Genomic DNA, 57,671 nt, shown 5'->3' on the forward strand with positions numbered 1-57,671 from the left:
AAGGCGTTACATTAGGCGGTACGGGTAAAGAAAAAGGAAAACGCCATCCAGATATAGGGGATAATGTACTTATTGCTGCGGGAGCAAAAGTACTTGGTAATATTACAATTAATTCAAATGTGAATATCGGTGCGAACTCAGTCGTACTTAATACTGTACCTAGTTATTCAACTGTAGTCGGTATTCCAGGACACATTGTAAAACAAGACGGCAGACGTATTGGCAAAACATTTGATCACCGTAATTTACCTGACCCAATCTACGAGCAATTAAAAGAACTTGAAAAACAACTTGAGAAAACAAGAAATGGAGAGATACAAGATGATTACATTATATAATACATTAACGCGTCAAAAAGAGACGTTTGAACCAATTGAACCTGGTAAAGTTAAAATGTATGTTTGTGGACCAACTGTATATAATTATATTCATATCGGAAATGCACGACCAGCTATCAATTACGATGTAGTAAGAAGATATTTTGAATATCAAGGCTATGAAGTCGTATTTGTTTCAAATTTTACAGATGTAGATGACAAATTAATTAAACGCTCAAAAGAATTGGACGAATCAGTTGAAACGATTGCTGATCGCTACATTGATGCATTCTACGAAGATGTAGGTGCGTTAAATGTAAAAAAAGCAACGTCTAATCCACGTGTTATGAATCATATGGATGACATCATTAACTTTATAAAAGACCTCGTTGATGAAGGTTATGCTTATGAAAGTGGCGGCGATGTTTATTTTAGAACACGAAAATTCCAAGATTACGGTAAATTAAGCCATCAATCTTTAAATGATTTAAAAGTAGGCGCACGTATTGAACAGGGTGAACAGAAGGAAGATGCATTAGATTTTACGTTATGGAAGCAAGCTAAACCAGGTGAAATCAGTTGGGAAAGCCCATTTGGTGAAGGTAGACCTGGCTGGCATATTGAATGTTCAGTAATGGCTTATCATGAATTGGGTGCCACAATTGATATTCATGCGGGTGGTACAGATTTACAGTTCCCACACCATGAAAATGAAATTGCGCAATCAGAGGCACATAACCACGCGACGTTTGCGAACTATTGGATGCATAATGGTTTCATCAATATAGATAATGAAAAAATGAGTAAATCATTAGGCAACTTTGTTTTAGTACACGACATCATCAAACAAATTGATCCAGATGTATTACGCTTTTTCATGATTAGTGTACATTATAGAAGTCCTATTAATTATAATATGGAACTTGTCGAAGCGGCTAAAAGCGGTTTGGAACGTGTACGTAACAGCTATCAAGCGATTGAAGAACGTGAAGCAATTGCTACAGATATTGAAGCGCAAAGTGATTATATTGCTGAAATAGATAAAATTTTAGAGCAATTTGAAACCGTTATGAATGATGATTTTAATACAGCGAATGCTATTACTGCTTGGTATGATTTGGCTAAATTAGCAAATAAATACGTGCTAGAAAACACAACGTCTACGAGAGTACTTGGACGTTTTAAAGAAGTTTATCAAATCTTTAGTGATGTACTAGGAGTGCCTTTGAAAGGCAAAGATAGTGATGAACTACTAGATGAAGAAGTCGAAGCGCTGATTGAAGAAAGAAACAATGCAAGAAAAGATAAAGATTTCGCTCGAGCAGATGAAATACGTGATCAATTAAAAGAACAAAATATTATATTAGAAGACACGCCTCAAGGTGTGAGATTTAAACGTGGCTAATATGAATAATAAATTATTAAATCCGTTGACACTTGCTTACATGGGTGACGCTGTCTTAGATCAACACGTGAGAGCATATATCGTTTTAAAATTAAAAGCAAAGCCTAATCGTTTACATCAAGAAGCTAAACGCTACGTTTCAGCTAAGAGTCAAGCGCTGACGCTAGAGTCATTAATGGAAAATGAATGGTTTTCAGAAGAAGAATTAGATATCGTGCGTCGAGGTAGAAACGCTAAAAGTTATACCAAAGCAAAAAATACAGATATTCAAACATATAGAAAAAGTTCTGGGCTAGAGGCAATCATTGGTTACTTATATTTAGAAAAAGAAGATGCACGTTTAGCGGCACTATTAGAACAAATTGTACAAATCGTAGACGAAAGGTAGTGATACTATGGAAGAGATCGTAATTGTTGGTCGACATGCAGTAAAAGAAGCTATTGTCTCAGGACATACTATTAATAAAATTCTGATTCAAGATACTATCAAAAAAGGCCAAATCAACGAAATTTTAAAATTAGCGAATAGTAATAAAATTATAGTTCAATCTGTACCGAAATCTAAAATAGATGGATTGTCAGATTCACCTCACCAGGGTGTTGCTGCTTACATTGCTCCATATGAATATGCGGACTTTGATGCATTTGTTGCGCAACAAAAAGCACAAGATAAATTATCGACAGTATTAATTTTAGATGGTTTAGAAGACCCACATAACCTAGGATCAATCTTAAGAACCGCAGATGCTTCAGGTGTTGATGGTGTCATAATTCCTAAGAGACGTTCAGTTGCTTTAACACAAACGGTTGCCAAAGCATCGACGGGCGCTATTCAGCATATACCAGTAATGAGGGTGACTAATTTGGCTAACACGATTGAAACGCTAAAGGATAACGGCTATTGGATTGTTGGTACTGAAGCTGAAAATTCAACGGACTATAGAGAAATGGATGCTGGCATGCCACTAGGTATTGTGATAGGTAGTGAAGGTCAAGGTATGAGCCGTTTAGTTAAAGAAAAATGCGATTTCTATATCAATATTCCAATGGTAGGTCATGTTAACAGTCTAAATGCATCAGTAGCAGCAAGTTTAATGATGTATGAAGTTTTCCGCAAACGTAATTATATCGGAGATAAAGCATGAAAGATCGTTATTTAATCATTGATGGATATAATATGATTGGACAATCGCAGGAATTAAGTCGTATTGCACAAGATAACCTTGAAGAAGCACGTGAACAATTGCTCATTGCTATAGCGAACTATAACGCAGTCATTGCGGATGAAGTTGTCTGCGTATTCGATGCTTATGAACAATCCGGAGCGCCTACAGAATATATGTATCATGGTGTTAAAACGATTTTTACAAAAGAAAAAGAAACTGCAGATAGCTACATTGAACGTTATGTATATGACTTATATGACAAACATACAAGACATATTACAGTGGTTACGAGCGATATGAGTGAGCAACATGCTATTTTTGGTGCAGGTGCATATCGTGTGTCTTCAAGAGAAATGTGGAGAGATTTAAGAGAAAATGAAATTTCTGTATCGAAAAAGCTAGATGGATTTAATGAACAGAAACCCAGAACGCGTATCGAACTTTCAAATGAAATTCTTGAAGAATTTGAAAAATTAAGACGCGGCGATAATCATTAATTATTATAGCGGAGTTTGATTTTTTCAGTCCAACTGCTGTAATCTTTCTTTACTTCAAGGAAAGGATAACAGTAATGACAAGAAATAACCGCATTCCAACTAACACTTTAATTAATGGAGAAAAGAGAACCAAACCAATCGATGTGCCTGAAATTTTTAAAGTCTTAAGCCCAATGATTCGTAGACGTTTATATCATTTTGCTATACATCCAAACGACCAAGAAGATTTGTGTCAAGATGTGCTCGTAAGATTATACTGTGCATTTAAAAAATTTGATTTCACTGATGACACACCTATTGAGCATTATATAAATCGTGTGATTAAAAATGTAAAAAATGATTATATCCGTAAAAAATGCTATGGCAACCAACGACAAGAAATGCTGGTCAATGAATTTATAGTCAATTATCAAAATAGTAAAACAGAACACCCACTTGATAAACATATATTAGCTTTAGAGATAGGAAGTCAATTACAACAAGGATTAATGAAACTGACGGTCTTAGAAAAAAGTATCGTAATCTGTTTACTAAATGACTTTAAGCCGAAAGAAATTGCTGAAACACTAAATATACAAATCAAAGTGGTTTACAATGCGATACATCGTTGTAAAATGAAATTAAGACGCTATTTAGAAAATGAGAAATAGCGCGTGTTTTATTTAATTGTAACGGTCTGAATATATAGCATATCACGTACAAAGACGCTATTGCCGATTGACAATTGACTTAGAAATTATGTATAGTAGATTGGTATTATAATGAGTAAGGGGAAGACGAATGAAAAAAATACCATTGAATTGTGAAGTGTGTGGTAATCGAAATTATAACGTTCCCAAACAGAGTAATCTTGCATCTAGACTGGAATTGAAGAAATATTGTCCGAGATGTAATGCACATACGTTGCATAAAGAATCGAAATAACAAACGACATATTAAATTTACAATTGAGTGAATATGCCCTTCCATTTAAGTTGAGAGTATTGTATTTGCTTGATTTGTTGCATGGAATAAGCAAATAAGGAATAACGAAATATACGGAGGTCTTATAAATGGCTAAAAAAGAGAATTTCTTCCAAGGCGTAAAGTCAGAAATGGAAAAGACAAGTTGGCCAACGAAAGAAGAATTATTTAAATACACAGTCATTGTTGTAGCTACAGTAGTATTTTTCTTAGTATTCTTCTATGCCTTAGACTTAGGAATTGGTAGAATTATAGAGTTAATTAAATAGATAGGAGTGACGACATGTCTGAAGAAGTTGGCGCAAAGCGTTGGTATGCTGTGCATACTTATTCTGGTTATGAGAATAAAGTGAAAAAGAATTTAGAAAAACGTGTTGAATCTATGAATATGACTGAACAAATATTCAGAGTTGTTATACCAGAAGAAGAAGAAACACAAGTTAAAGATGGCAAAGCCAAAACATTAACTAAAAAAACATTCCCAGGATACGTGCTAGTCGAGTTAGTAATGACTGACGAATCGTGGTATATCGTAAGAAATACACCTGGTGTAACAGGATTTGTTGGTTCAGCTGGTGCTGGATCAAAACCAAATCCATTACTTCCTGAAGAAGCACGCTTCATCCTTAAACAAATGGGCATGAAAGAAAAAACAATCGATGTTCAAATTGACTTAGGTGAACAAGTAAGAATTAAATCAGGTCCATTTGCAAATCAAGTTGGTGAAGTTCAAGAAATTGAAGCGGATAAATTCAAACTTACTGTTCTTGTAGACATGTTTGGTAGAGAAACGCCAGTAGAAGTAGAATTTGATCAAGTTGAAAAACTGTAAGGCATATCAGAACGATGGTACTGGTAGAGGTCATACACAACTTGCAAAAGTTAGAAGTATGACTTTATATACATTATGTACAGCTGATTACAGAATTAATTTAGAAGAAAAAATGAGTTTGGCCTCACGTATTAACAGAAGCTAAAAGCTATAGCATTTTTGGTCTTTGCTAATAGTTAAGGAGGCAGTTGCTGGCTAGTTTAAAAAGCCTTTAAAATTGGGGCTCATTAACACTAGTCATCTTTCTCATGTGGGATGCGGGCTTTATTGTAGTGATATTAGATTTATGTTCCGTTCCCAAAATTTTACAAATTACCATTGCTTTATGTAATGGGTTAATGTTATAATACTGTGGTCGCGCTCATAGAGCGTTCATTTCGTCACGAAATGTAGAAGAGTGGGAGGACAAAACTGAGTCCTGTGACCACATCACGATATCAAGGAGGTGCACATCGTGGCTAAAAAAGTAGAAAAAGTTGTTAAATTACAAATTCCTGCAGGTAAAGCAAATCCAGCACCACCAGTTGGTCCAGCATTAGGTCAAGCAGGTGTGAATATTATGGGATTCTGTAAGGAATTCAACGCACGTACACAAGAAGACGCAGGTTTAATTATTCCGGTAGAAATCAGTGTTTATGAAGACCGTTCATTTACATTTATTACAAAAACTCCACCGGCGCCAGTACTACTTAAAAAAGCAGCAGGCGTTGAAAAAGGTTCAGGCGAACCTAACAAAACAAAAGTTGCTACAGTAACTAAAGATCAAGTACGTGAAATTGCAAACCAAAAAATGCAAGATTTAAATGCTGCAGACGAAGAAGCAGCTATGCGTATTATCGAAGGTACTGCTCGTAGTATGGGTATCACAGTTCAATAATATAAATTAGTAATGAAAACATAGATTGACGATAGAAGCAGATGACAGAAATGACAAACATGATGACAGCGTTCAATATTGTCGTAATATGAGGAGAAATGTCATTTATTAAGGAATGTTAATTCCTAAGATAAAATACAATTTTGACCTCACTGTTATCTGCTCTTAACTTGTGAAAGCAAGTAAATGTGGGAGGAAATTCCGCTAAAACCACTAAAGGAGGAACATGAAATGGCTAAAAAAAGCAAAAGATATCAAGAAGCAGCTAGCAAAATCGATCGCTTAAAACACTATAATGTTGAAGAAGCTGTTGAACTAGCTAAAGAAACAAACATCGCTAACTTTGATGCATCAGTTGAAGTAGCATTCCGTTTAGGTATTGATACTCGTAAAAATGATCAACAAATCCGTGGAGCAGTAGTGCTTCCAAACGGTACTGGTAAATCACAACGTGTATTAGTGTTCGCAAAAGGAGACAAAGCAGCAGAAGCTGAAGCAGCAGGTGCTGATTTCGTTGGCGAAGGCGAATATGTAGAAAAAATCCAACAAGGTTGGTTTGACTTTGACGTAGTAGTAGCTACACCAGACATGATGGGCGAAGTTGGTAAACTTGGTCGCGTATTAGGACCTAAAGGTTTAATGCCTAACCCTAAAACTGGAACAGTAACTATGGACGTTAAAAAAGCTGTTGAAGAAATCAAAGCTGGTAAAGTAGAATATCGTGCTGAGAAATCAGGTATTGTTCATGCATCAATTGGTAAAACATCATTTGATACTGACAAACTTGTTGAAAACTTCAAAACTTTACAAGACGTATTAACTAAAGCAAAACCTGCTTCAGCTAAAGGTACGTACTTCAAATCTGTTGCTGTAACTACAACAATGGGTCCTGGAGTTAAAGTTGATACTTCAAGCTTCAAACTATAATCTATAAATAAATGAAAAAGGCTGAAAGGTTTACTTTCAGTCTTTAAAAAAATATTGACATTGTACATTAATTTAGTTATATTGGTTAATGTATTATTTTACCTAAGACAGTAGGAGTTAGTAATAACTTAAAATTTGATCCTACCGAGGCTAAAATTGACTTGAACGTGAAGATTTTAGATCTTTCAAGCACTTTTTGCCGTGGGTAGAAAGTGCTTTTTTTATTGGATAATCTGAGGAACTGACGAACGTCAATCAACAGAACTTCAAAATTAAAAGCACCAAACTAAAATCTATGGAGGTGTCTAAATGTCTGCAATCATCGATGCAAAAAAACAAGAAGTTGATATTATTGCTGAACAACTTAAAAACTCAGTATCTACAGTTATCGTTGACTATCGTGGTCTAAGCGTTGCTGAAGTAACTGAATTACGTTCACAATTACGTGAAGCTGGTGTTGAATACAAAGTATTGAAAAACACTATGGTTCGTCGTGCAGCTCAACAAGCTGGTATTGACGGTTTAGATGAATTCTTAGTAGGTCCTACTGCAGTTGCTACTTCAACAGAAGATGTTGTTGCTCCAGCAAAAGTTATCGCAGGATTTGCAAAAGAACATCAAGCATTAGAAATTAAAACAGGTGTTATGGAAGGCAATGTTATTTCTGCTGAAGAAGTTAACACTGTTGGTACATTACCATCACACGACGGTCTTGTTTCTATGCTTTTATCAGTATTACAAGCTCCAGTACGCAACTTCGCTTATGCAGTTAAAGCTGTTGGAGAAGACAAAGAATCAAAAGAAGAAAGCGCTGAATAATTGCGCATAAACTAATTAAAATTAATGGAGGAATATTAAAAATGGCTAATCAAGAACAAATCATTGAAGCAATTAAAGAAATGTCAGTTTTAGAATTAAACGACTTAGTAAAAGCAATTGAAGAAGAATTTGGTGTAACTGCAGCAGCTCCAGTAGCAGCAGCAGGCGCAGCAGCAGGCGGAGACGCTGAAGCTGAAAAAACTGATTTCGATGTTGAATTAACTTCAGCTGGATCATCTAAAATCAAAGTCGTTAAAGCTGTTAAAGAAGCTACTGGCTTAGGATTAAAAGATGCTAAAGAATTAGTTGACGGAGCTCCTAAAGTAATCAAAGAAGCTTTACCTAAAGAAGAAGCTGAAAAACTTAAAGAAGCATTAGAAGAAGTTGGCGCTACAGTAGAATTAAAATAATTCTAGCTTGCTAACAATTCATAATTATATATTGAGGCTTATCTGCGTTGCTTAATGCAGCAACTACTTCGGTACGTTGGGATTGAGTGCGCTATAGATAGGCTGATATCTTTGAGAAATGAAAACCCCGTTATCCATATAACGGGGTTTTATCTTATTTGATCAATATCCAATCAAACGGGTATAGTATTAATCTAAGAAGAATTAGATTAAAGAGGTGTAGTCATGAATCATTACTATGATGAAAATCCTGAAGTAGAAAGTGATGAGTTGCTTTTTACGTACTCCTACGATAACCATGATTTAGAACTAATAACAGATTCAGGTGTATTTTCTAAAGGGAAAATAGACTTCGGCTCTGATTTATTAGTGACAACATTTTTGAAAGCATATCCCCCTGGTCCCACGAAGAAAATTATAGACGTTGGTTGTGGCTATGGCCCTATCGGTTTAATGATTGCAAAAGTTTCCCCACATCACGAAGTGACAATGGTTGATATTAACCAAAGAGCACTATCATTATCAAGAAAAAATAAAAAAAGAAACCGTATAGACAATGCTGAGATTATTGAAAGTAATGGTTTATCACAAGTAGAAGATAACACTTATGATTTTGTACTGACTAATCCGCCGATTAGAGCAGGGAAGCAAGTCGTTCACAGTATTTTAGAAGATGCTTTTAATAAATTGAAACAAGGTGGCGCCTTGTATGTAGTAATTCAGAAAAAGCAAGGTATGCCGTCAGCAAAGAAAAAAATGCAAGAAACATTCGATAACGTGGAAGTATTAGAAAAGAGCAAAGGCTACTACATTTTAAGAAGTGTAAAAGGTTGATTAAATAGCTGTATTCTGATATAGTAATAGAATGTAAAAAATTATGTTCAATAAGTGTGTACTTTTACGTATAAATTAACAATGTATATAAAGTGAAATAGAAAATGGTGTCATGAGTATGCTACCGTTTTCTTTTTGTCTAATTATATTGGGTGATTTAGTAAAAGTAAACACGCAATTTTTGAGGGGTGAATCTGTTTGGCAGGTCAATTTGTCCAATATGGAAGACATCGTAAACGTAGAAACTATGCGAGAATTTCAGAGGTATTAGAATTACCGAATTTAATTGAGATTCAAACTAAGTCTTACGATTGGTTCTTAGAAGAAGGTTTATTAGAAATGTTTAGAGACATTTCTCCGATTGAAGATTTCACAGGCAATCTATCTTTAGAGTTTGTAGATTACAGACTTGGAGAACCGAAATATGATTTAGAAGAATCTAAAAACCGTGATACAACGTATTCTGCACCTCTACGTGTTAAAGTGCGTTTGATTATCAAGGAAACTGGCGAAGTAAAAGAACAAGAAGTGTTTATGGGTGATTTCCCATTAATGACAGATACAGGTACATTCGTAATTAACGGTGCTGAACGTGTTATCGTTTCACAATTAGTTCGTTCACCATCCGTATACTTCAATGAAAAACTAGATAAAAATGGTCGTATCAACTTCGATGCTACAATTATTCCAAACCGTGGTGCTTGGTTAGAATATGAAACAGATGCAAAAGATGTTGTTTACGTACGTATTGATAGAACTAGAAAATTACCATTAACAGTATTATTACGTGCTTTAGGTTTCTCTACAGATCAAGAAATCGTTGATCTTTTAGGTGACAATGAGTACTTACGTAATACTTTAGAAAAAGATGGTACAGAAACAACAGATCAAGCGCTATTAGAAATCTATGAGCGTTTACGCCCTGGTGAACCACCTACAGTAGAAAATGCTAAGAGTCTTTTATATTCTCGTTTCTTCGATCCGAAACGTTATGACTTAGCAAGCGTAGGTCGTTACAAAGCAAACAAAAAACTTCATTTAAAACACCGCTTGTTTAATCAAAAATTAGCAGAACCTATTGTTAATACTGAAACAGGTGAAATTGTTGCTGAAGAAGGTACTGTGCTTGATCGTCGTAATCTCGATGAAATCATGGATGTACTGGAAGCAAATGCTAACAGTGAAGTCTTTGAGTTAGAAGGTACAGTGATTGATGAACCTGTTGAAATTCAATCTATTAAAGTTTATGTTCCTAACGATGAAGAAGGACGTACAACGACAGTGATTGGTAATGCATTCCCTGATTCAGAAGTGAAATGTATTACACCAGCAGATATTATTGCATCAATGTCTTACTTCTTTAACTTATTAAGTGGTATTGGCTTCACAGATGATATTGACCACCTTGGTAACCGTCGTCTACGTTCAGTAGGTGAATTGTTACAAAACCAATTCCGTATTGGTTTATCAAGAATGGAACGTGTTGTACGTGAAAGAATGTCTATCCAAGACACTGATTCTGTAACGCCACAACAATTAATCAATATTCGTCCAGTGATTGCATCTATCAAAGAATTCTTTGGTAGTTCACAATTATCACAATTCATGGACCAAGCGAATCCGTTAGCTGAGTTAACGCATAAACGTCGTTTATCAGCTCTAGGACCTGGTGGTTTAACGCGTGAACGTGCTCAAATGGAAGTACGTGACGTTCACTATTCTCACTATGGCCGTATGTGTCCAATTGAAACGCCAGAGGGTCCAAACATCGGACTTATTAACTCGTTATCTAGTTATGCGCGTGTAAATGAATTCGGCTTTATTGAAACACCTTACCGTAAAGTGGATCTTGAAACGAATTCAATCACGGATCAAATTGACTATTTAACAGCTGATGAAGAAGATAGCTATGTTGTAGCACAAGCAAACTCAGCATTAGACGAAAATGGCCGTTTCACAGCAGACGAAGTTGTTTGTCGTTTCCGTGGTAATAATACAGTTATGGCCAAAGAAAAAATGGATTATATGGATGTCTCACCTAAACAAGTTGTTTCTGCAGCGACAGCATGTATTCCTTTCTTAGAAAACGATGACTCTAACCGTGCATTGATGGGTGCGAACATGCAACGTCAAGCAGTGCCATTGATGAATCCAGAATCACCATTTGTAGGTACAGGTATGGAGCACGTGGCAGCACGTGACTCTGGTGCAGCAATTGTTGCAAAACGTAAAGGTCGCGTTGAGCACGTTGAATCTAATGAAATTCTTGTTCGTCAACTTATCGAAGAAGACGGTCAAGAATACGAAGGCGAATTAGATCGCTATCCATTAGCTAAATTCAAACGTTCAAATACGGGTACTTGTTATAACCAAAGACCTATCGTTGCTTCTGGTGACGTAGTAACTAAAGGTGAAATTTTAGCCGATGGTCCTTCAATGGAACTTGGTGAAATGGCATTAGGTAGAAACGTAGTTGTTGGTTTCATGACTTGGGACGGTTACAACTATGAGGATGCTGTTATTATGAGTGAACGCCTAGTTAAAGATGACGTATATACGTCTATTCATATTGAAGAGTATGAATCAGAAGCGCGTGATACGAAACTAGGACCTGAAGAAATCACTCGCGATATTCCTAACGTTTCTGACAGTGCACTTAAAAACTTAGATGACCGTGGTATTGTATACGTCGGCGCTGAAGTTAATGATGGTGACATCTTAGTAGGTAAAGTAACGCCTAAAGGTGTAACAGAATTAACTGCAGAAGAACGTTTACTACACGCTATCTTTGGTGAAAAAGCACGTGAAGTTCGCGATACATCATTACGCGTACCTCATGGTGCAGGTGGTATTGTTCTAGATGTTAAAGTCTTTAACCGTGAAGAAGGAGACGATACATTATCTCCAGGTGTTAACCAATTAGTGCGTGTTTATATCGTTCAAAAACGTAAAATTCACGTAGGAGATAAAATGTGTGGTCGTCATGGTAACAAAGGTGTTATTTCTAAACTTGTTCCTGAAGAAGATATGCCATATCTTCCAGACGGCACACCAATCGATATCATGTTGAACCCACTTGGTGTTCCTTCACGTATGAATATCGGACAAGTATTAGAGCTACACTTAGGTATGGCTGCTAAAAACTTAGGTATTCACGTTGCATCACCAGTATTTGATGGTGCGAGTGATGAAGATGTTTGGTCAACAATTGAAGAAGCTGGTATGGCTCGTGATGGTAAGACAGTATTATACGATGGACGTACGGGTGAACCATTCGATAACAGAATTTCAGTCGGCGTTATGTACATGCTGAAACTTGCACACATGGTTGATGACAAACTACACGCACGTTCAACTGGACCATATTCACTTGTAACGCAACAACCACTTGGTGGTAAAGCACAATTTGGTGGGCAACGTTTCGGTGAAATGGAAGTATGGGCACTTGAAGCTTACGGTGCTGCATATACACTTCAAGAAATTTTAACTTACAAATCCGATGATACAGTAGGTCGTGTGAAAACATATGAATCTATTGTTAAAGGTGAAAATATTACTAAACCAGGTGTTCCTGAATCATTCCGAGTATTGATGAAAGAATTACAAAGTTTAGGACTAGATGTTAAAATTATGGACGAGCATGACAATGAAATTGACATGCAAGATAATGAAGAAGAAGATGTCGTTGAACGTAAAGTGGATCTTCAACAAAAAGATGCTCCACAATCACAAAAAGAAGTTACAGACTAATTGCATTTAAGTTTATAAATGAATATGCCGTGAAGAGCTGTGTGCTTAATTAGTGCACACTCTAAGCGGGCATTTCATTATTGATATAGAGCAATCAATCAATTTGCACAGCTAATCTAAATTGAAGGAGGTAGGCTCCTTGATTGATGTAAATAATTTCCATTATATGAAAATAGGACTTGCTTCACCTGAAAAAATCCGTTCATGGTCTTTTGGTGAGGTTAAAAAGCCAGAAACAATAAACTATCGTACTTTAAAACCAGAAAAAGATGGTCTATTCTGTGAAAGAATATTTGGACCTACAAAAGACTGGGAATGTAGTTGTGGTAAATACAAACGCGTACGTTACAAAGGTATGGTTTGTGATAGATGTGGCGTAGAAGTAACTAAATCTAAAGTGCGCCGTGAAAGAATGGGGCACATTGAATTAGCTGCACCTGTATCACACATTTGGTATTTCAAAGGTATTCCAAGCCGTATGGGTCTATTATTAGACATGTCACCAAGAGCGTTAGAAGAAGTTATTTACTTTGCTTCATACGTTGTTGTTAATCCAGGACCAACTGGATTAGAGAAAAAGACATTATTATCTGAAGCTGAATTCAGAGAATACTATGATAAATTCCCTGGTAAATTCACAGCTAAAATGGGTGCTGAAGGTATCAAAGAATTACTTGAAGAAATTGATTTAGATGCTGAACTCAAGCACTTACGTGATGAGTTAGAATCAGCTACTGGTCAAAGACTTACTCGTGCAATTAAACGTTTAGAAGTTGTTGAATCATTCAGACATTCTGGTAACAACCCAGCATGGATGATCTTAGACGTACTTCCAATTATCCCACCAGAAATCAGACCAATGGTTCAATTAGATGGTGGACGTTTTGCGACAAGTGATTTAAATGATTTATACCGCCGTGTTATCAACCGTAACAACCGTTTGAAACGTTTATTAGACTTAGGTGCTCCTGGCATCATCGTACAAAATGAAAAACGTATGTTACAAGAGGCTGTTGACGCACTTATTGATAATGGTCGTCGTGGCCGTCCAGTAACTGGTCCAGGTAACCGTCCATTAAAATCACTTTCACACATGTTAAAAGGTAAACAAGGTCGTTTCCGTCAAAACTTATTAGGTAAACGTGTTGACTATTCAGGTCGTTCAGTTATTGCAGTTGGACCTAGCTTGAAAATGTATCAATGTGGACTACCTAAAGAAATGGCACTTGAATTGTTCAAACCTTTCATTATGAAAGAATTAGTTCAACGTGAAATTGCGACAAACATCAAAAACGCGAAAAGTAAAATTGAGCGCATGGATGATGAAGTATGGGATGTATTAGAAGATGTTATTAAAGAACACCCAGTTCTTTTAAACCGTGCACCTACACTTCACAGATTAGGTATCCAAGCATTTGAACCTACACTTGTTGAAGGTCGTGCGATCCGTCTACATCCACTTGCTACAACAGCTTATAATGCCGACTTTGATGGTGACCAAATGGCTGTTCACGTACCATTATCTAAAGAAGCTCAAGCTGAAGCGCGTATGTTAATGTTAGCAGCGCAAAACATCTTGAACCCTAAAGATGGTAAACCAGTTGTTACACCATCACAAGATATGGTATTAGGTAACTATTACCTTACATTAGAGCGTAAAGAAGCAGTGAATACAGGTACGATTTATAATGATACGAACGAAGTACTAAAAGCTTATGCAAATGGCTACGTTCACTTGCATACAAGAATTGGTGTACACGCAGCATCATTCAATAATCCTACTTTCACTGAAGAACAAAACAAAAAAATCTTACTAACGTCTGTTGGTAAAGTAATATTTAATGAAATCATTCCTGATTCATTTGCATATATCAATGAACCAACACAAACGAACTTGGAAAATAAAACACCTGAGAAATATTTCATTGCACCAACTGAAATTGGTGAAGAAGGCTTGAAAGCTTACTTTGATGAACAACCGTTAATCAAACCTTTCAATAAGAATTTCCTAGGAAATGTTATTGCAGAAGTGTTCAACCGTTTCAGCATCACTGATACGTCAATGATGTTAGATAGAATGAAAGACTTAGGATTCAAGTTCTCATCTAAAGCAGGTATCACTGTTGGTGTATCTGATATTGTGGTACTACCAGACAAACAAGATATCTTAGATGAACATGAAAAACTCGTTGAAAAAGTAACGAAACAATTTAATCGTGGTTTAATCACTGATTTTGAACGTTACAACGCAGTAATCGAAATTTGGACAGATGCCAAAGATCAAATTCAAAACGAATTGATGGGCTCACTAGTAGAAACAAACCCTATCTTTATGATGAGTGACTCTGGTGCCCGTGGTAACGCGTCTAACTTTACACAGTTAGCAGGTATGCGTGGACTTATGGCTGCGCCTTCTGGTGAAATTATCGAATTGCCAATCACGTCTTCATTCCGTGAAGGTTTAACAGTGTTAGAATACTTCATCTCTACTCACGGTGCGCGTAAAGGTCTTGCCGATACAGCACTTAAAACAGCCGATTCTGGTTATCTTACTCGTCGACTTGTTGACGTTGCTCAAGATGTTATTGTACGTGAGGAAGATTGTGGTACTGACCGTGGTTTACTTGTTTCAGATATCAAAGAAGGTACTGAAATGATTGAACCATTCATCGAACGTATTGAAGGTCGTTATTCTAAAGAAACAATTCGTCATCCAGAAACAAATGAAGTAATTGTTAATCCTGACGAATTAGTAACTGCAGAAATCGCTAAGAAAATTACTGATGCTGGTATTGAGGAAATGTATATCCGTTCAGCATTTACATGTAACACACGTCATGGTGTATGTGAAAAATGTTACGGTAAAAACCTTGCAACTGGTGAAAAAGTTGAAGTTGGTGAAGCAGTTGGTACAATTGCTGCCCAATCAATTGGTGAACCAGGTACACAGCTTACAATGCGTACATTCCATACAGGTGGTGTAGCAGGTAGCGATATCACACAAGGTCTTCCTCGTATCCAAGAGATCTTCGAAGCACGTAATCCTAAAGGTCAAGCCGTGATTACTGAAATCGAAGGTGTTGTTGATGACATCAAATTAGCGAAAGATCGCCAACAAGAAATTGTAATTAAAGGCGCTAATGAAACGAAATCTTATCTAGCTTCTGGTACTTCAAGATTGAAAGTAGAAGTTGGACAAAGTGTTGAACGTGGTGAAGTTCTAACAGAAGGTTCAATTGAGCCTAAGAACTATTTATCTGTATCAGGTTTAAATGCAACAGAAAGTTATTTACTAAAAGAAGTTCAAAAAGTTTACCGTATGCAAGGTGTTGAAATCGATGATAAACACGTTGAGGTTATGGTTAGACAAATGTTACGTAAAGTACGTATCATTGAAGCTGGAGATACTAAGTTACTTCCAGGTTCATTAGTAGATATTCATAACTTTACTGATGCCAACCGTGAAGCATTTAAAGAACGTAAACGTCCTGCAACAGCTAAACCAGTATTACTAGGTATTACGAAAGCGTCTCTTGAAACTGAAAGCTTCTTATCAGCGGCTTCATTCCAAGAAACAACACGTGTACTTACTGATGCTGCAATTAAAGGTAAACGTGATAACTTACTCGGTCTTAAAGAGAATGTTATTATCGGTAAATTAATTCCAGCTGGTACAGGTATGAGACGTTATAGAGATGTTGAATACGATAAAGCTGCACCAGAAACTGAAATTGTAGAAGAAGTGCAAACTACTGAAATATAATTTTGAGTTAAATAAACAAGGTGGTCGGAATGCGATTTTCGATCACTTTGTTTTTTAATTATTTTTGCAAAATTATTGGATTTAAAGTTGACTCAGCAGTAATGAAAATGTTATTATTATTAAGGTTGATGCAAGCAGAACTTTGGAGGATATTTATATGTCTAATGAAAAAGTTGCACGCTTTAACAAACAACATTTTGTTATTGGTCTTAAACAAACGCTCAAAGCTTTGAATAAAGATCAAGTTACATCATTGATTATCGCTGAAGACGTAGAAGTTCATCTTATGACTCGCGTGTTGAGCCAAATCAATCACAAACACATACCTGTTTCATTTTTCGAAAGCAAACAAGCTTTAGGGAAATATGTAGGTATAAACGTTAATGTAGCTATTGTTGCATTATTAAAATGAGATTAGTAAGAATGATTCTTACTAAATTTTATTTACCCTTAAAATGAACCACCTGGATGTGTGGGATTATAAATGAGGAAAGGAGGAACTAATCATGCCAACTATTAATCAATTGGTACGCAAACCAAGACAAAGTAAATCAAAAAAATCTGATTCACCAGCATTAAACAGAAATTTTAACAGTAAAAAGAAAAAATTTACTGATTTAAATTCACCACAAAAACGTGGGGTTTGTACTCGTGTCGGTACTATGACACCTAAAAAACCTAACTCAGCGTTACGTAAATATGCGCGTGTTCGTTTGTCTAACAACATTGAAATCAATGCGTATATCCCTGGTATCGGACATAACTTACAAGAACACAGTGTTGTACTTGTACGTGGTGGACGTGTAAAAGACTTACCTGGTGTACGTTACCATATCGTACGTGGTGCACTTGATACTTCAGGTGTTGATGGACGTAGACAAGGCCGTTCATTATACGGAACTAAAAAACCTAAAAAATAAGTTTAAGATTGCGTAAATTTTCGCTATAAAATTTAAAATTATACTATAATAGGAAGGGAGGATTTACATTATGCCTCGTAAAGGATCAGTACCAAAAAGAGACGTATTACCAGATCCAATTCACAACTCTAAATTAGTTACAAAATTGATCAACAAAATTATGTTAGATGGTAAACGTGGAACAGCACAAAGAATTCTTTATTCTGCATTCGACTTAGTTAAAGAACGTAGTGGTCGTGAAGCAGTTGAAGTTTTCGAAGAAGCTATCGATAACATCATGCCAGTATTAGAAGTTAAAGCTCGCCGTGTAGGTGGTTCTAACTATCAAGTACCAGTAGAAGTTCGTCCAGAGCGTCGTACTACATTAGGTCTTCGTTGGTTAGTTAACTATTCGCGTCTTCGTGGTGAAAAAACTATGGAAGAACGTTTAGCTAACGAAATCTTAGATGCTGCTAACAACACTGGTGGAGCAGTTAAGAAACGTGAAGACACACATAAAATGGCTGAAGCTAACAAAGCATTCGCTCACTATCGTTGGTAGGATAGTAGCTTTTTCCCTGAGCATGTTCCACAAAGATAGTTTACTATCACCGGTGCGTGTTTAGGGCATCGCCATATTTAAAGTATTTATTCGCAGTTATACTGGAAGGAGAAAAATACATGGCTAGAGATTTTAGTTTAGATAGAACTCGTAATATCGGTATCATGGCTCACATCGATGCTGGTAAAACAACTACGACTGAACGTATTCTTTACTATACTGGACGTATCCATAAAATTGGTGAAACACACGAAGGTGCTTCACAAATGGACTGGATGGAACAAGAGCAAGACCGCGGTATCACTATCACATCAGCTGCAACGACAGCAGAATGGGATAACCACCGTGTAAACATCATCGATACACCTGGACACGTAGACTTCACTGTTGAAGTTGAACGTTCATTACGTGTACTTGATGGCGCAGTAACAGTATTAGATGCACAATCAGGTGTTGAACCTCAAACTGAAACAGTTTGGCGTCAGGCAACAACTTATGGTGTACCTCGTATTGTTTTCGTTAACAAAATGGACAAATTAGGTGCTAACTTTGAATACTCAGTAAGCACAATTCATGACCGTTTACAAGCTAACGCGCAACCAATTCAGTTACCTATCGGTGCTGAAGATGAATTTGAAGCAATCATCGACTTAGTTGAAATGACATGTTTCAAATACACAAATGACTTAGGAACTGAAATTGAAGAAATTGAAATTCCTGAAGATCATAAAGAAAGAGCTGAAGAAGCTCGTGCAGCATTAGTTGAAGCAGTTGCTGAAACTGACGACGAATTAATGGAAAAATATCTTGGTGATGAAGAAATTTCAATCCCTGAATTGAAAGCTGCTATCCGTAAAGCAACTACTGATGTAGAATTCTACCCAGTTCTTGTTGGTACAGCATTCAAAAACAAAGGTGTTCAATTGATGCTTAATGCAGTAATTGATTATTTACCTTCACCATTAGATGTTAAACCAATTATTGGTCACCGTGCTGATAATCCAGATGAAGAAGTTATCGCAAAAGCTGATGACAATGCTGAGTTCGCTGCTTTAGCGTTCAAAGTAATGACTGACCCTTATGTTGGTAAACTAACATTCTTCCGTGTTTATTCAGGTACATTATCATCAGGTTCATATGTTAAAAACTCTACGAAGAACAAACGTGAACGTGTAGGTCGTTTACTACAAATGCACGCTAACTCTCGTCAAGAGTTAAACACAGTATATTCAGGAGATATCGCTGCTGCGGTAGGCCTTAAAGATACTGGTACTGGTGATACTTTATGTGGTGAGAAAAATGACATCATCTTGGAATCTATGGATTTCCCAGAGCCTGTTATTCACTTATCAGTTGAACCAAAATCTAAAGCGGACCAAGACAAAATGACTACTGCTTTAGTTAAGTTACAAGAAGAAGATCCTACATTCCATGCACACACAGACGATGAAACTGGACAAGTTATCATTGGTGGTATGGGTGAGCTTCACTTAGATATCTTAGTAGACCGTATGAAGAAAGAATTTAACGTTGAATGTAACGTTGGTGCGCCAATGGTTTCATACCGTGAAACATTTAAATCATCAGCTGAAGTTCAAGGTAAATTCGCTCGTCAATCAGGTGGTCGTGGTCAATATGGTGACGTTAAAATTGAATTCTCACCTAATGAAACAGGTGGCGGTTTCGAATTCGAAAACGCTATCGTTGGTGGTGTAATTCCACGTGAATACATTCCATCAGTTGAAGCAGGTCTTAAAGATTCAATGGAAAACGGTGTATTAGCTGGATATCCTTTAATTGATGTTAAAGCTAGATTATTTGATGGTTCATACCATGATGTCGATTCATCAGAAATGGCCTTCAAAGTCGCTGCATCATTAGCACTTAAAGAAGCTGCTAAAAAATGTGATCCAGTTATCTTAGAACCAATGATGAAAGTAACAATCGAAATGCCTGAAGAGTACATGGGTGACATCATGGGTGACGTAACATCTCGTCGTGGACGTGTTGATGGTATGGAACCTCGTGGTAATGCACAAGTTGTAAATGCTTATGTACCACTTTCAGAAATGTTCGGTTATGCAACATCATTACGTTCAAACACTCAAGGTCGTGGTACTTACACTATGTACTTTGATCACTATGCTGAAGTTCCAAAATCAATTGCTGAAGACATTATCAAGAAAAACAGTGGTAATAAAGCTGAATAATTAAACTTGTTTTGTGGGACAACTGTCTGTACAATACATGTAAAGCTTAATTATGTGGCTTGTAGTTTTATTAATTGATTTTTTGGGAAAAATGCATTATAAAGGTACTGTATGGTCCTTTATACCAAAAAATAAAACAATCTTCTCATGATGGTGAGAAACTGTCATGAGAGATAATTTTAAAAATTTATTTTCTAACGAATAGGAGAGATTTTATAATGGCTAAAGAAAAATTTGACCGCTCAAAAGAACATGCCAATATTGGTACTATTGGTCACGTTGACCATGGTAAAACTACTTTAACAGCTGCTATCGCAACTGTATTAGCAAAAAATGGTGACTCTGTAGCACAATCATATGACATGATTGACAACGCTCCAGAAGAAAAAGAACGTGGTATTACAATCAATACTTCACACATCGAGTATACTACTGACAAACGTCACTATGCTCACGTTGACTGCCCAGGTCACGCTGACTATGTTAAAAATATGATCACTGGTGCTGCACAAATGGACGGAGCTATCTTAGTAGTATCTGCTGCTGATGGCCCAATGCCACAAACTCGTGAACACATTCTTTTATCACGTAACGTTGGTGTTCCAGCATTAGTTGTATTCTTAAACAAAGTTGACATGGTTGACGATGAAGAATTATTAGAATTAGTAGAAATGGAAGTTCGTGACTTATTAAGCGAATATGACTTCCCAGGTGACGATGTACCTGTAATCTCTGGTTCTGCATTAAAAGCTTTAGAAGGCGACGCTGACTATGAGCAAAAAATCTTAGACTTAATGCAAGCTGTTGATGACTTCATTCCAACACCAGAACGTGATTCTGACAAACCATTCATGATGCCAGTTGAGGACGTATTCTCAATCACTGGTCGTGGTACTGTTGCTACAGGCCGTGTTGAACGTGGTCAAATCAAAGTCGGTGAAGAAATCGAAATCATCGGTATGCAAGAAGAATCAAGCAAAACAACTGTTACTGGTGTAGAAATGTTCCGTAAATTATTAGACTACGCTGAAGCTGGTGACAACATTGGTGCATTATTACGTGGTGTTTCACGTGATGACGTACAACGTGGTCAAGTTTTAGCTGCTCCTGGTACTATTACACCACATACAAAATTCAAAGCGGATGTTTACGTTTTATCTAAAGATGAAGGTGGTCGTCATACACCATTCTTCACTAACTACCGCCCACAATTCTATTTCCGTACTACTGACGTAACTGGTGTTGTTAACTTACCAGAAGGTACTGAAATGGTTATGCCTGGTGATAACGTTGAAATGGATGTTGAATTAATTTCTCCAATCGCTATTGAAGACGGTACTCGTTTCTCTATCCGTGAAGGTGGACGTACTGTTGGATCAGGCGTTGTTACTGTAATCAACGAATAATATAATTTTCTATCTTTGATAGATTTTTAAGAGGCTCCTTAGGGAGTCTCTTTTTTCATAGAACCCCTTATTCAGTTTCTGAATTAGGGGTTCTTAGTGCATTAGCTGCTAGCTAATGTAAACAAAATCAATTCAGTTTCAGAATTAAGGGTCTTAATGCATTAGTTGGTAGTTAATGTAAAAACAGGCGACGTCACTTAATAGTGACATCGCCTGTTTTGATTTATCTTTATATAATGGAATACATTCGCTTATGCGAATGCATAAGTCTTACTAATTCAGTACAGCTGAAAAGTAAGACTATAAAGTCATGCAATGACTAAGGCTAGTAAGGTTTACTTGAGCTAAAGCTCATGCATAAAAGCACCTAAGTCATGCAATGACTAAGGCTAGTAAGGTTTACTTGAGCTAAAGCTCATGCATAAAAGCACCTAAGTCATGTAATGACTAAGGCTAGTAAGGTTTACTTGAGCTAAAGCTCATGCATAAAAGCACCTAAGTCATGCAATGACTAAGGCTAGTAAGGTTTACTTGAGCTAAAGCTCATGCATAAAAGCACCTAAGTCATGTAATGACTAAGGCTAGTAAGGTTTACTTGAGCTAAAGCTCATGCATAAAAGCACCTAAGTCATGCAATGACTAAGGTGCTTTAACAATTACGTTTTCGAGTTCAAGGATTTTTAGGAATTCGCATGCTGCATATTTCATTGCCTTTTCATCAATATTGAAGTTCGGGCTATGATGTGGGTGTGTAGTTTCTTTTTCTGGATTACCACAACCAGTTAAAAAGAATGCGCCAGGGCGAACTTTTAAATAGTGTGAGAAATCTTCACCAATCATCATTAACTCAGATTCATAGAAACGTAAATTCATCTCATTTGCAGCTTGTTTAACAATTTCATAATTATTTGGATGATTGTGTACAGGTAGGTAGCCTTTAACATAATCCAATGTATAAGTAATATCATTTGCTAGAGCAAGACCTTGCAATAATTTGTCCATTTTAGTGATAATATGACTTTGGACTTCTGTATCAAAGGTACGAACGGTGCCTTTACAGAAAGCAGAGTCAGGAATAATATTGTCGGCTGAACCTGCTTGAACCATACCAAAGCTTATTACAGCTTGTTTAACTGGATCAATTGTTCGTGAGACAATCTTCTGAGCACTCATAATGAATTCTGCCATAATAACTACTGGATCAATCGTTTCATGAGGTTTAGCACCATGGCCGCCTTTACCTTGAATGGTGATATTAAATTCATCGGGAGATGCCATCATAGCACCAGGACGTGAATAAATCATACCTGTTGGATAACCTGTCCATAAATGATTACCATAAATTTTGTCTACGTTGCTGAGACAACCATCATCAATCATTTCTTGTGAGCCGCCTGGCATAATTTCTTCACCATATTGAAAGATTAATACAACATCGCCATTTAGTGAGGATAAATGATTCTCAATAATTTCTGCCACACCAAGTAAGATTGCTGTATGACCGTCATGGCCACATGCATGCATGGCACCTGGATTTTTAGATTTATATGATACGTCTGTTAATTCATCTATTGGTAAGGCATCGAAGTCGGCACGTAAGGCAACTGTAGGGCCATCACCCTGTCCTTTGAATGTTGCAACAATACCATTTCTACCAACTGGTGTACGTATCTCGCAAGATAATTGACTTAATTGATTCATGATAAAGTCATGTGTGTGATGTTCTTCAAATGATAATTCAGGATATTGGTGTAGATAACGACGTACTTGCACCATCCTACTTTCTTTTTGTTGTGCTAGTTGAAACCAATCAAACAACTTCAACCCTTCTTCCTTCAGCATTTTCATCCATTATATCATTTTACTTGTAGCAACTGTAGGTACAAATAATTAACAATGCTATTAAATTGTAGAAAACGCTTTCTAATATATCATTATTCTACTTTCCACAATTTAAAAAATAGGTTATGATTAACTTGAAAACTAAGATAACTCAAAGGGGGACTTGCAGTGGTTCAATCACTACATGGCTTTTTAGATGAAAATATTCAATATTTAAAAGATAATGGTTTATATAATGAGATAGATACAATTGAAGGCGCCAATGGACCTGAAATTACTATCAATGGGAAAAATTATGTTAACTTATCTTCAAACAATTATTTAGGACTAGCAACAAACGAAGATTTGAAACAAGCAGCAAAAGATGCAATTGATACACATGGTGTAGGAGCCGGTGCTGTGCGTTCAATCAATGGGACGTTAGATGTACATGATGAATTAGAGAAAACACTTGCTGAATTTAAAGGTACTGAAGCAGCAATTGCATATCAATCTGGATTCAACTGTAATATGGCTGCCATTTCAGCAGTTATGAATAAAAATGATGCAATTCTTTCTGATGAATTAAATCATGCATCTATTATTGATGGTTGTCGTTTATCTAAAGCGAAGATTATTCGTGTAAACCATTCAGATATGGAAGATTTACGCGCTAAAGCAAAAGAAGCCGTTGAATCAGAACAATACAATAAAGTAATGTACATTACTGATGGTGTTTTCAGTATGGATGGTGATGTTGCTAAACTACCAGAAATCGTAGAAATTGCTGAAGAATTTGGCTTAATCACATATGTTGATGATGCACATGGTTCTGGTGTCATGGGTAAAGGTGCTGGTACGGTTAAACATTTTGGCTTACAAGACAAGATTGATTTCCAAATTGGTACATTATCAAAAGCGATTGGTGTCGTTGGCGGTTATGTAGCAGGTACGCAATCATTAATCGACTGGTTAAAAGCACAATCAAGACCTTTCTTATTCTCAACTTCTTTAGCACCTGGAGATACGAAAGCCATCACAGAAGCAGTTAAAAAACTAATGGCTTCTACAGAATTACATGATAAACTTTGGGAAAATGGCAATTATCTTAAAGATGGTTTGAAAAAATTAGGCTTTGATATAGGTAATTCAGAATCTCCAATCACACCTGTTATTATTGGTGATGAAAAAGAAACACAAGCCTTTAGTCGTCGTTTGAAAGAAGAAGGCGTATATGTAAAATCCATCGTATTCCCAACTGTTCCTAAAGGTACAGGTCGAGTGCGTAATATGCCTACAGCTGCACATACGAAAGAAATGTTAGATCAAGCATTAGCAGCATTTGAAAAAGTTGGTAAAGAACTAGGTACAATTAAATAAATATAACCGTTCATGTATAGCAGAGTGAATATAGTACAAAATTAAGTTTAAAACGTTTGGAGATGATATGTCTCCAAGCGTTTTTACTATATAATGACAACACATTATTGTATGGAGTGTGATAAATATGACAAAGTTAATCATCATTAGAGGTAACTCTGGCAGTGGAAAGACGACGATCGCACAGAAATTGCAACATACATTAGGCACAGGTGTGATGTTAGTAGGGCAAGATGACATACGTCGCAATATGTTAAATGTACCTGACCAACCTAATAATTTAGCCATTCAACTTATAGAAGACATTGTGAATTATGGCATCGCACATTGCGATTATGTTATTTTAGAAGGTATTTTAAATAGTGCTAAATACGGTTCAATGATTGAGCGCTTAATGAATCAAATTAACGTAGACGCATACGCTTATTATTTCAAACTACCATTTCATGAAACAGTAAGAAGACACCATTTGAAAGATGAAACAGATTTTGGTGAAGAAGCAATGATGCGTTGGTTTGTTGAAAATGACATATTAAAGGTAAACCAAGAAACGTATCTATACCAAGAAATGTCTGAAAATGAAATAATAAGGAAGATTCTAGAAGATATCATTTAATATAAAAATTTGAACATAATTAAACTAGCCTGTGATACGGTATCAATACATATTCACAGACTAGTAGTTATTATTATTTGAAAGGATTTTTAGACTTTTGCGCAGCTTCACGATTTTCTTTATTTTGCATAAATGGTATAGCAAACCATAAGATGTGTAACATACTTGCTAAAATAATAAGTACAATAGGTATAAAGATTTCAATAATACTTATATCTACGACAAATGATGCAAGCACAAAAGCAGTAATGGACGGTATGGCACAAACGATTACGACAGTTAACAATACAAATTGTATGACTTGTGTCGTTAAGGGACTATAAATATCCATAATCAAGATGGCGATATAAAATAGTGTAATAAATGCGAGTAACACCACAACCCAACCGGTCGACATACCACCTTGTGTTTTAATATAGTCTTGATAAGGTGATAGCGTCGGTAAAATAAATAGAATGACGGTGGATAACCATGATAAGATACCGAAAAAGGTAAAGAAAATTTTTGAAGTATTATTGTTATTCATAAAAAACACCTCCTAAGATACAAAATCTCTGTTGGCTTATATTTGATTTATTTAATAGTTGGTATTGTATAATATACTCGTATTTTATTAGTAACGCTTACATTTATATGTATACCCGTTAAATAAAGTTTTAAAGCATCATAAAAAGGTATTAAATAGGTATAAGCATGTTATTGCATACATCAGTGATGTTGTGATAACAATAAAACACAAAGCTATTCATTATGTAATAGATAAAGTGTGCGAGTGAACATGATAAGGGGATTTTAAATGCATAAAAATTTGGGGTTGCATTTCAGTACACAACGTCTTATCATTAGACCGTTGGAAGAAAATGATTACGAATCATGGTTAAGTGGGTTTGTAAATAGAAAGCCATCACAATATAGGCATGACAAAGGTCAAGTAGATATGTCAGATGCTACAGAACCTTGGTTCGCGGCAATGGTGACTAGACAGCAACAAGCGATTGAAGCGGATGATTTATATATATTTGGTATTTTTGATAAAGCACATCAACATATAGGTATGCTCAATATTAAGAACTTAAGTAGAGATCAATTCCAATGGGCAGAAATTGGCTACTTTATTCATAATCAATATTGGCATCAAGGATTTGCTTACGAAGCTTTAACTGAATTAGTAAAACAAACACGCGACACATTACATTTTCATAGAATTGAAGCACATATTAATTTGGATAATAATCCATCTATCCAATTGATTGAAAAGTTAGGCTTTCAATTCGAATGTGTGCGCAAAGGTTTTATTTTTGAAAATGAACAATGGACAGATCATTATGTGTATTATATCAACACACATGATAATCATTTATAAACGTAGGTCGAGAAAGGAAGGAGTGTCAACATGGTTGAATTTAGAGAGTTAACAATGGGTGACGAATTAATGTATTGTGATTATATGAGAGAGTGGATTGATCATGATGAAAAAATTGTCCCTACAATTACAAATATTACAAAATATAGTAATTTTGAAGAGTTAGTACATGAATTAGCTGATAATAAGTCACATGATGAATCAGTGGATAATACCACATTATTCTTAATAGAGGATGATGAAATTATCGGTGCGGCGAACATTCGTCACAATTTAAATGAACAGCTTAAAAAAATAGGCGGCCATGTTGGCTACGGTATCCGTAAGAAACATCGTGGTAAAGGGTTTGGTAATAAAATCCTGAAAAAATCATTGGATTACCTATCAAGAATCGGTGTTCGAGAAGCATTAGTGACATGTACGGAAGATAATGAAGCGTCTGTAGCAGTCATTAAGCATAACGGTGGCGAAGAAATTGAATCATCGACACTGGAAGATGGCACAGTTGTCCGCCGTTTCCAAATTGAAATAGCGTAATTAAACGAGAGGTTGATAATCTTAAAAGATTATCGCCTCTTTTTTTATTTAAATGTTTCAAAATTTATAAATGATGAGTCTACTATAAAACCGCAAACATAAATAAAGGACTTCATTATAATTTTCAAGTATAATTAGTACTAGGTATTAAAAACAAATGTTAGAAATGAGGTTTAATAATGTCGAAAGTAATTAAAGATATACATACAGCTTTTGAGGGCTTGGAAGATGGAATGACAGTACTTGCTGGGGGCTTTGGGTTATGTGGTATTCCTGAGCATAGTATCGAAGCAATTCGTACAAAAGGTACAAAAGGCTTAACTGTTGTGAGTAACAACTGCGGCGTAGATGACTTCGGCTTAGGCCGTTTATTAGAATATAAGCAAATAGATAAAATGATTAGTTCCTATGTAGGAGAAAATAAAATATTTGAACAACAACTGATTAATGGTGAATTAGATGTTGAATTGACACCGCAAGGCACATTAGCTGAAAAGTTACGTTCTGGAGGCGCGGGTATACCGGCTTTTTATACAAAAACAGGTGTCGGTACACCCATTGCGGAAGGTAAAGAAACGCGTGAATTTGATGGAGAAACTTATTTAATGGAACGCACACTAACAGGTGACTTTGGTATTGTCAAAGCACAAAAAGCAGATACATTCGGGAATTTAGTGTTTGAAAAAACAGCACGGAACTTCAATCCATTATGTGCGATGGCAGCTAAAACAACGGTCGTTGAAGTAGAAGAACTTGTAGAGGTAGGAGAAATTGATCCGGATGCCGTTCATATGTCAGGTGTGTATGTAGATTTCATCTATGTCGGCGAACATTTTGAGAAGCGTATTGAAAAGCGTACAGTGAAGGAGGCCAATCATGGATAAAAAAGTACAACGTCAAAAAATTATCCAACGTGCTGCTAAAGAAATTAAAAGTGATATGGTAATTAATCTAGGTATTGGTATGCCTACATTGGTTGCGAATGAAATGAATGACCATGTTGAAAATGTGTACTTTCAATCTGAAAATGGCTTACTTGGTATCGGACCATATCCGACTGAAAATGAAGTGGATCCAGACTTAATCAATGCGGGTAAAGAAACTGTAACAGCTGCTAAAGGGGCGTCTTACTTTGACAATGCAGAATCATTTGCGATGATTCGAGGCGGACATATCGATTTAGCCATACTTGGTGGCATGGAAGTCTCAGAAACAGGGGACTTAGCGAATTATATGATCCCAAGCAAACTTGTTAAAGGTATGGGCGGCGCGATGGATTTAGTAGTCGGAGCACAAAAAGTAGTTGTCATTATGGATCATATGAATAAACATGGTGAGTCCAAAATAAAATCACAATGTGAATTACCGTTAACAGGTGCTAGTGTAGTCAATACGTTGATTACAGATTTAGCTGTTTTTCAATTTGAAGCGGGTGTCATGAAACTCGTTGAATTACAATCTGACACAACTTTAGAAGACGTTAAAGCACATACGGATGCACATTTCGAAAATCATTTAAAGTAGGTGGCGTAATTGGTAAAAGATAAAGTAACAATTATTACAGGCGCAGCGAGTGGTATTGGGCTAGCGATAGCAAAAGTATTTTTAGAAAATGGTGCCAAAGTGGTGCTTGCTGATTTGAATGAAGATAAATTAATTCAAGAAACAGATGCATTGAAATCCCAGGGATATGACTGTATGCCAATAAAAGTGAATGTCACAGATGAACAAGCTGTCAAAGCTATGATCTATCAAACAGTTGAACAATATGGACGCTTAGATATTTTATTTAATAATGCAGGGTTACAGCATGTTGAAAGTATCGAATCATTCCCAACAGAAAAGTTCAGACAGATGATTGATATTATGTTGACGGGTAGTTTTATAGGTACAAAATATGCGTTGCCTATTATGAAACAACAACAATCAGGACGTATTTTAAATATGGCATCAATTAATGGTGTGATTGGCTTTGCTGGTAAGGCGGCTTATAATAGCGCGAAACACGGGATTATTGGTTTAACAAAAGTAACCGCATTAGAGACCGCTACAGAAGGTATTACAGTGAATGCTATCTGTCCAGGTTATATTGATACACCGTTAGTGCGTAATCAAATGGATGATTTAGCTAAAGAACGTGGTGTGGCAGTAGAACAAGTACTTGAAGACGTTTTATATCCTTTAATTCCTCAAAAACGCTTGTTAGATATTAAAGATATAGCTGATTATGCTTTATTCTTGTGTAGCGATAGTGCGAAAAGTGTCACGGGACAAGCGATTTTGATAGATGGTGGTTATACGGTTCAATAGTTTAAATATATTGTGCAATTAAATTTTAATTTCTAATTCATTTTCAATGAAAATATGTTACGTTGAAATTAACGGAATATAGACAAATTGAAGGTGATTGCTAATGAAAAATACTAACGCCAAAAATGCAGATTGGTTGCCTATCGTAACTAGTTTAGGGCTAACGATACTTTCAGATTTTTTGGATGACCCGTTATATACAAAAATAATGACAGCGATTATGATTTTAGTATTGATATATGCGATTATTAGAGGCGTCATCACCACGAGGTACAGCATTAAAACGGAAGACCCAAATATAAAAACGTGGTTTAGTATTAAAGTAGACTACTGGTTGCTATTTGTTCGTAATATGATATTTTATGGATTTTTAGCAACACTATTTTTTGTTTCTATATATTTGGATGGTCAAACCATGTGGAAATATTTGTTAGTCATAGTAATCATTTTTGTTTTATTTTTAGTCATGGTATCTAAGTTGGAAAAGAAAACAGAAATTATAGATCATGAAGACGATTAAGATGAATAGGGGTGGCTTATGCGTTATATAGATGCACAAGAACAAGCAAAATTATTAAATATGGAAGAAATCGTGGAAGTGGTGGCAGACTCACTTAAAGCATATTCTGAAGGTGAAACAGATACACCATTGCGGTATTCTTTACCATTCAATGAAGCCAATCGGTATCTGGTCATGCCTGCACTTTCTGATACGCTGAAAGTAGCTGGTGTTAAGACGGTCACCGTGGCTCCAAATAATTCAAAAATAGGTAAGCCTACCATTGTTGGTTCTGTAACACTTTCAGACTATGAAACAGGTGAAACGTTGGCAGTGTTAGAAGGTTCTTACTTAACAAAAATACGTACAGGTGCAATCTCGGGTGTTGCTACAAAATATTTAGCACGTGAACAAGCTAAGACGCTATGTGTAATTGGAACGGGTGATCAAGCAGAAGGACTGATAGAAGCGGTACTTGCTGTTAGAGATATTGAACGTATTCAATTTTATAATCGTACTTATGACAAAGCACTTAAATTTTCAAAAGATGTCGAGCATCAACATCGTGATTTAGAGTTATATGTATATGAAGATGTTGAATCAGCAATGACTGATGCAGATATAATTGTGACTGCAACGAATGCGACAACACCAGTATTTCAGAAACATTTATCACCAGGGGTACATGTTAATGCAGTTGGTTCTTTTAAACCTGATATGCAAGAACTGCCATCTCAAGCTATTGCAGAGGCAGATAAAGTCGTAGTGGAGGCTCATGAAGCGGCTATGGCTGAAACAGGTGATTTAATCAATCCAGTTAATGAAGGTGTGTTTGCTAAAGATGGATTACATGGTGAATTAGGACATATCGTTGCCGGGAAATTAGCAGGACGGTTGTCTGATGAAGAAATAACCATTTTCAAATCCGTTGGTGTCGCAATTGTAGATATCGTTGTGGCGAATTACTTTTATCAAAAAGCAGTAAAACAATAAATACAGCTATATTAGAGAGAGACAGTCTTAAAAACTCAATTAAGCTCAATAACTATGACAAAATATTTGTATTTTACAGGTGTCTTGTCTTTTTTTGTACTTTCAATATATTGTTTTTAAATCTTTAATGTTGTAACCTATTAAAAGTTGCTTCTATCTTTATTTATAGCATTTATTTTGTAGATATTATTGGCATATCTCTTGAAAGAGTGGTTGGATTTTTATGAAATCAACGTATTTTGTAATGAAAGAACAATTGACTAATTTATACTTAATAAGAAGATTAGCTGAATTTCAGTTAAGAATTTCTAATAAGAACAATTATCTAGGCATGGTATGGGAATTAATTAATCCGATTATGCAAATCGCAGTTTTTTGGTTTATCTTTGGTTTGGCACTTAGAAGTAATAAGATGATGGAAGGCGTTCCATTTATTTACTGGCTAATTGTTGGTATTAGTATGTGGTTTTTTATAAACGAAGGTGTCTTAGAAGGTAGTAAATCTATCATATCAAAGTTTAATCAAGTAGCTAAAATGAATTTTCCACTTTCGATAATTCCAAGTTATGTCGTTTTCAGTAAATTTTATGGGCATCTATTTTTATTAATCATTGTTATGATTATTTGTTTTATTGGAGGATATCATCCCTCTATATATACGTTACAATTACTTCTATACTTAGTTTATGCACTTATTTTAACAAATGCTATTGCATTAGTAGCATCCACATTAAGTATATTAGTTCGAGACATCCATTTAATTTTACAAGCTTTAATGAGAATGGTTTTCTTTGTTTCTTCGATATTATATTTACCTAATAACGACATAGTGATGTTCGTTATGAAATTAAATCCCATTTATTTTCTAGCAGAAGGATATAGAGCAGCAATATTACATCATGAATGGTATTTTATTACCCACTGGCATTTAACAATATATAATATTGTGTTTGTTATTTTGCTTTATATATTGGGTTCAATCATACATATGCATTTTAGAGATAGATTTGCTGATTTTATGTGATTAAAAAAGTAATAATGAAATGGATGATAAAATCTTAAATCCCCCCTAGAGTTGAAATTAACATTCAACTTTAGGGGGGATTCATCATCAAAACTTAATTGTTACTATCTTTATTTAATTGGAGCCATGCCTTGTTTCCAAGAAGGATAGATTAGTTTACCGCCTTGAGCGCGGAATTTAGCGTTCGAAGCACCTCTTTCATGAGTTTCAGCTCGTTGGATATTGAGTTGTGGATTAACGTTTAATAAGTCAGCGTACCATGCTGCCCAAACGTCACCTTTAACTGGTTCATCATCCGCTACATTATAGATACCTGATTCAAAGTTAAGTGCCTGAATTGCTACTTCAACAGCATCATCGATATAGATAAATGATTGAACGCCATCTGTCATTGTGACAGTATCTTCTTGAAATGAGTTATAAATCATACCATCTTTGCCATACCATGTGCCTGGTCCATAAAGTAAGCCATAACGAAGCACAACACTATTTTCGATTCGTGCAGTTTCATTTTCTAAACCTTCTACACCGTCCACTGTAATCTTACGGTCGCCAGTTGATTGAGTATCCAATGGTGTCTCCTCTGTAGCTAGAGTATCGCCACCTTCATAAGTAAAGGCAATACTTTGGGATTGTATTTGTTTTACATTGTTTTTTAACGCTGCTTCAACAAGGTTTTTCGTACCTTCAATTCTTACTTTTGTATTTGCGGACATGTCTACATTTTTTAAATCTGTAATTTCATTCATGATAATGTCTGGTTTATAATCTGAAATTGCATCTTCGACAGTATCATATTTTAAAATATCTCCAATGTAAGCTTCGACGCCTGCATCTACCAGTTTCGCTTTACCTTGTTGCGAAGTTGTAAAGCCAGCGACCTCATAACCTTCTTGTAATAATCTAATCTTTGTGTTAATTTAGTGCCAATTAATCCAATGGCACCAGTTACGAATACTTTTGTCATAGTAAAGTCCACCAATTTTTTGCTTTCTATAAATAAATTACCGTTTTTAAAGATATTAAACTTATCAAAAGTTACTTATAATAGTGAATATAAAAATTATATTCTTTTAGAAATTATTTTTTAAAAATAAGAGTGGAAAATAATTTGCAAGTTTATTATTATAAATAATGTAAATATTACACAAATTAAATTTTTCTAAACTATAAAAATAATTAAATATTTAAATTATTTTGGGAGATTTGAGGTAATTAAAGATTGAAATTTATTGATGATGGAAAAATATTTTTCATCTGTAAAAACAATATTTTTGGGAGAGAAAAAGATGAAGGTTAGAAAAGCGATTATACCTGCAGCAGGTCTGGGAACAAGATTTTTACCTGCTACAAAAGCAATGCCTAAAGAAATGTTACCTATATTAGATAAGCCAACAATTCAGTATATTGTCGAAGAAGCAGTAGCAGCTGGAATAGAAGATATTATTATTGTGACTGGAAAGCATAAACGTGCTATTGAAGATCACTTTGATATTCAAAAAGAACTAGAGATGACTTTAGAAGATACAGGTAAAAATCATTTATTAGAAAAAATTCAACATTCAAGTAATTTAGCAAATATGTTCTATGTGAGACAAAAAGAACAAAAAGGCCTTGGTCATGCAATATGGACAGCAAAGCAATTTATTGGGAATGAGCCATTTGCAGTACTACTAGGTGACGATATTGTTGAAGCAACAACACCTGCGATTAAGCAATTGATGAATCAGTATGATTGTAAGCAGAAATCTGTTATTGGTGTTCAAACAGTGAATGAAAGTGAAACACAACGTTACGGTATTGTAGATCCTTTGGAAAGAGAAGGTAAATTAATAAGGGTGAATAGGTTTGTTGAAAAACCTAAAATAGGTCAGGCTCCATCTAAGTTGGCAATTATGGGCCGTTATGTTTTATCACCTGAGATATTTGATTATTTAGAAAATCAAGATAAAGGCGCAGGTGGAGAAATTCAATTGACAGATGCTATAGAAAGATTGAATCAAGATGATACGGTTTATGCTTTTGATTTTGAAGGAGAACGTTATGATGTTGGGGAAAAAATTGGATTTGTTAAGACGACGATTCAATTTGCTATAAATAATGATGAAATGTCAGAAGAAATAATTGATTTTCTACAGACATTAAAAAAAATGAATTGGAGTGAAAAAATTCAAGATAGGAGTAACAAATACTATGACTAATTATACACCGATTGTTTTTTTACATAATTTAAAAAAACAGAATGGAGGGTTACATAAAGCTATATATCATAGAGTTAACCTTCTTTCAGAAAAGTATGAAAGAGTAATAATTTTTACTTTCGAGTTTGACATAGAATTTAAAGAACTTTGTGAATATCATAAGAGAATTGGGAATATTAACCCAAATATCGAAATAATAAATATTTATGAACAGAGAAAAGAAAACAATAAAATGAAATTATTTAAAAAAAATAATAATCATACATATATAAAGGATGAAAAAAATCACAATTCATATAGAGTTTTCAATAATAAAGGAGAATATGAGTTTTATGTAAGACTTAGAGATAATGGAGCTCCTCAATTCAAGGATTTTTTCAAAACTCCGTGGAATAGATATATGAAAGAAATTTATGATAAATATGGCAATTTAAGAAAGAGAATATTCATGGATAGCGATAATAAGCCAAGTTATTCAGTGATTTTTTCAACAGAAGAAAATCCTATGGTTTCTTCTGTATTAAATAAAGTAGATTATAGCACAAATAATTTTTTTAATTTTTCTCTTGAAAGGCAGTTTGATAATGATATTCAAATGGCAGTAGAATGCTTAAAAGAATTACTAAAAGGTATTGATTTCCCACTTTTATTTATTGATAAGAGAGAATATGTTAAATATTTTAATAATATTAGTGGAGATAATATAACTAAAGTATTTACATTACATAGTAACCATTTAGATTATCCTTATAATGATATTGAAATTTTCTCACCAAGCGTTAGTGATTTGTTTAGTGCACTAAGAGAAAATATGATTGATAATTTAATTGTACTAACAAATAACCAAAAAAAAGATATACAAATGATTGAAAAAATTGATGAAAGAATTACTGTTATACCGCATTACCAACCTAAAATATTAAGTGAAGTACTCGATAAAAAAGATAATTTAATTGTTACTTTAGCAAGGTACCATAACGCTAAAAATTTAAATGCGGCTATTAAAGTTATAGAAAAGGTAAAAAAAACAATACCTGATATAAAGTTTTGTATATATGGATATGGACCTCAAGAACAGATGCTAAAGAATTTAATCGAAGAGTTAAACCTTACAGAAAATATTTTTTTAATGGGTCACACGAATAATCCTTTAGAAAAAGTTAAAGAAGCAAAATTAAGCTTAATGACCTCTAATTACGAAGGTTTTAATTTAGCAATAGCTGAAGCAATGGCATGTTCTACGCCTGTTGTTTCATATAATACTAAATATGGTCCGGGTGATCTTATTAGAAATGGAATTGATGGATTTTTAGTTGAAGATATTAATCAAGCTGCCGAAAAAGTAATAGAAATTTTGAAATTATCTGAGAGTGAATACAAAAAATTGCAAGAAAAGGCATTAGAAGTTACAGATAGGTTTTCAGAACATAAAATTAATAAATTATGGTTAGATTTTATTGAAAGTTTAACAAAATAATTTTTAGTCTTCTAAGGAATCTATCATAGGAGGAGAAAAAATGGATAGATCTATATATTTAAATAATGAAAAAAATGTAAAATATAATTATTATAATAAAAGATATGAAGAAATATTAAAAAATAATAATAACCAAAGTATAATAGAAAAATATAATACATTTTGTAATGAAGAAATAAAAGAAAAAACTATTTTATATGAAACATTTCATGGAAAGAGCATGACAGATAATCCGTATGCAATATTCAAAGCAATACAAAAAAAAATAGAATTTGAAGATTATATGCATGTTTGGGTCATAAATACTCATTCTATAGAAACGGATAGATTTAAAAATTGCAGTAATATACGCTTTGTTAAAGTCAATTCAGATAAATATTTATATTACTTAGCAAGAGCTAAGTATTTAATAAATAACACTTCTTTCCCACAATATTTTTGTAAAAGAAATGAGCAAATTTACGTTAATACATGGCATGGAACTCCACTAAAAACACTTGGTATTGATATGAACGGACCAATTGAGCAATTAAAAAATTTGCAAAGAAATTTTTTACAGTCTGATTATATTTTATCACCTAATTCTTATACTACAGAGAAATTGGTAAAATCACATAATTTAGATGGCATCTATTCTGGGGAAGTATTAGAAGTCGGTTATCCACGAATTGATTTAATAAATAACACAAATAAAATAGATATAACAAAAAAACTAAAAAGCTATGTCCATATACAAGAAAACAAAAAGATAGCTCTATATGCACCAACATGGAGAGGTAATGTAGGTAAAGAAACTGATATAAAAAAGAAAGTTAAAACAATAATTTCAAATATACAAGAAAATTTAGATTCTGAATATCAACTTTTATTAAAAGTACATCCATTATTATACAAATATTTTAAAGATGATAAAGAACTATCAAATTTATTTATACCAGATTCAATAGATGTTAATGAAACATTATCCATAGTCGATTTATTAATTACTGATTATTCAAGTATATTTTTTGATTTTTATATAAAAAACAAACCTATAATTTTATATATATACGATAAAGAAGAGTATTTATCAGATAGAGGAACCTATCTTGAATTCAGCGATTTAAATTGCTATGTTGCTGAAAATAAGGATGAATTAAACAAATTGATAAAAAGACCTTCGAAGTTAAAGGGATGTAAAATCGAATCTTATGTAAGCTTACAAAATGGTTTTGTAAGTGATACGGTAGTTGACTTGATTTTTAATAACGAAAAATCAAAATATTCAATTTCATATAAAAATACAAAAAGAAACATATTATTCTTTCTTGACGATTTACTAGATTATAGTTTTGATAAAAAGATTAAATATATTAACGAAAATTTTGATAGGGCGAAGTTCAATATAATAATACTAGTGAAAAGCAATTTGACTTTTGAAGAAGAAATGCAAATTAATAAGTTAAAAGATATAAAAATATTCTTTAGATTTGGAAATCTAAATGCAAGCAAAAAAAATTGGATAGAATATATGATTGCTATGGATATAGGTTCTATTAAAAACAATGAAATATTGTTAAATGAGCTGTCGAAAAAAGAGATTGGTAGACTGCTAGGAAACCTGAACATACATCAAATATATAATTTTAGTAGTAATACGTTTTGGCAAGTTATTTTAGGATTTTATCCAAATACTAAAAAAACACAATTTTTAGATATGAAGTTACTGAAAAAATTTAATGAAGATCCCAATTATTATTATAAATCGTTTATTAGAAAATTTGATGAACATATTTCGTTTAATATTGAGTCATTAAAAATACAAAAAGAAAATCCAGAACTGAACATAGAGTATTTAAATATAAATTTATTAGATTTAAATTTTACTGAAAAAATTCAATTAGTGGAAAAAGACTCATTTTTAGTGCAATTAGAAGATGTTAATCAAAAAGAGAGATTTGCTTTTATAAAAACAATGAAATTGAGTGATAAATTTATTTTTATAGATGCAATGAATATTACATTAGAGGAAGTTTTGAATTTTTATAACTTGATTAGAGGAAAAAAATATTTTGATACTTTCAATATATATATTTACGGATTAGATATACAAAACTTAAAAATATTTGAAGAAAATTATCTGTTGGAAAAAGATCAATTAATTCCAGTTTTTTATAATAGTGCTGATAGAATATATATTTCAAAATTTGCGGAGTATATATTCGTATTAGAAGATTTTAAATATTCAATGGATAAAATATATCAATTATACCATCATAATATAAATGTATTAGTTACTGATAAAAGTAATTTACTTAATTTAATTTTTAAAGATCATCTTAGTATTTACGAATGGAGAACGTTCTTACCTTTGATAGAAAAATATAATATTAAATCTATCATTGATGGAGATGAAAGGATTGATAGAACGAAATGAGCAAAATAAAAAAACTTAAAAATATATTAGATAAACAAAAAATTGAGTTTGATAAGCCTAATCAATTATATAATAAAAATAAAAATTTTAGAAAGGTAGTAGATTACACAGACTATTATGAGAAAATGAAAATTAATAAAAATTCTATTCTCATAATTACTACCAAACTAATTACAAATAATACATTATGTTTAATAAATATGTTTAAAAGTGATTTTAAAAATTATAATTTAATAATAGCGATTGACGAGAATATAAATACAAATATAGAAAATGTTACCTATGTAAAAAAAGAATCGTATGAGTTTCTAAAATGTTTATCTTCATCTGAAATTATTATTAATTGTGATATTTTACCCTCCTATTTTATTAGAAAAAAAGAACAAAAAGTTATTCAACTAACAGATATATTTTCTGGACAACTAGATGAAAAAGACCAATATGAAAAGTTTAAAATAGATATTCAACGAACATTATTTCAATCTTCTCACATATTGTTTAAGAATAAAAAAGAGACTGAACTTTATACTAAATTATTTAATTTGAAAAATATATTTAATGGAAAAATTTATGAAGACTTAAATATTTATTGTCCTGTAACTGAAAATGAAGAAAAAAGTGGAGTGATGATTTTCACAAAAAAATATACAAGAAAACAAGTAATTGAACTTTTAAAAGTGGGTAATAGTATTTTTGATGACTTATTTATATATGTACATCCTACTTTGCATAAATACTATAGTCATTTTAAAGAGCTGCAGTTTATTTTAATTAAATTGAATATTTCTAAAGAGTTTCTGAATTTACAATCAAGTATAGTGATTAGTGATAATTATGCAGATTTAATAGGAATAGCTAATTATCATATAGATTTCAACCTGGATGATTTAAAAGTAACATTAGTTGAAAAACAAAATTATATATCAAATTTCAATACAATAAAAAATATTATTAAAGGTAATGAAGATGATTTTATTTCGTTGAATAATAATAACAAAATGAATATCCTTATGTACTGTGGTGGTTTTCTAAACAATGGTATAACTTCCTCTGCTATAAATTTATCTAATCAAATAGATTATAATAAATATAATTTGATTATTATTGATAAAAGTAATTTGGGAGAGGTAGAGAAGTACAATATGAATAGATTAAATGATAACGTCAATTTAATTTATCGTATGGGGCAAAGTAATACTACTTTTTCTGAATTTAGAAAAAATCAATTTGTGACTCAGAGACGTGGTTATAGAAAATATCTAGGTGAAAAAGAATTAAAAACATTTAGTAGAAGAGAATTGAAAAGGTTACTTGGAGATATAAAAATTGATATAGCAATTGATTTTAGTGGTTATGTACCTTTTTGGACTTCTATATTCGCATTCTCAGATGCCCGTACAAAAATTGTATATCAGCACAATGATTTAAAGTCTGAAACAGAAAAACAAATTAATGGGGAATTTAAACATAAATATATTTTACCTAGAGTTTTTTCGCTATATCGTTTTTATAATAAAATAATTTCAGTATCATTACAGACCAAAGAATTGAATGCAAGAAATCTTAAAAATTATGCATCATATCGAAAATTTGATTTCGTAAATAATTCGATAGATTATGAAGACATTTTAGAGAAAATTAGAGGGAAGAACAGTAATAACCAACTTTTAATTAATAATAAAGAATATTATTTAATTGAAAGTTACAAAAACATGAATATTATCGAGCCAAAATCTATAAATAAAACTGGTATACAATTAATAACAATTGGTAGACTTTCACCAGAAAAAGATCATCATAAACTACTGTTATCATTGAAAAAAGTTATTGATGAATATCCTGAAATAGATATAAATTTAATTATATTAGGTTCAGGTGTGATGGAAGATGAGTTGAAAAAATTAGTGAACCAGTTAGGTATTTCTGAATATGTCAGTATGAAAGGGCAAGTTGATAACCCATATCAATATTTAAATGAGGCGGATTGTTTCATTTTATCTTCGAATCACGAAGGTCAACCAATGGTGTTATTAGAAGCTCTTGCATTGCATAAACCAATTATAGCTACTGATATTACTGGAAACAGGAGTGTATTAGAAGGAACTAATGGTCAATTAGTTGAAAATTCAATAGAAGGATTGAAAAATGGCATAATTGACTTAATAAATGGAAATATTAAAAAAAACACGCAATTTGATATTAATAAATATAATGAAAGTGCAATATCAAGGTTTTATACAAAGGTGTGCAAATAACTATATTAAATAAATATCGATATAAGGAAGTTATATATGAAATCAATTCTACTGGTAGGTCAATCAAATATGGCGGGACGTGGATTTATAGATGAAGTACCGCCCATCATTGATGAACGGATGATGATGTTAAGAAATGGTAAGTGGCAAATGATGGAGGAGCCGATTCACAGTGATCGCTCAGTCGCTGGCATTGGTCCGGCTGCTTCTTTTGCAAAATTGTGGTTAGATGAACACCCAAACGAAACGATTGGTTTGATTCCGTGCGCTGACGGTGGTACAACCATTGATGATTGGGCGCCGGATCAAATACTGACACGACACGCACTCTCAGAGGCGACATTTGCTCAAGAAACGAGTGAAATCATTGGGATATTGTGGCATCAAGGTGAGAGTGATAGCTTAAATCAACGCTACCAAGACTATGACAAGAAATTGAAAACGTTGATCAATTATTTTAGAGAACAGTTAAATATTCCTGAAGTACCATTTATTGTCGGATTATTACCTGACTTTTTAGGCAAAGCAGCATTTGGTCAAAGTGCAGTAGAATATGCACAAATCAATGAGGCACTCAAACGTGTTACGCAATTAACAACCAATTGTTATTACGTCACGGCACAAGATATTACGGCTAACCCAGATGCCATTCATATCAATGCCAACTCACAACGTTTATTGGGCATGCGTTATTTTGCCGCTTTCTCAAGACAAACACACATCAATCAGCCATTACCGGAAGAAAAAGAGGCAGAGACTATACTCTATAAAACGCAATATACAAAAAATGAAAAAATATATATGCTTGTTTCGAAGTTTTCAAAGAATGAAATCACATATGAAGCATTTATTGAGGGCATGGGTAAACTTTAATCATAATGCATTTCCTGGGAAATGATCTAATTCTAAGGCTTCACAGATTAAAATCACTAACTTATTTCCGTTTAGGGTAAATAGAGTAGTGGATAATAATCTAGTGAGGTGAAGAAAATGTCTAATATTTCAATCAAACGTGTAGCAATCACTGGTGTTATTGGTGGACTGTTAGCTGGTGCTGTGAAAATGGGCTGGGAAGGCTTGCTACCGCCACGTACACCTGAACGAGATGAAGAACCACCGCCTGTCACAATGATGAAGATATTCAATGTACCAGATAAAATACGGCATGCATCATATGTATATAATGATAATGAAGTGCCATTAGCAGTGATGGGCATCCATTATGGATTTTCTGTTACAAATGCGACACTGTATGCGTTATTAAGCGAGCAATCTGAATCTGTTACGGCATGGAAAGGTGGCTTGTTTGGCATAGGTGTGCATGTGTTATTCCATGAATTTGTCTTACCGAAACTTAAACTTACGCCAGAACGTGACGAACTGCCACCCGAAGAACATTTCTCCGAATTGCTAGGTCATATGGTATGGATGTATACAATTGACTTGGTGGGAACATCAGTAAAATAATTTAAAATATAAAACAACGTCCCCCTTAATGAGACACGATTACGTGCATGTTTAAGGGGGGATATTATTTGTGAAATCAATCGATGCGTCCGTTCGTAATTGTTGTAAGGCCTTCGTTAATGTCAAAATATTTAGCATTAACTTTTGAAACACCCATTGAGTTTAAACGAGTACGATGCATGTTTAAATATTGTTGTGCATTGTCGTAAGTATCAAAAGCGTAAATACCACCAGCTTCTTGTTCAGATTCATTTTCTGTCCAAATTTTCCACAAAAATCCTGGTTCGTCATTAATCGCCTTCGCTAAATCTTCAAATTGTTGTGCCATGGCTTCTCCAAAAGGACCTTCTAATGGAAAATCAACTTGTAAAATAGTGACCATACTTCAACATCCATCCAATGTTTATATTTATAGATCTATCATACGCGCAATTTTAAAAGGAAGGTACCGACAAACATTGAAAAGTGTTGGATAAATCTTATCCATGTTCATTGGATAACAAGCATTGTGAGATAGTGGCTTTGGATTTAATTCACGAATAAAAGGGAACATAAAGTGTAGTAAGCAAATGTGAGGAGGAAAATAATGGATTATACACAATTAGGTAATTCAGGATTATCAGTATCTAAATATGCACTAGGCAGTATTCCATTTACAGGTACAAATGGATTTGAAAATGCAGGCGGTATGTCTCAAGACATGACCAATCATATGATTGATTATGCTTTGGATCAAGGTATCAATCAGTTTGATACTGCGAATTTGTATTCTAAAGGCGATTCCGAGATTGCATTAGGTAAAGCGATTAGAGATAAACGACATCAGATGGTGATTAGTAGTAAGACTGGATTTCAATTAACGGATAATCCTAACGATGGTGGTGCAGGGCGTGTAAATATTGAGCGTTCTATAGATGAATCCTTACAGCGCTTGAACACGGACTACATTGATTTGTATTATACACATTTATGGGATGGTCAGACACCTGTAGAAGAGACGATTCAAGTGATGAATGATTTAATTCAAAAAGGTAAGATTCGTTATTGGGGTGTATCTAATTATAGCGGATGGTCTTTAGCGAAGACGCACACCTTGGCAGTTGCAAATCATATGGCGCCACCTATTGCGCAACAAATATATTACACACCTGAATCTAGAGAAGCGGAATACGAGTTACTACCAGCCGGTAAGGAATTAGGTGTCGGTAACAGTATTTGGTCTCCGTTAGGTGAAGGGCTTTTAACTGGAAAGATTAACCGACAACAGGCTGGTGAACCGGGTACTAGACAAGGTGACGGTTGGGCAGAACCATACGTCAAAGATACAGCGTTGTTTTATGATTTGATAGATACGTTACAAGAAATTGCAACGCAACATCAAGTGTCAGTTGCTCAAGTCACTTTGGCATGGTTAAGAGATCGACCTAATGTTGATTCGCTTGTATTAGCTGCGAGAACGAAAGCGCAGTTGCAAGATAATATTGCTTCTTATCATTTACAGCTGACAAGCAATGAAATTAAGACAATTACGGAATTAACTACACCAGAACCGATTTATCCATTATGGCATCGCGCGATGAACGCTTATGACAAAGCTTCTGATGCTGAAAAGACTTATTTAGAAGGATATAATCGTTTAATGGAAAGAAAAGACACGTTGCTGTAATTTGAAGTGAACACGGTTTTTAAGGCTATTGAACATAAATTAAAATGTAAAAAAACTGCCAACAAAGTCTGAGACTTTATTGACAGCCTGAAGCAATTATCTCTATTTTGATAATTGCTTTTTATTATTAAAACAAACCCATAATAGCATTCAAAAGTAGTACCATAATCAGACCACAAATACCGACAATGGATTGTACAATCGTAATCGTTTTAAATGTTTCTCCCATAGACATACCAAAGGATTCTTTGACTAACCAGAAGCCGCCATGATTTACGTAGTTAAAGAATAAAGAGCCAGAACCAATAGCGATCGTTAATAATTCTTTATTGATACTTGGATCTGCTTGAATCAATGGGTAAAGTAAATTGGTTGCGCCAACAATACCAACGGTTGCGGAACCTGTTGATATAGATAATAATGCAGCCACGACCCATCCCATTAATAATGCAGATAATGAGAAATTGTCTGCAAGGTGAACGATTGCCGTACCTACGCCAGAATCTTCAAGGACTTGACCGAATGCGCCACCACCCGCAATGATTAGCATGATACCGGCGATAGGTTTCAAACTACTACCTAAAGCATCTCGAATTTTTTGTGTGTCGCGATGTTTTAAATAGCCGAGAACGATAATGGCATAAAGGACACCCACAAACATAGCGATGATTGGGCTTCCGAAGAATTCGAAAATCTTGTATTGTAATGTTTTTTCTCCAAAAAAGATACCAGCAATGGCATGTAATAACATCATAATCACTGGAACTAATATAGTAGAAAAGGCTATGAATGTTGATGGTGCTTGAGTGTTTTCGTTGTTGTCATTCGTATATTGATTTAACAAATCTTGATTTGGCTTCACAGATAATCGTGGTGTAATAAATTTACCGTAAAGTGGACCAGCAATGATAATGGTTGGAATTGCACATATGACACCAAGTGCCATAGTTATCCCAATATTCGACCAAATTGGTTCACTGAAATTAGTGGTCCATGGTGTGGTGGCACCATACCATGCATCGTTGCTAATGCCGCTATAACAGGCACACCGATGGCTACATAGGCTGATCCTTTCATTTTATGTTCATCTTCTAATTTTTAGCAATTGTAAAAATCAGTGGCAGTAGCATAATTAAACCAACTTCGAAAAACATTGGAATCCCAATAATAAACGCAGCTAACGCCATCATCCATGGTAATTTTTTGTAAGACGCATTGTGTAGTATCGAAGATGCAATTTTGTCGCTGGCACCTGAATCAGAAAGTATCTTACCTAGCATGGCACCTAACGCGATGGTTACGCCCGTTTCACCGAGTGTTGAACCAGCCCCAGTTTCTATAGATTCAACAATTTTATCAATGTCTAATCCAGAAGTGAAACCGACAAAGATTGCGGTTAGTAGTAGTGCAAGTAGTGGATGGAATTTTAATTTTGAAGTGATTAAAAAGATGAGAAATAAAATACTTATCACTGTAATAATCAATAGTTGATAGTCTTGTGTTGTCACTTGAAGCTCCCCCTTATGTATAGTATCGATATAGAGCGATTTGTGTTTATCGATAAAATATATATAAATATGATTTATTAAAAAAATTAATTCAGACTATGAGATTCATTTTAAAAAAAATTAATCATAATGACAATAAACCGCTTTCATTATAATAATAGGAAAGGTGAATGAGTTGATTAAATATCTTATATATTCTTGCAATTATATATATTTGGTGTATGATTAAAGTGAATTATTACACTTTTGTCAATGGGGAAATACAAACTAAGGGGTGATTTAGAAATAATTAATTGATTTTCTTATAGAAATCGTATCCATTGTATGTGTCTATATCATATGTAAATGTAACTTTGCTTAGGGTTTCTTTCTCGTAATATGAAAGTTAACTTGCTAATAGGGATGAATTGATGTACTAGTGTTTGAATGCATTATGTATTGCTCATGTTTCGCCAAAAGGGATTCAAAAAATGAGGAGTGATTTATTATGCGTAAAGTAGGGAAATTACTTTCAGCAACCGTCGTTGTATCAACACTTGTCGTCGGATCTTCAGCAGCTTATATTTCAACGAATAGTACGGATACACAAGCAGCAGAGCAAGTACAAAAATGGGGGCATGGTGAAGGTGGTGCAAGCGGTGCAAGTGCACAAAGTACTGCAGATTTAAAAGCACAAACACCTTGGTATAACTATGAAGGTTATACGACTTATGATCCATCCTTTACACAAGATTATAATTTTGTGCGTGCATTAAAATATGACAACGTTTCAATTGATGGTTATAAAGTAGATACAGATGCTAAGAAAGAGTTTGACCATAATAAGAAAGTTTATGATACGACAGTAGAATTTAATAGTGATAACGAAGTCGTACAAATCACTTTCTTCACTAAACCAGATTCAGTATCTAAAGCGACATTCAAAAAAGCACATGCATCTAATGAAATTACCGAGGAAGGTAAATTAGGTAATAAAGATGGTTCATATGTCAAATATGCGACGAATGATGGTTTCTATATAGCATTCTTTGATCAAAATGACAGATTAATGGAAGTGACAATCGGACAATAAAAGGTATCTAAACAATGGTTATAATGATTGGAAGTGAGATTAAATGAAAAAAGTAGGGAAATTACTTTCAGCAACCGTCGTTGTATCAACACTTGTCGTCGGATCTTCAGCAGCTTATATTTCAACGAATAACACGGATACGCAAGCAGCAGAGCAAGTACAAAAATGGGGGCATGGTGAAGGTGGCGCTAGTGGTGCGAGTACACAAGGTACAACAGATTTGAAAGCACAAACACCTTGGTATAGCTACGAAGGTTATACGACTTATGATCCGTCCTTCACGCAAGATTATAATTTTGTGCGTGCATTAAAATATGACAATGTGACAATTAATGGCTACAAGGTTAATCCACATACAGATAGAGAACCTGTTCGAAGTGAACAAGTTTATGATACAACTGTTGATTTCAATGGTAGCGATGAAGTAGTCGGTATTACATTTTTAACAAAACCTAATACAATATCTAAGGATACATTTAAAGAAGCACATGTCTCTAATCAAATTGTTAATAAAGGTGAAGCAGACGAAGGCACATTCTTAGAATATCAAACCAATGCAGGTATATACACAGCATATTTTGATAAAAATGATAAATTAATGAAGATAATGATTAATTTTGAAGATTAATGATTGTAACGGAAAGGCCAAGTCACATACGAGTCATTTAAGTATTTGTTTATGAGCGAGATTGAGAAATCAAATGTGAATGTTTGGTTTCTTTCTCGCTTTTTATAATTTTCTTAATAAAGATATTAAAGTTATAATTATAAATAGATAAAAATTTTTAAATTTAAAAAAAGGGGATTTTCAATGATAAATCAATATATAAAGAAATGGTTTATTGCGTTTGTTTTGAGTGGTGTATGTTTAATAGGCTTATCATCGATGCATAATACAACTTTTGCTAAAGACATAGATCAAATAGAAAATGAATACAATACTAAAGTAGGGATTTATGGGATTAATACGGAAAATGGCAAAGCATATCAACATAATGCGGATGAGCGATTTGCTTTTGCGTCAACATATAAGGCTATAGCCAGTGGTATATTATTGAATAAAGTGGCTCCATCAGAATTGAATAAAAAAGTTGAAATCAATGAATCAGAGATTGTGGCAAATTCACCAGTGACTGAACAATACATAGGTAAAACAATGTCATTAAAGGCTTTAATTAAAGCATCTATGTTGCAGAGTGATAACACGGCAAATAATAAAATTATGCAAGAATTGGGTGGTGTCAACGGTTTAAAACATGAGTTGGTGCAATTAGGTGATGATGTTTCGGAACCACAAAGATTGGAGCCAGAATTAAATTATTTTGATCCAAATAGCAAGGCAGACACAACGACACCACGAGCTGCCGCACAAACGTTAAATAGTATTTTAACTAGTAATGAAATGAATGGATCTAACTTATCATTGTTAAAACAAACAATGATAGAAAATAAGACAGGTGATACTTTGATTAAAGCGGGCATGCCTAACAGTTATACAGTTGGTGACAAAAGCGGACAAGCTTTAACATATGCAACACGTAATGACCTCGCTTTTATTTATCCTAAAGGACAGGATAAGCCAATTATTTTAGCAATTTATTCCAAACAAGATCAAAAAGATGCGAAACCTAATGATAAAGTAATTTCAGATTCTGCCAGAGAAGTGATTAAGTATTTAAAGTAGCGCAATAAAAGCGTATAATTATAAGTTAAACAAAGGGTAATTCAGAGGAGATTAAAATGGAAATTAAGCAAATGAAATATTTTGTTGAAGTTGTAAAAAATGGTGGCATGACTCGGGCTTCAAAACATTTATATATTGCACAGTCTACAATTAGTAAAAATATTAAAAGTATTGAAGACGAATTTAATGTCACGTTGTTTGATAGAAGAAAGAAACATATTATTTTAACCGATATCGGTCAAATATTTTACGATAAGTGCGTAGAAGCATTAGCGATATTAGATGATTTATCACTTGAAATGGATGATGTCACAAACATAGAGCGTGGTCATATCAGGCTAGGCGTCTCAGCAATTATGGATGTACGTTTGTTCACAGAAAGTTTGAATCAATTTCACAGTATGTACCCGAATGTGACGTATGAAGTAGTTGAAGGCGGCGGTAAAGCGGTTGAATTTTATTTAAATAATGATGAAATTGACGTTGGTATTACAACATTGCCAGTCGACGATGACATTTATCACGCAGTTCCTTTATATAAGGAGAAATTAATGCTCGTAGTTGATAAAAATTCTAAGTATGCAAAGCAATCCGCTGTATATTTAGGAGATTTGAAGAATGAACGTTTTATTATGTTTCATGATGATTATTATATTAAAGATCAAATTATTGAAAGCTGTCGAAAAGTAGGCTTCCATCCAAAAGTGGTAGCGAAAATGGCACAAATCACGTTTATTGAAAATATGATTTTAGATGGTATCGGAGTGAGTATCTTACCTGAGAGTATTGTAAGTATTTTAAATAAGGATATCACTGGTATCGAAATAACGGGTGCAGATGTGAATTGGAACTTAGGTATCATTTGGAAAAAGGAAAGTTATATCAATTATGTCACGCGCGAATGGATTAACTTTTTAAAAAGTTATAGATAATGCCATATAATTAACGTGATATGAAATCATCAAAAATTACGTATGCTGATAGGGAATCTTCATTATTCCAACTATGTATTTTGCGCATAGGTCGTGGCGTATTATAATAGGGTTTGTAGAGGGTTATGTGCACTGATTACCTAAGCAGACAAATACTTTAACGTAAGTCTTCACGAAGTGTTTATGACGTCAAACAGCATAGATACACAGTATATAAAACAAACGTGATACATGTCAGACTCCATAACTTAAAAAAGATACTAAGTAAGCTTGTAAGCATATGATGAAACGGATGAATGTTGCATGACACAGAGACGGTGTGATGGCATTAAATTTGATATTGCTTTGTAACCCCTTATGCGAAGAAATTATCGAGGTCTGGATAATGTTTGTTAATATCATGTTCACGAAATATAAGTTGAAACCAAATAACCTAAGTTTTCTCCCAAAATTAAAACTTAAACTCCCTCAACCAAAACGATCATTGGTGGCTATGTTTCGATACAATCTTTAGTCTTTAACATGATAGGATCTACAAATGTTATCTTTCATATGTATACAGACAGCTTTTATTTTAATATTTATATGTAAAAAAACAATATTTGGGTATGTGACGGTTATCCATCGAGTTATTGCTACACACATCGGTCAATGTCTCATACGTACTTTAACCAAAATGAAGTTAGGCATGTAAATATTTTAAAACTTATATTTTGTTGCGATAAAAAAGAAATAACCCTCTAGATATGATAAATATTTCTCAAATAAATGAGCCCATCACTACACTGTCCATGTAGTATTGGGCTCATTTATTTATGAGTGATGTTAGCAATGGTAAACTCAATTATTGATTATGACTTAGTGATGGGTGTAGGTGATAGGTATTTTCTATCGGTTCCCCTTTAATTACTTTATCTAAGATAGCAACAACTTTTTGTGCAATTTCGGCAGTAGGTACACCAATTGCCTGTACAGGATAATCAATTTTTTTAATTTGTGGAATATTATCGTAAGAGTATATGATTGGCTGTTCATCAGATCCCATAGCGTTGATCGTCCCTACTGTGATATCGTAGCTCCCACATATAACGCCAGGTGCCAACGATGATTCTTGAAGAAAGTGTTTAACTGAGGTCTCGGCTTCAATCGCATTTAATCCGCTCGAATCAATCATGCGATATTGGATGCGATGCTGTTCACAATAATTTGCAATGGCATCTTTTTTAGCAATTTGGCGCGCGTCATTGGTGCGAATATCACCGATATAATCTATACGATCAATACCTTTTGCGAGTAATTCCTTAATGGCGATAATCATTGCTTCTGCGTGATTTACATTAACAATTGGATAAGGAATATCACGATCAACGCCATATGCTACGACAGGTACATTGTTGTAAATTTCTGGAGGTAAGTTCGTTGTTTCACCTTCATCAAAAATGACAATGCCATCACAGCCAAATTCGACAAATTTTTTCGAAGCGGCAGCAACATCATCAATTGACACAAACATGACATAGCCTAATGATTTAATGGCTAAATTAATTTCAGTGATGAGGTGAGTTACGGCAACACGGTCGACAGATGGCCATATCAATCCAATCGTACCACTTTTCTTAGAAACGAGTGCTCTTGCGGAGTGATTGGGAATATAATTCATTTCAAGCGCTTTTTGTTGAATCATTTGTTTTGTATTTGGTTTAACAAGTTGGGAATTTTTTAATGCTTTACTAACTGTGGAATAGCTTACGCCACAGGCTTCGGCAACATCTTTTAACGTTACTGCCATAAAATTTCTCCTTGAAATAGATTGATTTAAGTTAGAATTAATTATACCATAGAGGTAAGCGTTACAATATTTTTTTGAACATTAATAACAACGTTGTTATTTTCAAAAAATTAAAATTCTATCAAGGCGATGACAAGATGAAATCCACAGAGACAATGAAAGCAATTCAACAAGGGCAACATATCGCAGTCATGCGTACAGATGATGCAGCATCATTTTTAGATATTGCCAATACGATTAAGGTTGGCATTATCAAAATGCGAAATACGTAAATATTTTAAAAGAAAATAAAGTGTTTCAAAGTATGTCAAAAAAGGGAAATTGTCTCGATAATTCAGCTATGGAAAACTTTTTTGGATTATTGAAGCAAGAAATGTTTTATGGAGAAAAATTTGATCATTTTTATCAATTGGAGCAAGCTATTCAAAACTATATTATTTTTTATAATGATGAAAGAATTAAATCAAAATTAAAAGGCTTGTCTCCTAAAAATTTTAGGAAACAAACCTTTGAAATATTACACTAAACCAAAGTACAACTTTTGGGGTTCAGTACATTTAAAATTATGGATGAGTCCTTTTTATGATGAACCTAGATATTTATACCTTATGCGTTCAATTTTTATAAAATACTTTATTAATTATGCTTCAGCAAAATTACTCAGGATGTGCTTCTGCATGAACCGTAATTAAATGTTTGAAGTGGTTATCGTAAGCTTGCCAATCTATGTTCTTGTTGGTTTGATCAGTGATTAGGACATCAATTGTATCGCTAGAACAAACATTGTAAAGTGATACTTTATCAAATTTAGAGCTATCAGTGAGCACATAAACGGCTTTAGCTTGTTTCACCATTTGTATTTTAGTAGAAGCAAGTGTGTCATTAAAATGTGTAATCCCTTTTTCTAAATCAATTGCAGGCGTCGCTAAAAATAATTTAGAAGGGTTAAATAATTTTAATGTTTCGTTTGTAATCATGCCATTAAGTAAATAATTATCTTGATATAAAATGCCTCCAGTGACGATAATCTGATTGGCAGTTGATTTTAAAATCGAAGCGATGTGAATGTCGTTCGTGATGATTGTTAAATTACTTTTTTGTGTAAGCGCACGCGCAAAGTGAATAGTCGTCGATCCCGAATCAATGAAGAGGGTGTCGCCATTTTCAACGAATTCCGCTGCTTTAAGACCAATTGCTACTTTTTCATCATAATAACTTGTTTCACGATCATCAAAATTCAATTCATCCCATACTTCTGAATCGTTCAACACGACGCCACCATGCGTGCGCTTGATCTGGTTGTATTGCTCTAACTTATTTAAATCACGACGAATGGTCGCTTCATGTACATTGAATTCAAGCGCTAGATCATGAATGGTCGCTTTTTTATTGGTTTTTAAAAAAGTAATGATAAATTGTTCGCGTTCAGCTGGCAACATCGACGACGCCTCCTAAATGATGATTAAATTTTCAAATAGCTATGCTGTTTCATGTTCGCCACTTTGCATATGCTTTGGCATTTTAATAAAGTAAGTCAGAATCGTACTAATAAAGTATAGAATTGCGAGTACCCAAATCACACCAATTGCTTGTATACTGCCAATGAATAAATAGACAATCATCGGTCCGACAAATACAGGTAATCCTGCACCTAAATTAAGTACAGACAAAGCCGCACCCTTGTCTTGTTTAACAAGTGATGGGATCAATGCGGATAATGGTACATAAGCAGCGATAAATGCACCCCAACAGAATCCGACTACAGTTAATAGGACAATGTTACCATCTGTCCAAATAGGGACATAACCCATTAATAAAACAGAAATACCACTGCCAATACCACCGAAATACATCACGGTATTACGCCAACCAATTTTATCTCCGACGATACCAAAGATTAAGTTAAAGATAATGTTACCAACGAAGATCGTTGACCATACCGCAAGCCATTTCGAAGTGGGTATGCCAAATGATGAAAGATAGATTGGTAAAAAGACTGGAAAGGCAAACTGTGCTGTCGTATTAATCACACGAACGATACCACCTAATAATACTTTCGGTTCATCTTTCATAATCGTTATGCCTTTAAGTATTTCTTTTAATTTTTCTTTTGAACTTCCTTGATTAGATGGTAATTTGTCTTTGTTCAAAACTAAAGTGAAGAATCCACCGAGTACCACCCAGAATAATGAGCTCCATAATGTATTGATATGACCGAGATACTCAATTGCCCAAATAGAATAAAGCGCACCTAATACATTTAAGCCACCGGTAAATACAAACCAGAACCAACCAACGGCTGCACCGAGTGTCTTTTGTTCTGAACGGTAAGAAATCCATACCAAGAAGGAATAAGCAAACAACGGATAACCTAAACCTCTAAGTGCGTATGCAGGTAACATGAGTGCAAGATTTTGTGATGGAATCGCAAATCCGACAAAGAATATTGTACCAATAATATAGAAGGTTAAGCCTAGCACCATTGTTCGTTTACCGCCGAGTGCTTCGGCAAATACACCACTAAGCCAACTTGCTAATGCAACTGTTACACCATATGCAGAAAAGAGTAAACTTGTTTCTTGAACCGAAAAGCCGTGACCGTGTAGCCATGGACTTAGCCATCCAATTTCTAAACCATCACCCATCATGAAGATGATAATACCAATATAGCCCCATACAATTTGTCGAGGCATGCCTAAAATCGAATTCGAATGATTCATTTATATACCACCTTTTCAGTCATTGTTTACCAATGATATTGTAAATAAGTTTTTTTCCATCCTTTGTGTGCTGCAGTATCATCCATGGCTTCTTTTAAACCTGAAGTATCATGAATATGATAGTAAGCCTCTGGAATCAATTGTCTCAATGCTTGTTGGTACTGTTTATTACTAAAGGCATGAATGAGTTGCTCGAATTCACGTTTTGTACTACGTGAACTACCTGAAAATGTCAGACCTTTTTCAAGAACATCTCTGGTGTTAATACCAACGCGTTCTTCCGTGACACCCATTAATACAATATGCCCCTGTCTATCGATCAAATCGATGGCTTGGTTAATTGCAGATTCTGAAAATTTACCACCCGTACATTCAAAAACAGTATGTACGCCACGATACTGATTGAAATCGAAGTCAAATACGAGATGTGTTGTGGCAAAGTCTTCAAAGGCAGCTAGTTTTTCTTGAACTGCACCAAATACAATTAAATTTGCTTTATCAATACCATAAATATAATGTAAGGCAGTTGCTGCTAAATAACCGACTGGACCATCTCCAAAGATTGCAACTTGTGGGGACGTTTCAGTTGTTATCTCGTCAAGTTGATTGATTGGAAACAGTGATACTGAACATAACTCAGCAAGTAATGAGACATCTTCATCTAAATCTGTTGGAACTTTTACGACATTATCGCCAGGCACCACCATGCGATCTTGGCATATACCATCAAATCCACTGCCCATAAATACGGCGTTTTCATCATAATTATCTTGGAATGAAGTCGTTGGATATGTACCTTTACGTAAGTGAGAAGGGATATTTGGTACAATGACAACTTTATCTCCTTGTTGAAAATCAGGATGTTTAGAATCTTCTACGATACCGATACCTTCGTGAAAGAGTGCCATAGGTAATTTCTTTGCGAGTGCTTCTGGGCGACGATTGCCAGTATAATAACGTAAATCTGCATGACAGACACTTGCTTTTGTAGGTTTAACGATAATATCTTTCTCTTCGAAATCATGCGTAAGGGTATCTTTTTTGAATACGCCAGGTTCGATTAAGCGAAAAGCGTTCGATTCGATTTTCATATTTGCGCAACTCCTTTATATTTATGTTCATTTATGTTTGTACGGCTAATAGTAAACGCTTACATAATGCTTTGTCAATGATTATAATGCTTTTTTGTGTTTCTTTATGTATTTTTATGAATGTTTGTGTTGATTTTTATAACTATCTTCATTATGATTTAGGAAAGCGTTTTCTTATAGCGAACTGGAGGATAAATTATGACTTACAGTATAGGGATAGATTTTGGAACTGGCTCAGGAAGAGTGTTCTTGGTGAACACTGAGAATGGAGAAATCATAGGTCAATATGTACAAACATATGCCCATGGCACAATTGAAGGTGAACTCAATGGACACAAGCTGCCACAAAGTTATGCATTACAAAATGCGAATGATTATATGGAAGTCATTGAAACAGGGATACCAGAAATTTTGACAAAAACAAATATAGATGCAAAGGATATTGTTGGTATAGGTATAGACTTCACTTCTTCCACAGTCATATTTGTAGATGACCAGATGGAACCAATGCATAACAATCCTAAATTTTATAACAATCCTCATGCTTATGTGAAATTATGGAAGCATCATGGCGCTCAGGCAGAAGCAGATCTATTGTTTAATACTGCGATAGAAGAGAAGAATCGCTGGTTAGGATACTATGGATTTAATGTGAGTAGCGAATGGATGATTCCTAAGATCATGGAAGTGAACGATAAAGCGCCAGAAGTCATGACAGAAACGGCTGATATTATGGAAGCTGGGGATTGGATTGTGAATCGACTTACTGGTGAAAATGTTCGATCTAACTGTGGTTTGGGCTTTAAGTCTTTTTGGGAATCATCTACAGGCTTTCATTATGATTTATTTGATAAAGTGGATGACAATCTATCAGATATTGTACGCACGAAAGTAGAAGCGCCCATCGTCAGTATAAGTGAAAGTGTAGGTACAGTGAGTACAGAGATGGCACATAAATTAGGGCTTTCACCTGAAACGGTGGTAAGTCCATTCATTATAGATGCGCACTCAAGTTTACTAGGTATTGGTGCTGAAAAAGATAAGGAAATGACAATGGTTATGGGAACAAGCACGTGTCATTTAATGCTGAATAAAGAGCAACATAAAGTACCTGGTATCTCGGGGTCAGTTAAAGGTGCCATTATACCAGATTTATATGCATACGAAGCAGGACAAACAGCAGTTGGTGATTTGTTTGAATATGTAGCTAATCAATCCCCATATGAATATGTAAAAACGGCAGAAGATAGAGGAATTTCAATTTTTGAATTACTTAATGAAAAAGCAAGTCAGCGTTATCCTGGAGAAAGTGGTCTGATCGCTTTGGACTGGCATAATGGGAATCGGAGTGTGTTAAGTGATAGTAATTTGAAAGGGAGTCTATTTGGCTTAAGTTTACAAACGAAACATGAAGATATATATCGTGCATATATGGAAGCAACAGCATTTGGAACAAAAATGATTATGCAACAATATCAAGGTTGGCAAATGGAAGTGGAACGCGTTTTTGCTTGTGGTGGTATACCTAAAAAGAATCATTTATTAATGGAAATTTACGCAAATGTATTGAACAAGAAGATTACAGTTATTGATAGTGAGTATGCACCAGCTATCGGAGCAGCCATCTTAGGTGCGATTTGTGGCGGTGCGCATCCTAATTTTTCTTCAGCTATCCAAGCAATGAAAGAACCTGTTTTATATCAAGTAGAACCAGATCATGCACAGGTCTTAATTTATAAAAAATTATTCAATGCCTATAAAGAATTACATGATTTACTGGGGTATAAAAAAGCACGCATTATGCGTAATGTGAGCGCATTAATGTAAGTTTTTATAAGATTTATATGACTAAAATCAACGACTGCAATCATGAATGGAAAATCATTTTGGTTTGTGCACTGAAAAAGAGGTAATTAAATAATAACGTATTACACTTGAAGGAGATGTTGATAATGGAATGGGAAATTGTAAATTTAGACATGACGTTTAAAGTAGATGCACCAGTAGAAGAAGTGTTTCGTGCCTGGACTAAGCCGAGTCTTTTTAAACAGTGGTTTATGACAACAGAAGAAACGAATAAAGTTGCCAAGAATCAATTTGAAATCAATGGAGACTGGGAAATTATCGATGTCAGAGAGGGCGTTGAATATAGAGCAATTGGCACGTATATAGATATTGTCAGTCCTTATAAATTGACGTTTTCATTTAAAATGCCTCAATTTAGTGAGTTAGAAGATATCATCACTGTTGAATTTGTTGATTTAACAGGAGCAACAGAAGTTAAATTTAACCAAGGCATCAAAGTTCCTTTTGAAGGCGACACAAACGATTTCGAAGCGGATAAGACAGAAGTCAAAAAAGAAATGGAAACAGGCTATAACTTGATGTTTGAGCGATTAAAACAACTATGTGAAGGTTAATATTTACAGTGAAGTCACTTTTAGAAAGTACTTATAAGTAGTGACAAAGTTGAAGGTAATAGGTTTTGCCTAATTTGAGATTTAAAAGCCCAAGTTAAGTTTTCAATAACTTAACTTGGGCTTTTTGAATATTTAAGACATAAAACTCGAAATCGCATCTATTAAGCTATAAAGGCCTAAGAATGTAACGACAAGTACCACAATACCCCCGATTATATTGAGCCATAGCGTATTTACGTAATGACCCATCAAGTTTTTCTTATTAATTATGATGAAAATAAGAATGGCCACAATAGGTAAGATAATACCATTTAATGCTTGGGCCACAAGTAGCACTTGAAGCGGTTCAAAGCCTAAAGCTGAAGTAATAATACCGATAATGATGATGATCGTAAAAACAGTCTTATATTTCTTACTTTGCATACCGCCTTGCCAACCTAACAAACTACTGATCGTTGCGGCGGCGCCTGCAGGTGATGCAATAGCTGAAGAGAGTCCAGCTGCAAATAATCCGATACTGATTGCGAATGGTGCTACATCTCCAAGTACAGGTTCAAGTGGACCAGCGAGTTGAATCACACTTGTCACTTCTTTACCTTGTATTAAAGTAGCAGCAGCAATTAATATAGCTGCTGAAATAATACCACCAATAGAAATTGAAATGACAGTGTCCCAACGTGCATATTTTAATTCTTTAATATTGCCAAAACGTTCATGTACTGCGGTTGAATGTATAAAGAAATTGTATGGGACCACGGTAGTTCCGATCAGTGCGATGATTGTGATAATGGAT

55 protein-coding genes, 3 pseudogenes and 1 other annotated feature (2 of these 59 running past the window's edge) are annotated in these 57,671 nt (G+C 34.4%); of the genes and pseudogenes, 47 read left to right on the forward strand and 11 right to left on the reverse strand.

Annotation, left to right across the window (positions count from 1 at the left end):
• The 22 genes from cysE to tuf form a co-directional block, all read left to right on the forward strand.
• Positions 1–338 carry the 3' portion of a serine O-acetyltransferase gene (cysE, locus tag ACM595_RS11095; protein WP_041079568.1) on the forward strand. It extends 304 nt beyond the left edge of the window, so 338 of the gene's 642 nt are visible here — the last part of the coding sequence; its start codon lies off the left edge, out of view; the stop codon is at positions 336–338.
• Positions 322–1,722: a cysteine--tRNA ligase gene (gene cysS, locus ACM595_RS11100; protein ID WP_069838209.1), complete on the forward strand. Its 1,401-nt coding sequence runs from the start codon at positions 322–324 to the stop codon at positions 1,720–1,722. The genes cysE and cysS overlap by 17 nt, the downstream gene beginning before the upstream one ends.
• Before the next feature lies 1 nt (position 1,723).
• Entirely contained in the window at positions 1,724–2,110 is a 387-nt protein-coding gene (locus ACM595_RS11105) for a Mini-ribonuclease 3 (protein WP_011303846.1), read from the forward strand.
• A 7-nt stretch (positions 2,111–2,117) separates the two neighbouring features.
• The gene (rlmB, locus tag ACM595_RS11110) at positions 2,118–2,867 is read left to right on the forward strand and encodes a 23S rRNA (guanosine(2251)-2'-O)-methyltransferase RlmB (protein WP_002484171.1); all 750 of its coding nucleotides are present in this window, start codon (positions 2,118–2,120) and stop codon (positions 2,865–2,867) included.
• A complete protein-coding gene (locus tag ACM595_RS11115; RefSeq protein ID WP_011303845.1) occupies positions 2,864–3,385 on the forward strand; it encodes an NYN domain-containing protein in 522 nt (173 codons plus the stop codon). The genes rlmB and ACM595_RS11115 overlap by 4 nt, the downstream gene beginning before the upstream one ends.
• Before the next feature lie 74 nt (positions 3,386–3,459).
• Positions 3,460–4,035: an RNA polymerase sigma factor gene (locus ACM595_RS11120; RefSeq protein WP_002484169.1), complete on the forward strand. Its 576-nt coding sequence runs from the start codon at positions 3,460–3,462 to the stop codon at positions 4,033–4,035.
• A 130-nt stretch (positions 4,036–4,165) separates the two neighbouring features.
• Entirely contained in the window at positions 4,166–4,309 is a 144-nt protein-coding gene (gene rpmG, locus ACM595_RS11125; protein WP_037539105.1) for a 50S ribosomal protein L33, read from the forward strand.
• A 128-nt stretch (positions 4,310–4,437) separates the two neighbouring features.
• Positions 4,438–4,617 (forward strand): preprotein translocase subunit SecE, encoded by a 180-nt coding sequence (gene secE, locus ACM595_RS11130; RefSeq protein ID WP_002484168.1) that lies wholly within the window; start codon positions 4,438–4,440, stop codon positions 4,615–4,617.
• Between the two features lie 14 nt (positions 4,618–4,631).
• Positions 4,632–5,180 (forward strand): transcription termination/antitermination protein NusG, encoded by a 549-nt coding sequence (gene nusG, locus ACM595_RS11135; RefSeq protein WP_011303841.1) that lies wholly within the window; start codon positions 4,632–4,634, stop codon positions 5,178–5,180.
• The gene (locus ACM595_RS11140) at positions 5,167–5,325 is read left to right on the forward strand and encodes a hypothetical protein (RefSeq protein WP_157999611.1); all 159 of its coding nucleotides are present in this window, start codon (positions 5,167–5,169) and stop codon (positions 5,323–5,325) included. The genes nusG and ACM595_RS11140 overlap by 14 nt, the downstream gene beginning before the upstream one ends.
• A 309-nt stretch (positions 5,326–5,634) precedes the next feature.
• Positions 5,635–6,057 carry a 50S ribosomal protein L11 gene (gene rplK / locus ACM595_RS11145; RefSeq protein ID WP_002484165.1) on the forward strand — a complete coding sequence of 141 codons (423 nt, stop codon included), beginning with the start codon at positions 5,635–5,637 and terminating at the stop codon, positions 6,055–6,057.
• A gap of 231 nt (positions 6,058–6,288) precedes the next feature.
• Positions 6,289–6,984 carry a 50S ribosomal protein L1 gene (gene rplA / locus ACM595_RS11150; RefSeq protein WP_002484164.1) on the forward strand — a complete coding sequence of 232 codons (696 nt, stop codon included), beginning with the start codon at positions 6,289–6,291 and terminating at the stop codon, positions 6,982–6,984.
• 83 nt (positions 6,985–7,067) lie between these two features.
• Positions 7,068–7,215: a sequence feature (ribosomal protein L10 leader region), on the forward strand.
• A 78-nt stretch (positions 7,216–7,293) separates the two neighbouring features.
• A complete protein-coding gene (rplJ, locus tag ACM595_RS11155) occupies positions 7,294–7,803 on the forward strand; it encodes a 50S ribosomal protein L10 (RefSeq protein ID WP_002484163.1) in 510 nt (169 codons plus the stop codon).
• 41 nt (positions 7,804–7,844) lie between these two features.
• A complete protein-coding gene (rplL, locus tag ACM595_RS11160) occupies positions 7,845–8,213 on the forward strand; it encodes a 50S ribosomal protein L7/L12 (RefSeq protein WP_002484162.1) in 369 nt (122 codons plus the stop codon).
• A gap of 225 nt (positions 8,214–8,438) precedes the next feature.
• A complete protein-coding gene (locus ACM595_RS11165) occupies positions 8,439–9,047 on the forward strand; it encodes a class I SAM-dependent methyltransferase (protein ID WP_011303840.1) in 609 nt (202 codons plus the stop codon).
• 198 nt (positions 9,048–9,245) lie between these two features.
• A complete protein-coding gene (rpoB, locus tag ACM595_RS11170; RefSeq protein ID WP_419744299.1) occupies positions 9,246–12,797 on the forward strand; it encodes a DNA-directed RNA polymerase subunit beta in 3,552 nt (1,183 codons plus the stop codon).
• A gap of 166 nt (positions 12,798–12,963) precedes the next feature.
• Positions 12,964–16,560 (forward strand): DNA-directed RNA polymerase subunit beta', encoded by a 3,597-nt coding sequence (gene rpoC / locus ACM595_RS11175; protein ID WP_419744492.1) that lies wholly within the window; start codon positions 12,964–12,966, stop codon positions 16,558–16,560.
• 157 nt (positions 16,561–16,717) lie between these two features.
• Positions 16,718–16,972, forward strand: coding sequence for a ribosomal L7Ae/L30e/S12e/Gadd45 family protein (locus ACM595_RS11180; protein ID WP_002484157.1), 255 nt, complete (start codon positions 16,718–16,720; stop codon positions 16,970–16,972).
• A 94-nt stretch (positions 16,973–17,066) separates the two neighbouring features.
• The gene (rpsL, locus tag ACM595_RS11185; RefSeq protein WP_002484156.1) at positions 17,067–17,480 is read left to right on the forward strand and encodes a 30S ribosomal protein S12; all 414 of its coding nucleotides are present in this window, start codon (positions 17,067–17,069) and stop codon (positions 17,478–17,480) included.
• Positions 17,481–17,550: 70 nt separating this feature from the next.
• Positions 17,551–18,021: a 30S ribosomal protein S7 gene (gene rpsG, locus ACM595_RS11190; RefSeq protein ID WP_002484155.1), complete on the forward strand. Its 471-nt coding sequence runs from the start codon at positions 17,551–17,553 to the stop codon at positions 18,019–18,021.
• A 119-nt stretch (positions 18,022–18,140) separates the two neighbouring features.
• Positions 18,141–20,231 (forward strand): elongation factor G, encoded by a 2,091-nt coding sequence (gene fusA, locus ACM595_RS11195; RefSeq protein WP_069821686.1) that lies wholly within the window; start codon positions 18,141–18,143, stop codon positions 20,229–20,231.
• 218 nt (positions 20,232–20,449) lie between these two features.
• Complete coding sequence (gene tuf, locus ACM595_RS11200) at positions 20,450–21,637, forward strand: elongation factor Tu (RefSeq protein ID WP_002484153.1); 1,188 nt, start codon at positions 20,450–20,452, stop codon at positions 21,635–21,637.
• A 639-nt stretch (positions 21,638–22,276) separates the two neighbouring features.
• Here tuf and ACM595_RS11205 read toward each other — a convergent pair.
• A complete protein-coding gene (locus ACM595_RS11205; protein ID WP_011303835.1) occupies positions 22,277–23,455 on the reverse strand; it encodes a M20 family metallopeptidase in 1,179 nt (392 codons plus the stop codon).
• A gap of 192 nt (positions 23,456–23,647) precedes the next feature.
• Between ACM595_RS11205 and ACM595_RS11210 the strand changes: the two genes are divergently transcribed.
• A complete protein-coding gene (locus ACM595_RS11210) occupies positions 23,648–24,838 on the forward strand; it encodes a glycine C-acetyltransferase (protein ID WP_075339834.1) in 1,191 nt (396 codons plus the stop codon).
• A 127-nt stretch (positions 24,839–24,965) separates the two neighbouring features.
• Positions 24,966–25,454 (forward strand): kinase, encoded by a 489-nt coding sequence (locus ACM595_RS11215; protein WP_002484150.1) that lies wholly within the window; start codon positions 24,966–24,968, stop codon positions 25,452–25,454.
• Between the two features lie 73 nt (positions 25,455–25,527).
• Here the strand turns inward: ACM595_RS11215 and ACM595_RS11220 are convergent, their stop codons facing one another.
• A complete protein-coding gene (locus ACM595_RS11220; protein WP_002484149.1) occupies positions 25,528–25,980 on the reverse strand; it encodes a hypothetical protein in 453 nt (150 codons plus the stop codon).
• A 270-nt stretch (positions 25,981–26,250) separates the two neighbouring features.
• On the opposite strand from ACM595_RS11220, the gene ACM595_RS11225 reads away from it, so the two are divergent.
• From ACM595_RS11225 to ACM595_RS11260, 8 genes are all read left to right on the forward strand, one after another.
• Positions 26,251–26,817: a GNAT family N-acetyltransferase gene (locus tag ACM595_RS11225; protein WP_069821688.1), complete on the forward strand. Its 567-nt coding sequence runs from the start codon at positions 26,251–26,253 to the stop codon at positions 26,815–26,817.
• A 30-nt stretch (positions 26,818–26,847) separates the two neighbouring features.
• Positions 26,848–27,354, forward strand: coding sequence for a GNAT family N-acetyltransferase (locus tag ACM595_RS11230; RefSeq protein WP_002484147.1), 507 nt, complete (start codon positions 26,848–26,850; stop codon positions 27,352–27,354).
• A 179-nt stretch (positions 27,355–27,533) separates the two neighbouring features.
• Positions 27,534–28,238 (forward strand): CoA transferase subunit A, encoded by a 705-nt coding sequence (locus ACM595_RS11235; protein WP_041079811.1) that lies wholly within the window; start codon positions 27,534–27,536, stop codon positions 28,236–28,238.
• Positions 28,231–28,878, forward strand: a complete 648-nt coding sequence (locus ACM595_RS11240; RefSeq protein WP_115338676.1) for a 3-oxoacid CoA-transferase subunit B — start codon at positions 28,231–28,233, stop codon at positions 28,876–28,878. Before ACM595_RS11235 ends, ACM595_RS11240 begins: the two co-directional genes overlap by 8 nt.
• Before the next feature lie 9 nt (positions 28,879–28,887).
• On the forward strand, positions 28,888–29,664 hold the full coding sequence (locus ACM595_RS11245) for a 3-hydroxybutyrate dehydrogenase (RefSeq protein ID WP_419744300.1): 777 nt from the start codon (positions 28,888–28,890) through the stop codon (positions 29,662–29,664).
• A 103-nt stretch (positions 29,665–29,767) separates the two neighbouring features.
• A complete protein-coding gene (locus tag ACM595_RS11250; protein WP_306505280.1) occupies positions 29,768–30,184 on the forward strand; it encodes a hypothetical protein in 417 nt (138 codons plus the stop codon).
• A gap of 18 nt (positions 30,185–30,202) precedes the next feature.
• On the forward strand, positions 30,203–31,156 hold the full coding sequence (locus ACM595_RS11255; RefSeq protein ID WP_306505279.1) for an ornithine cyclodeaminase family protein: 954 nt from the start codon (positions 30,203–30,205) through the stop codon (positions 31,154–31,156).
• 223 nt (positions 31,157–31,379) lie between these two features.
• A complete protein-coding gene (locus tag ACM595_RS11260) occupies positions 31,380–32,180 on the forward strand; it encodes an ABC transporter permease (protein WP_041079807.1) in 801 nt (266 codons plus the stop codon).
• 110 nt (positions 32,181–32,290) lie between these two features.
• On the opposite strand, the pseudogene ACM595_RS11265 reads toward ACM595_RS11260, so the two are convergent.
• Positions 32,291–33,147 (reverse strand): annotated as a pseudogene (locus tag ACM595_RS11265) (NAD-dependent epimerase/dehydratase family protein).
• A gap of 322 nt (positions 33,148–33,469) precedes the next feature.
• On the opposite strand from ACM595_RS11265, the gene galU reads away from it, so the two are divergent.
• From galU to ACM595_RS11295, 6 genes are all read left to right on the forward strand, one after another.
• Entirely contained in the window at positions 33,470–34,381 is a 912-nt protein-coding gene (galU, locus tag ACM595_RS11270) for a UTP--glucose-1-phosphate uridylyltransferase GalU (RefSeq protein WP_369083284.1), read from the forward strand.
• Positions 34,374–35,858 carry a glycosyltransferase gene (locus tag ACM595_RS11275; protein ID WP_419744301.1) on the forward strand — a complete coding sequence of 495 codons (1,485 nt, stop codon included), beginning with the start codon at positions 34,374–34,376 and terminating at the stop codon, positions 35,856–35,858. The genes galU and ACM595_RS11275 overlap by 8 nt, the downstream gene beginning before the upstream one ends.
• A gap of 40 nt (positions 35,859–35,898) precedes the next feature.
• Entirely contained in the window at positions 35,899–38,274 is a 2,376-nt protein-coding gene (locus ACM595_RS11280) for a CDP-glycerol glycerophosphotransferase family protein (protein WP_419744302.1), read from the forward strand.
• Positions 38,271–40,529 carry a glycosyltransferase gene (locus ACM595_RS11285; RefSeq protein WP_419744303.1) on the forward strand — a complete coding sequence of 753 codons (2,259 nt, stop codon included), beginning with the start codon at positions 38,271–38,273 and terminating at the stop codon, positions 40,527–40,529. Before ACM595_RS11280 ends, ACM595_RS11285 begins: the two co-directional genes overlap by 4 nt.
• 36 nt (positions 40,530–40,565) lie before the next feature.
• Positions 40,566–41,402: a sialate O-acetylesterase gene (locus tag ACM595_RS11290; protein WP_419744304.1), complete on the forward strand. Its 837-nt coding sequence runs from the start codon at positions 40,566–40,568 to the stop codon at positions 41,400–41,402.
• A 117-nt stretch (positions 41,403–41,519) separates the two neighbouring features.
• Positions 41,520–41,996, forward strand: coding sequence for a DUF1440 domain-containing protein (locus tag ACM595_RS11295; RefSeq protein ID WP_419744305.1), 477 nt, complete (start codon positions 41,520–41,522; stop codon positions 41,994–41,996).
• A 76-nt stretch (positions 41,997–42,072) separates the two neighbouring features.
• Here the strand turns inward: ACM595_RS11295 and ACM595_RS11300 are convergent, their stop codons facing one another.
• Positions 42,073–42,378 (reverse strand): monooxygenase, encoded by a 306-nt coding sequence (locus tag ACM595_RS11300; RefSeq protein WP_069838216.1) that lies wholly within the window; start codon positions 42,376–42,378, stop codon positions 42,073–42,075.
• A 204-nt stretch (positions 42,379–42,582) separates the two neighbouring features.
• Between ACM595_RS11300 and ACM595_RS11305 the strand changes: the two genes are divergently transcribed.
• The gene (locus tag ACM595_RS11305; RefSeq protein WP_069838217.1) at positions 42,583–43,662 is read left to right on the forward strand and encodes an aldo/keto reductase; all 1,080 of its coding nucleotides are present in this window, start codon (positions 42,583–42,585) and stop codon (positions 43,660–43,662) included.
• 127 nt (positions 43,663–43,789) lie between these two features.
• Here ACM595_RS11305 and ACM595_RS11310 read toward each other — a convergent pair.
• Positions 43,790–44,739, reverse strand: a pseudogene (locus tag ACM595_RS11310) (gluconate:H+ symporter).
• Between the two features lie 14 nt (positions 44,740–44,753).
• Entirely contained in the window at positions 44,754–45,170 is a 417-nt protein-coding gene (locus tag ACM595_RS11315; protein ID WP_258862986.1) for a GntP family permease, read from the reverse strand.
• A 487-nt stretch (positions 45,171–45,657) separates the two neighbouring features.
• On the opposite strand from ACM595_RS11315, the gene isaB (ACM595_RS11320) reads away from it, so the two are divergent.
• From isaB (ACM595_RS11320) to cidR, 4 genes are all read left to right on the forward strand, one after another.
• On the forward strand, positions 45,658–46,242 hold the full coding sequence (isaB, locus tag ACM595_RS11320) for an immunodominant staphylococcal antigen IsaB family protein (RefSeq protein WP_115340720.1): 585 nt from the start codon (positions 45,658–45,660) through the stop codon (positions 46,240–46,242).
• 43 nt (positions 46,243–46,285) lie between these two features.
• Positions 46,286–46,870 (forward strand): immunodominant staphylococcal antigen IsaB family protein, encoded by a 585-nt coding sequence (gene isaB, locus ACM595_RS11325; RefSeq protein ID WP_419744306.1) that lies wholly within the window; start codon positions 46,286–46,288, stop codon positions 46,868–46,870.
• 183 nt (positions 46,871–47,053) lie between these two features.
• The gene (bla, locus tag ACM595_RS11330; protein WP_115343923.1) at positions 47,054–47,926 is read left to right on the forward strand and encodes a class A beta-lactamase; all 873 of its coding nucleotides are present in this window, start codon (positions 47,054–47,056) and stop codon (positions 47,924–47,926) included.
• A gap of 56 nt (positions 47,927–47,982) precedes the next feature.
• Positions 47,983–48,858: a cidABC operon transcriptional activator CidR gene (gene cidR / locus ACM595_RS11335; protein ID WP_002484126.1), complete on the forward strand. Its 876-nt coding sequence runs from the start codon at positions 47,983–47,985 to the stop codon at positions 48,856–48,858.
• 844 nt (positions 48,859–49,702) lie between these two features.
• On the opposite strand, the gene ACM595_RS11340 is transcribed toward cidR, so the two are convergent.
• A complete protein-coding gene (locus ACM595_RS11340; protein ID WP_194379166.1) occupies positions 49,703–50,647 on the reverse strand; it encodes a LacI family DNA-binding transcriptional regulator in 945 nt (314 codons plus the stop codon).
• A gap of 137 nt (positions 50,648–50,784) precedes the next feature.
• Between ACM595_RS11340 and ACM595_RS11345 the strand changes: the two genes are divergently transcribed.
• Complete coding sequence (locus ACM595_RS11345) at positions 50,785–50,919, forward strand: hypothetical protein (protein WP_419744307.1); 135 nt, start codon at positions 50,785–50,787, stop codon at positions 50,917–50,919.
• Positions 50,889–51,173: pseudogene (locus ACM595_RS11350) on the forward strand (transposase); the annotation flags it as partial. The gene ACM595_RS11345 and the pseudogene ACM595_RS11350, both read left to right, overlap by 31 nt.
• Positions 51,174–51,303: 130 nt before the next feature.
• On the opposite strand, the gene ACM595_RS11355 reads toward ACM595_RS11350, so the two are convergent.
• From ACM595_RS11355 to ACM595_RS11365, 3 genes are read right to left on the reverse strand one after another with little or no spacing between them, the layout of a single operon-like run.
• Positions 51,304–52,086: a DeoR/GlpR family DNA-binding transcription regulator gene (locus ACM595_RS11355; protein WP_002484122.1), complete on the reverse strand. Its 783-nt coding sequence runs from the start codon at positions 52,084–52,086 to the stop codon at positions 51,304–51,306.
• Between the two features lie 39 nt (positions 52,087–52,125).
• Positions 52,126–53,367 carry an MFS transporter gene (locus ACM595_RS11360; RefSeq protein WP_037539073.1) on the reverse strand — a complete coding sequence of 414 codons (1,242 nt, stop codon included), beginning with the start codon at positions 53,365–53,367 and terminating at the stop codon, positions 52,126–52,128.
• A 26-nt stretch (positions 53,368–53,393) separates the two neighbouring features.
• On the reverse strand, positions 53,394–54,458 hold the full coding sequence (locus ACM595_RS11365; protein ID WP_194379163.1) for an alcohol dehydrogenase catalytic domain-containing protein: 1,065 nt from the start codon (positions 54,456–54,458) through the stop codon (positions 53,394–53,396).
• Between the two features lie 198 nt (positions 54,459–54,656).
• Here ACM595_RS11365 and ACM595_RS11370 point away from each other — a divergent pair, with 198 nt between their 5' ends.
• Both ACM595_RS11370 and ACM595_RS11375 read left to right on the forward strand, forming a co-directional pair.
• Positions 54,657–56,285 (forward strand): ribulokinase, encoded by a 1,629-nt coding sequence (locus ACM595_RS11370; RefSeq protein WP_419744308.1) that lies wholly within the window; start codon positions 54,657–54,659, stop codon positions 56,283–56,285.
• Between the two features lie 125 nt (positions 56,286–56,410).
• Positions 56,411–56,878 (forward strand): SRPBCC family protein, encoded by a 468-nt coding sequence (locus tag ACM595_RS11375; protein WP_011303808.1) that lies wholly within the window; start codon positions 56,411–56,413, stop codon positions 56,876–56,878.
• A 132-nt stretch (positions 56,879–57,010) separates the two neighbouring features.
• On the opposite strand, the gene ACM595_RS11380 is transcribed toward ACM595_RS11375, so the two are convergent.
• Positions 57,011–57,671: the 3' portion of an Nramp family divalent metal transporter gene (locus ACM595_RS11380; protein WP_115340712.1), read on the reverse strand. 560 nt of this gene lie beyond the right edge of the window; 661 of the gene's 1,221 nt are visible here — the last part of the coding sequence; its start codon lies off the right edge, out of view; it ends in the stop codon at positions 57,011–57,013.

The organism is Staphylococcus sp. LKG3-1, from assembly GCF_048568385.1.
In the GTDB taxonomy this organism is placed as follows: Bacteria; Bacillota; Bacilli; order Staphylococcales; family Staphylococcaceae; genus Staphylococcus; species Staphylococcus saprophyticus.

Excerpts from the sequence above, each read along its gene's own strand:
- cysS (WP_069838209.1), top strand. The coding sequence starts at position 322 with ATGATTACATTATATAATACATTAACGCGTCAAAAAGAGACGTTTGAA.
- ACM595_RS11105 (WP_011303846.1), top strand. The coding sequence starts at position 1,724 with ATGAATAATAAATTATTAAATCCGTTGACACTTGCTTACATGGGTGAC.
- rlmB (WP_002484171.1), top strand. The coding sequence starts at position 2,118 with ATGGAAGAGATCGTAATTGTTGGTCGACATGCAGTAAAAGAAGCTATT.
- ACM595_RS11115 (WP_011303845.1), top strand. The coding sequence starts at position 2,864 with ATGAAAGATCGTTATTTAATCATTGATGGATATAATATGATTGGACAA.
- ACM595_RS11120 (WP_002484169.1), top strand. The coding sequence starts at position 3,460 with ATGACAAGAAATAACCGCATTCCAACTAACACTTTAATTAATGGAGAA.
- rpmG (WP_037539105.1), top strand. The coding sequence starts at position 4,166 with ATGAAAAAAATACCATTGAATTGTGAAGTGTGTGGTAATCGAAATTAT.
- secE (WP_002484168.1), top strand. The coding sequence starts at position 4,438 with ATGGCTAAAAAAGAGAATTTCTTCCAAGGCGTAAAGTCAGAAATGGAA.
- nusG (WP_011303841.1), top strand. The coding sequence starts at position 4,632 with ATGTCTGAAGAAGTTGGCGCAAAGCGTTGGTATGCTGTGCATACTTAT.
- rplA (WP_002484164.1), top strand. The coding sequence starts at position 6,289 with ATGGCTAAAAAAAGCAAAAGATATCAAGAAGCAGCTAGCAAAATCGAT.
- rplJ (WP_002484163.1), top strand. The coding sequence starts at position 7,294 with ATGTCTGCAATCATCGATGCAAAAAAACAAGAAGTTGATATTATTGCT.
- rplL (WP_002484162.1), top strand. The coding sequence starts at position 7,845 with ATGGCTAATCAAGAACAAATCATTGAAGCAATTAAAGAAATGTCAGTT.
- ACM595_RS11165 (WP_011303840.1), top strand. The coding sequence starts at position 8,439 with ATGAATCATTACTATGATGAAAATCCTGAAGTAGAAAGTGATGAGTTG.
- rpoC (WP_419744492.1), top strand. The coding sequence starts at position 12,964 with ATGAAAATAGGACTTGCTTCACCTGAAAAAATCCGTTCATGGTCTTTT.
- ACM595_RS11180 (WP_002484157.1), top strand. The coding sequence starts at position 16,718 with ATGTCTAATGAAAAAGTTGCACGCTTTAACAAACAACATTTTGTTATT.
- rpsL (WP_002484156.1), top strand. The coding sequence starts at position 17,067 with ATGCCAACTATTAATCAATTGGTACGCAAACCAAGACAAAGTAAATCA.
- rpsG (WP_002484155.1), top strand. The coding sequence starts at position 17,551 with ATGCCTCGTAAAGGATCAGTACCAAAAAGAGACGTATTACCAGATCCA.
- fusA (WP_069821686.1), top strand. The coding sequence starts at position 18,141 with ATGGCTAGAGATTTTAGTTTAGATAGAACTCGTAATATCGGTATCATG.
- tuf (WP_002484153.1), top strand. The coding sequence starts at position 20,450 with ATGGCTAAAGAAAAATTTGACCGCTCAAAAGAACATGCCAATATTGGT.
- ACM595_RS11215 (WP_002484150.1), top strand. The coding sequence starts at position 24,966 with ATGACAAAGTTAATCATCATTAGAGGTAACTCTGGCAGTGGAAAGACG.
- ACM595_RS11220 (WP_002484149.1), bottom strand. The coding sequence starts at position 25,980 with ATGAATAACAATAATACTTCAAAAATTTTCTTTACCTTTTTCGGTATC.
- ACM595_RS11225 (WP_069821688.1), top strand. The coding sequence starts at position 26,251 with ATGCATAAAAATTTGGGGTTGCATTTCAGTACACAACGTCTTATCATT.
- ACM595_RS11230 (WP_002484147.1), top strand. The coding sequence starts at position 26,848 with ATGGTTGAATTTAGAGAGTTAACAATGGGTGACGAATTAATGTATTGT.
- ACM595_RS11235 (WP_041079811.1), top strand. The coding sequence starts at position 27,534 with ATGTCGAAAGTAATTAAAGATATACATACAGCTTTTGAGGGCTTGGAA.
- ACM595_RS11240 (WP_115338676.1), top strand. The coding sequence starts at position 28,231 with ATGGATAAAAAAGTACAACGTCAAAAAATTATCCAACGTGCTGCTAAA.
- ACM595_RS11250 (WP_306505280.1), top strand. The coding sequence starts at position 29,768 with ATGAAAAATACTAACGCCAAAAATGCAGATTGGTTGCCTATCGTAACT.
- ACM595_RS11255 (WP_306505279.1), top strand. The coding sequence starts at position 30,203 with ATGCGTTATATAGATGCACAAGAACAAGCAAAATTATTAAATATGGAA.
- ACM595_RS11260 (WP_041079807.1), top strand. The coding sequence starts at position 31,380 with ATGAAATCAACGTATTTTGTAATGAAAGAACAATTGACTAATTTATAC.
- galU (WP_369083284.1), top strand. The coding sequence starts at position 33,470 with ATGAAGGTTAGAAAAGCGATTATACCTGCAGCAGGTCTGGGAACAAGA.
- ACM595_RS11275 (WP_419744301.1), top strand. The coding sequence starts at position 34,374 with ATGACTAATTATACACCGATTGTTTTTTTACATAATTTAAAAAAACAG.
- ACM595_RS11280 (WP_419744302.1), top strand. The coding sequence starts at position 35,899 with ATGGATAGATCTATATATTTAAATAATGAAAAAAATGTAAAATATAAT.
- ACM595_RS11285 (WP_419744303.1), top strand. The coding sequence starts at position 38,271 with ATGAGCAAAATAAAAAAACTTAAAAATATATTAGATAAACAAAAAATT.
- ACM595_RS11290 (WP_419744304.1), top strand. The coding sequence starts at position 40,566 with ATGAAATCAATTCTACTGGTAGGTCAATCAAATATGGCGGGACGTGGA.
- ACM595_RS11295 (WP_419744305.1), top strand. The coding sequence starts at position 41,520 with ATGTCTAATATTTCAATCAAACGTGTAGCAATCACTGGTGTTATTGGT.
- ACM595_RS11300 (WP_069838216.1), bottom strand. The coding sequence starts at position 42,378 with ATGGTCACTATTTTACAAGTTGATTTTCCATTAGAAGGTCCTTTTGGA.
- ACM595_RS11305 (WP_069838217.1), top strand. The coding sequence starts at position 42,583 with ATGGATTATACACAATTAGGTAATTCAGGATTATCAGTATCTAAATAT.
- isaB (WP_115340720.1), top strand. The coding sequence starts at position 45,658 with ATGCGTAAAGTAGGGAAATTACTTTCAGCAACCGTCGTTGTATCAACA.
- isaB (WP_419744306.1), top strand. The coding sequence starts at position 46,286 with ATGAAAAAAGTAGGGAAATTACTTTCAGCAACCGTCGTTGTATCAACA.
- bla (WP_115343923.1), top strand. The coding sequence starts at position 47,054 with ATGATAAATCAATATATAAAGAAATGGTTTATTGCGTTTGTTTTGAGT.
- cidR (WP_002484126.1), top strand. The coding sequence starts at position 47,983 with ATGGAAATTAAGCAAATGAAATATTTTGTTGAAGTTGTAAAAAATGGT.
- ACM595_RS11340 (WP_194379166.1), bottom strand. The coding sequence starts at position 50,647 with ATGGCAGTAACGTTAAAAGATGTTGCCGAAGCCTGTGGCGTAAGCTAT.
- ACM595_RS11345 (WP_419744307.1), top strand. The coding sequence starts at position 50,785 with ATGAAATCCACAGAGACAATGAAAGCAATTCAACAAGGGCAACATATC.
- ACM595_RS11355 (WP_002484122.1), bottom strand. The coding sequence starts at position 52,086 with ATGTTGCCAGCTGAACGCGAACAATTTATCATTACTTTTTTAAAAACC.
- ACM595_RS11360 (WP_037539073.1), bottom strand. The coding sequence starts at position 53,367 with ATGAATCATTCGAATTCGATTTTAGGCATGCCTCGACAAATTGTATGG.
- ACM595_RS11365 (WP_194379163.1), bottom strand. The coding sequence starts at position 54,458 with ATGAAAATCGAATCGAACGCTTTTCGCTTAATCGAACCTGGCGTATTC.
- ACM595_RS11370 (WP_419744308.1), top strand. The coding sequence starts at position 54,657 with ATGACTTACAGTATAGGGATAGATTTTGGAACTGGCTCAGGAAGAGTG.
- ACM595_RS11375 (WP_011303808.1), top strand. The coding sequence starts at position 56,411 with ATGGAATGGGAAATTGTAAATTTAGACATGACGTTTAAAGTAGATGCA.